The 57671-nt window shown below is 62.0% G+C and carries 50 protein-coding genes (1 of these 50 running past the window's edge); 10 read left to right on the top strand and 40 right to left on the bottom strand.

Translation table 11 applies throughout. The annotated features are described in order from the left end of the window. The 4 genes from J7I86_RS08665 to J7I86_RS08650 all read right to left on the bottom strand — a co-directional run. Positions 1 to 776, bottom strand: the 5' portion of a protein-coding gene (locus J7I86_RS08665) for an SURF1 family protein (protein WP_214819037.1). The gene continues 97 nt to the left of window position 1, outside the view; only the first 776 of its 873 coding nucleotides appear in the window; it begins with the start codon at positions 774 to 776; its stop codon lies off the left edge, out of view. Positions 777 to 1040: 264 nt separating this feature from the next. Further along, a complete protein-coding gene (locus J7I86_RS08660; RefSeq protein WP_214819036.1) occupies positions 1041 to 1529 on the bottom strand; it encodes a PTS sugar transporter subunit IIA in 489 nt (162 codons plus the stop codon). A 47-nt stretch (positions 1530 to 1576) separates the two neighbouring features. Then, positions 1577 to 3331 (bottom strand): glycerol-3-phosphate dehydrogenase/oxidase, encoded by a 1755-nt coding sequence (locus J7I86_RS08655; protein ID WP_214819035.1) that lies wholly within the window; start codon positions 3329 to 3331, stop codon positions 1577 to 1579. 186 nt (positions 3332 to 3517) lie between these two features. Continuing rightward, positions 3518 to 4651, bottom strand: a complete 1134-nt coding sequence (locus J7I86_RS08650) for a GuaB3 family IMP dehydrogenase-related protein (protein ID WP_024817526.1) — start codon at positions 4649 to 4651, stop codon at positions 3518 to 3520. A 180-nt stretch (positions 4652 to 4831) separates the two neighbouring features. Between J7I86_RS08650 and J7I86_RS08645 the strand changes: the two genes are divergently transcribed. From J7I86_RS08645 to J7I86_RS08635, 3 genes are read left to right on the top strand one after another with little or no spacing between them, the layout of a single operon-like run. Continuing rightward, positions 4832 to 5716 carry a WXG100 family type VII secretion target gene (locus tag J7I86_RS08645; protein WP_214819034.1) on the top strand — a complete coding sequence of 295 codons (885 nt, stop codon included), beginning with the start codon at positions 4832 to 4834 and terminating at the stop codon, positions 5714 to 5716. Between the two features lie 49 nt (positions 5717 to 5765). Further along, the gene (locus tag J7I86_RS08640) at positions 5766 to 6404 is read left to right on the top strand and encodes a hypothetical protein (RefSeq protein ID WP_214819033.1); all 639 of its coding nucleotides are present in this window, start codon (positions 5766 to 5768) and stop codon (positions 6402 to 6404) included. After that, positions 6401 to 7051, top strand: coding sequence for a hypothetical protein (locus J7I86_RS08635; RefSeq protein WP_214819032.1), 651 nt, complete (start codon positions 6401 to 6403; stop codon positions 7049 to 7051). Before J7I86_RS08640 ends, J7I86_RS08635 begins: the two co-directional genes overlap by 4 nt. Positions 7052 to 7054: 3 nt before the next feature. On the opposite strand, the gene J7I86_RS08630 is transcribed toward J7I86_RS08635, so the two are convergent. The 9 genes from J7I86_RS08630 to J7I86_RS08590 form a co-directional block, all read right to left on the bottom strand. Then, positions 7055 to 8947 (bottom strand): ABC transporter ATP-binding protein, encoded by a 1893-nt coding sequence (locus tag J7I86_RS08630; protein WP_214819031.1) that lies wholly within the window; start codon positions 8945 to 8947, stop codon positions 7055 to 7057. A 104-nt stretch (positions 8948 to 9051) separates the two neighbouring features. Beyond that, positions 9052 to 10563 (bottom strand): IMP dehydrogenase, encoded by a 1512-nt coding sequence (gene guaB, locus J7I86_RS08625; protein ID WP_091468897.1) that lies wholly within the window; start codon positions 10561 to 10563, stop codon positions 9052 to 9054. Positions 10564 to 10805: 242 nt separating this feature from the next. Beyond that, a complete protein-coding gene (locus tag J7I86_RS08620; protein WP_396019866.1) occupies positions 10806 to 12887 on the bottom strand; it encodes an acyltransferase family protein in 2082 nt (693 codons plus the stop codon). Beyond that, on the bottom strand, positions 12887 to 14950 hold the full coding sequence (locus J7I86_RS08615) for an acyltransferase family protein (RefSeq protein WP_214819029.1): 2064 nt from the start codon (positions 14948 to 14950) through the stop codon (positions 12887 to 12889). The genes J7I86_RS08620 and J7I86_RS08615 overlap by 1 nt, the downstream gene beginning before the upstream one ends. 215 nt (positions 14951 to 15165) lie before the next feature. Further along, positions 15166 to 16263 carry an NAD(P)/FAD-dependent oxidoreductase gene (locus tag J7I86_RS08610; RefSeq protein WP_214819613.1) on the bottom strand — a complete coding sequence of 366 codons (1098 nt, stop codon included), beginning with the start codon at positions 16261 to 16263 and terminating at the stop codon, positions 15166 to 15168. A gap of 151 nt (positions 16264 to 16414) precedes the next feature. Then, entirely contained in the window at positions 16415 to 18049 is a 1635-nt protein-coding gene (locus J7I86_RS08605; RefSeq protein ID WP_214819028.1) for a helix-turn-helix transcriptional regulator, read from the bottom strand. Between the two features lie 172 nt (positions 18050 to 18221). Then, complete coding sequence (gene groL, locus J7I86_RS08600; protein WP_062073085.1) at positions 18222 to 19835, bottom strand: chaperonin GroEL; 1614 nt, start codon at positions 19833 to 19835, stop codon at positions 18222 to 18224. Positions 19836 to 19921: 86 nt separating this feature from the next. After that, positions 19922 to 20218, bottom strand: a complete 297-nt coding sequence (groES, locus tag J7I86_RS08595; protein ID WP_011775524.1) for a co-chaperone GroES — start codon at positions 20216 to 20218, stop codon at positions 19922 to 19924. A 190-nt stretch (positions 20219 to 20408) separates the two neighbouring features. Further along, a complete protein-coding gene (locus J7I86_RS08590) occupies positions 20409 to 20771 on the bottom strand; it encodes a hypothetical protein (protein ID WP_214819027.1) in 363 nt (120 codons plus the stop codon). 66 nt (positions 20772 to 20837) lie between these two features. On the opposite strand from J7I86_RS08590, the gene J7I86_RS08585 reads away from it, so the two are divergent. Next, positions 20838 to 22067: a class I SAM-dependent methyltransferase gene (locus J7I86_RS08585; RefSeq protein ID WP_214819026.1), complete on the top strand. Its 1230-nt coding sequence runs from the start codon at positions 20838 to 20840 to the stop codon at positions 22065 to 22067. 13 nt (positions 22068 to 22080) lie between these two features. Here J7I86_RS08585 and J7I86_RS08580 read toward each other — a convergent pair whose 3' ends face one another. Genes J7I86_RS08580 through J7I86_RS08570 form a run of 3 tightly spaced genes read right to left on the bottom strand, consistent with a single transcriptional unit; the run spans position 22081 to position 24270 of the window. Continuing rightward, the gene (locus tag J7I86_RS08580; RefSeq protein ID WP_214819025.1) at positions 22081 to 22893 is read right to left on the bottom strand and encodes a shikimate 5-dehydrogenase; all 813 of its coding nucleotides are present in this window, start codon (positions 22891 to 22893) and stop codon (positions 22081 to 22083) included. A gap of 53 nt (positions 22894 to 22946) precedes the next feature. Then, positions 22947 to 23069 carry a type B 50S ribosomal protein L36 gene (ykgO, locus tag J7I86_RS08575; protein WP_011775528.1) on the bottom strand — a complete coding sequence of 41 codons (123 nt, stop codon included), beginning with the start codon at positions 23067 to 23069 and terminating at the stop codon, positions 22947 to 22949. A 49-nt stretch (positions 23070 to 23118) separates the two neighbouring features. Beyond that, positions 23119 to 24270 (bottom strand): GTP-binding protein, encoded by a 1152-nt coding sequence (locus tag J7I86_RS08570; protein WP_214819024.1) that lies wholly within the window; start codon positions 24268 to 24270, stop codon positions 23119 to 23121. Between the two features lie 165 nt (positions 24271 to 24435). Here J7I86_RS08570 and J7I86_RS08565 point away from each other — a divergent pair, with 165 nt between their 5' ends. After that, positions 24436 to 25587: a glutamate--cysteine ligase gene (locus tag J7I86_RS08565; protein ID WP_214819023.1), complete on the top strand. Its 1152-nt coding sequence runs from the start codon at positions 24436 to 24438 to the stop codon at positions 25585 to 25587. A gap of 11 nt (positions 25588 to 25598) precedes the next feature. Here J7I86_RS08565 and tsaD read toward each other — a convergent pair whose 3' ends face one another. From tsaD to J7I86_RS08535, 6 genes are read right to left on the bottom strand one after another with little or no spacing between them, the layout of a single operon-like run. Next, entirely contained in the window at positions 25599 to 26759 is a 1161-nt protein-coding gene (gene tsaD / locus J7I86_RS08560; RefSeq protein ID WP_214819022.1) for a tRNA (adenosine(37)-N6)-threonylcarbamoyltransferase complex transferase subunit TsaD, read from the bottom strand. Continuing rightward, positions 26756 to 27259, bottom strand: coding sequence for a ribosomal protein S18-alanine N-acetyltransferase (gene rimI / locus J7I86_RS08555; RefSeq protein WP_214819021.1), 504 nt, complete (start codon positions 27257 to 27259; stop codon positions 26756 to 26758). The genes tsaD and rimI overlap by 4 nt, the downstream gene beginning before the upstream one ends. Positions 27260 to 27272: 13 nt before the next feature. Beyond that, positions 27273 to 27944 (bottom strand): tRNA (adenosine(37)-N6)-threonylcarbamoyltransferase complex dimerization subunit type 1 TsaB, encoded by a 672-nt coding sequence (gene tsaB, locus J7I86_RS08550; RefSeq protein ID WP_214819020.1) that lies wholly within the window; start codon positions 27942 to 27944, stop codon positions 27273 to 27275. Further along, complete coding sequence (gene tsaE, locus J7I86_RS08545) at positions 27944 to 28522, bottom strand: tRNA (adenosine(37)-N6)-threonylcarbamoyltransferase complex ATPase subunit type 1 TsaE (protein ID WP_214819019.1); 579 nt, start codon at positions 28520 to 28522, stop codon at positions 27944 to 27946. The genes tsaB and tsaE overlap by 1 nt, the downstream gene beginning before the upstream one ends. Beyond that, entirely contained in the window at positions 28519 to 29760 is a 1242-nt protein-coding gene (gene alr / locus J7I86_RS08540) for an alanine racemase (RefSeq protein ID WP_214819018.1), read from the bottom strand. The genes tsaE and alr overlap by 4 nt, the downstream gene beginning before the upstream one ends. A gap of 56 nt (positions 29761 to 29816) precedes the next feature. Next, a complete protein-coding gene (locus tag J7I86_RS08535; protein ID WP_396019858.1) occupies positions 29817 to 30911 on the bottom strand; it encodes a carbohydrate kinase family protein in 1095 nt (364 codons plus the stop codon). Positions 30912 to 30975: 64 nt separating this feature from the next. Here J7I86_RS08535 and J7I86_RS08530 point away from each other — a divergent pair, with 64 nt between their 5' ends. Beyond that, positions 30976 to 32346: a 6-phospho-beta-glucosidase gene (locus J7I86_RS08530; RefSeq protein ID WP_214819016.1), complete on the top strand. Its 1371-nt coding sequence runs from the start codon at positions 30976 to 30978 to the stop codon at positions 32344 to 32346. Here J7I86_RS08530 and J7I86_RS08525 read toward each other — a convergent pair. Then, positions 32343 to 32861 carry a GNAT family N-acetyltransferase gene (locus tag J7I86_RS08525; protein WP_214819015.1) on the bottom strand — a complete coding sequence of 173 codons (519 nt, stop codon included), beginning with the start codon at positions 32859 to 32861 and terminating at the stop codon, positions 32343 to 32345. The two genes, J7I86_RS08530 and J7I86_RS08525, sit on opposite strands and share 4 nt — an antisense overlap. Positions 32862 to 32972: 111 nt before the next feature. Between J7I86_RS08525 and mshA the strand changes: the two genes are divergently transcribed. After that, positions 32973 to 34217, top strand: coding sequence for a D-inositol-3-phosphate glycosyltransferase (gene mshA, locus J7I86_RS08520; RefSeq protein WP_214819014.1), 1245 nt, complete (start codon positions 32973 to 32975; stop codon positions 34215 to 34217). A gap of 99 nt (positions 34218 to 34316) precedes the next feature. Further along, positions 34317 to 36005 (top strand): formate--tetrahydrofolate ligase, encoded by a 1689-nt coding sequence (locus J7I86_RS08515; protein WP_214819013.1) that lies wholly within the window; start codon positions 34317 to 34319, stop codon positions 36003 to 36005. A 189-nt stretch (positions 36006 to 36194) separates the two neighbouring features. Here J7I86_RS08515 and J7I86_RS08510 read toward each other — a convergent pair whose 3' ends face one another. From J7I86_RS08510 to glmS, 8 genes are all read right to left on the bottom strand, one after another. Then, the gene (locus tag J7I86_RS08510; protein WP_214819012.1) at positions 36195 to 37280 is read right to left on the bottom strand and encodes an inositol-3-phosphate synthase; all 1086 of its coding nucleotides are present in this window, start codon (positions 37278 to 37280) and stop codon (positions 36195 to 36197) included. A 169-nt stretch (positions 37281 to 37449) separates the two neighbouring features. After that, a complete protein-coding gene (gene mgrA / locus J7I86_RS08505) occupies positions 37450 to 38487 on the bottom strand; it encodes an L-glyceraldehyde 3-phosphate reductase (protein ID WP_214819011.1) in 1038 nt (345 codons plus the stop codon). A 79-nt stretch (positions 38488 to 38566) separates the two neighbouring features. Continuing rightward, a complete protein-coding gene (gene treZ, locus J7I86_RS08500) occupies positions 38567 to 40339 on the bottom strand; it encodes a malto-oligosyltrehalose trehalohydrolase (protein ID WP_214819611.1) in 1773 nt (590 codons plus the stop codon). An 89-nt stretch (positions 40340 to 40428) separates the two neighbouring features. Continuing rightward, entirely contained in the window at positions 40429 to 42741 is a 2313-nt protein-coding gene (gene treY / locus J7I86_RS08495) for a malto-oligosyltrehalose synthase (RefSeq protein ID WP_214819010.1), read from the bottom strand. Next, complete coding sequence (gene glgX, locus J7I86_RS08490) at positions 42738 to 45020, bottom strand: glycogen debranching protein GlgX (RefSeq protein ID WP_214819009.1); 2283 nt, start codon at positions 45018 to 45020, stop codon at positions 42738 to 42740. Before glgX ends, treY begins: the two co-directional genes overlap by 4 nt. 69 nt (positions 45021 to 45089) lie before the next feature. Continuing rightward, positions 45090 to 46667 carry an NAD(P)H-hydrate epimerase gene (locus tag J7I86_RS08485; RefSeq protein WP_214819008.1) on the bottom strand — a complete coding sequence of 526 codons (1578 nt, stop codon included), beginning with the start codon at positions 46665 to 46667 and terminating at the stop codon, positions 45090 to 45092. A 13-nt stretch (positions 46668 to 46680) separates the two neighbouring features. Next, complete coding sequence (locus J7I86_RS08480; protein ID WP_011775548.1) at positions 46681 to 47028, bottom strand: holo-ACP synthase; 348 nt, start codon at positions 47026 to 47028, stop codon at positions 46681 to 46683. A 4-nt stretch (positions 47029 to 47032) separates the two neighbouring features. Next, complete coding sequence (glmS, locus tag J7I86_RS08475; RefSeq protein ID WP_214819007.1) at positions 47033 to 48916, bottom strand: glutamine--fructose-6-phosphate transaminase (isomerizing); 1884 nt, start codon at positions 48914 to 48916, stop codon at positions 47033 to 47035. Positions 48917 to 49054: 138 nt separating this feature from the next. On the opposite strand from glmS, the gene coaA reads away from it, so the two are divergent. Both coaA and J7I86_RS08465 read left to right on the top strand, forming a co-directional pair. Next, complete coding sequence (coaA, locus tag J7I86_RS08470; RefSeq protein ID WP_214819006.1) at positions 49055 to 50026, top strand: type I pantothenate kinase; 972 nt, start codon at positions 49055 to 49057, stop codon at positions 50024 to 50026. Position 50027: 1 nt separating this feature from the next. Next, positions 50028 to 50909: a D-alanyl-D-alanine carboxypeptidase family protein gene (locus J7I86_RS08465; protein WP_214819005.1), complete on the top strand. Its 882-nt coding sequence runs from the start codon at positions 50028 to 50030 to the stop codon at positions 50907 to 50909. A gap of 72 nt (positions 50910 to 50981) precedes the next feature. On the opposite strand, the gene glmM is transcribed toward J7I86_RS08465, so the two are convergent. The 9 genes from glmM to rpmJ form a co-directional block, all read right to left on the bottom strand. Further along, positions 50982 to 52346: a phosphoglucosamine mutase gene (gene glmM / locus J7I86_RS08460; protein WP_214819004.1), complete on the bottom strand. Its 1365-nt coding sequence runs from the start codon at positions 52344 to 52346 to the stop codon at positions 50982 to 50984. 163 nt (positions 52347 to 52509) lie between these two features. After that, positions 52510 to 53016 (bottom strand): 30S ribosomal protein S9, encoded by a 507-nt coding sequence (gene rpsI, locus J7I86_RS08455; RefSeq protein ID WP_214819003.1) that lies wholly within the window; start codon positions 53014 to 53016, stop codon positions 52510 to 52512. 38 nt (positions 53017 to 53054) lie between these two features. Further along, on the bottom strand, positions 53055 to 53498 hold the full coding sequence (gene rplM, locus J7I86_RS08450) for a 50S ribosomal protein L13 (protein WP_024817563.1): 444 nt from the start codon (positions 53496 to 53498) through the stop codon (positions 53055 to 53057). 245 nt (positions 53499 to 53743) lie between these two features. Beyond that, entirely contained in the window at positions 53744 to 54643 is a 900-nt protein-coding gene (locus J7I86_RS08445; RefSeq protein WP_286179485.1) for a tRNA pseudouridine(38-40) synthase TruA, read from the bottom strand. A gap of 32 nt (positions 54644 to 54675) precedes the next feature. Continuing rightward, positions 54676 to 55236 carry a 50S ribosomal protein L17 gene (gene rplQ / locus J7I86_RS08440; protein ID WP_214819002.1) on the bottom strand — a complete coding sequence of 187 codons (561 nt, stop codon included), beginning with the start codon at positions 55234 to 55236 and terminating at the stop codon, positions 54676 to 54678. 66 nt (positions 55237 to 55302) lie between these two features. Beyond that, complete coding sequence (locus tag J7I86_RS08435) at positions 55303 to 56313, bottom strand: DNA-directed RNA polymerase subunit alpha (RefSeq protein WP_011775567.1); 1011 nt, start codon at positions 56311 to 56313, stop codon at positions 55303 to 55305. Between the two features lie 149 nt (positions 56314 to 56462). Further along, positions 56463 to 56864, bottom strand: coding sequence for a 30S ribosomal protein S11 (gene rpsK, locus J7I86_RS08430; RefSeq protein WP_014922380.1), 402 nt, complete (start codon positions 56862 to 56864; stop codon positions 56463 to 56465). 51 nt (positions 56865 to 56915) lie between these two features. Next, entirely contained in the window at positions 56916 to 57293 is a 378-nt protein-coding gene (gene rpsM / locus J7I86_RS08425) for a 30S ribosomal protein S13 (protein ID WP_011775569.1), read from the bottom strand. Positions 57294 to 57489: 196 nt separating this feature from the next. Then, entirely contained in the window at positions 57490 to 57603 is a 114-nt protein-coding gene (gene rpmJ / locus J7I86_RS08420; protein WP_011775570.1) for a 50S ribosomal protein L36, read from the bottom strand. Positions 57604 to 57671: the final 68 nt, after the last annotated feature.

The following is a 57671-nucleotide window of genomic DNA, read 5'->3' as shown; positions in this document are numbered from 1 at the left end:
TCCTCGTACTCATCTTCTTCAAGGTCGCGCCGGTAATCGTCCTTCACCAGGCGCCACCAGATGAAGATCGAGAACCCGGCGAAGACAACCCATTCCACTGCGTAGAAGAGGTTCAGCCAGTTGACCTGCTCTGCAGGGGGCTGCGCCGGGATGTTGAGCGCCTGGACGTCGTTCCCGAGGGGAATCGTGACGCCGTCCGAAACTTCGGACGTCGCGGCGATGAAACCCTGGTAACTGGACACTTCCCACTTATTGATGAGTTCTGCGGTCGAAACTGCGGACGCGCGGCTTGGACCGGCGTCGACGTTTGGCACAGGCGCTTCGGAGGGGATGAGACGCCCAGTCACTGTGATGATGCCCGACGGCGGCGGGCCGGCTTGGGCGGCATCAGCCACCCAGCCGCGGGCTACCGGAATCCATGTCTCGGGTGAGGCACCTGCGCCGTTGAGCGTAGGAGCGTCGTTGACGGCAAGGGCAGAGACGATCCAGAAGCCCTTTTGGTTGTTGTAGAGGCGGCCCTCTACGAGGACCTGCTTCTGGGGATCGTAGGTTCCAGTGGCGGAGACCATCTGGTCCGAAACCGAACCGGGAAAGAACTTGCCCGGTTTGAGGACATCCACCAGGGGTTTTACTTCCTCGATGCTGGACGGCGCCGGGGGCTCGTGCTGGGAGGACCGGCTGAGCTGCCATTGGCTGAGCAGCACAAACACCCCGGACAACAGAAGCGCAAAGATCAGTCCTGCGATCCAGCGGGGTTTCAACGCGGTTTTCAACACCCCTTAACCGTACTTCGTCCGGTTGTAGAACAACGAAACGAGATCGGCAACTGCCCTGAACTTGGGTCAGTGGGCCTGCCCCTAGAGTGGGGCAGCAGGGTCCCTACGTGGCGACGAAGTCGACACGAAAGGGCCTGCCCCTAGAGTGGGGCAGCAGGGTCCCTACGTGGCGACGAAGTCGACACGAAAGGGCCTGCCCCTAGAGTGGGGCAGCAGGGTCCCTACGTGGCGACGAAGTCGACACGAAAGGGCCTGCCCCAATCTTTAATGGTCGAAAAACACCAGGCTGGAGTTGATGAGTTCGGAAATGACCTCGGGATCGTGCGCCCTGCGCAGGGATTCCCGGAATGACTCCTTTGAAAGGGATCGGGCCAACGTGGCCAGAACCTCGAGGTGGTCGGAGAAGGAACTGGCGGGCGTGGCGATCAGGAGGATCAGGGTTGCCGGACCATCGGTGGCTCCAAAGTCCAAGGCATGGCCAAATTTCGTCACGCCAACGGCAATGGAGATCCTGTCCACGAATTCGCTGCGGGCATGCGGTAGGCCGATCCCGCCCGGAAGACCGGTGGCAAGCTGGTGTTCCCGTGAATGCACTTGCTCCAGAAAGGCCTCGAGGTTGGAAATCCTGCCTGCTGCGTGGAGCCTGTGAGCCAGTTGTGCTGCGGCATCGATCTTGTCCCGGGCAACAAGTTCAAGGATGACCGTATCCGGGGTTGTCAGTTCTGCGTCGTACCGGTCAAGTGGTTCAGCCAAGTTAGGTTCCCTCCGTGTGGCCTGCCGGCCCCAATTCCTTGAGCTGGTCAGCGAAGAGGAACGATGTCATCCACTCCCATGCGCGCAGCATCGGCCGATTCGTCATCGGGTTGCTGCTGACTAAGCCGTTCAGCTTCCACACGCGCCAGGTAGTGCTTGATTTCGCTTTCGCGCTGAGTCTCGCTCCAGCCAAGGATTTCTCCCATCAGCTTAGCTACAACGGGCGCGGCAGACACACCCCGGTCCCATGCTTCGATGGAGATGCGGGTGCGGCGGGTCAGGACGTCGTCAACGTGACGTGCGCCCTCGTGGGTTGTTGCATAAACAACTTCGGCGGCCAAGTAGTCATCCGCACCGGGAAGAGGCTCCCCCAATTCCGGTCGGGCGGCGATGATCTCCAGGACTTCGGGGGTCATGGAACCGAAACGGTTGAGGAGGTGCTCCACCCGCGCCACATGCACTCCGGCTTGTTCTGCTGACTTGCCACGCCGGTTCCAAGCGGCTTTGAATCCCTCTGCCCCGAGGAGGGGAATGGTTTCAGTGCAGCTGGATGGAACACGTTCGTCCATGGCCCTGGTAGCTTCGTCCACGGCATCTTTGGCCATGACCCGGTAGGTTGTGTACTTTCCCCCGGCTACTACCACCAGTCCGGGTACCGGGTGCGCCACCACATGCTCCCTGGACAGCTTGGCCGTGGAGTCATTGTCCCCGGCCAGCAGCGGGCGGAGGCCTGCGTAAACGCCTTCCACGTCCTCACGGGTCAGCGGACGTTTGAGGACCTTGTTGACATGCTCCAGCACATAATCGATGTCCTTGCTGGAAGCTGCCGGGTGGGCTTTGTCCAGCGTCCAATCGGTATCAGTAGTGCCGATAATCCAGTGCCGACCCCAAGGGATCACAAAGAGCACTGATTTTTCGGTGCGGAGAATCAGCCCGACCGTGGACTGGAACCGGTCCCGCGGCACAACAAGGTGGATTCCTTTGGACGCACGGACTTTGAGCTGGCCCCGGTCCGTCACCATCGCCTGCGTTTCATCGGTCCAGACACCGGTGGCGTTGACCACTTGCTTCGCCCGTACTTCAAAGACGCTGCCGTCCTCTTGGTTCTCCACCTTGGCCCCGACAACGCGTTCCCCTTCGCGGAGGAAGTCCACCACGCGGACGCGATTCGCAGCGTGGGCACCATAGTGCACCGCAGTCCTCACAAGGTTGACCACTAGACGGGCGTCATCCACTTGGGCATCGTAGTAACGGATGGAACCTACGAAGGCATCTTCCTTGAGGCTCGGAGCGGCGCGGAGGGTTCCGCGCCGGAACAGGTGCTTATGCATGGGGACGCCCCGGCTATGGCCGGATGTCAGGCCCAGAGTGTCATAGAGCATGATCCCCGCGCCCACGTATGGTCGCTCCCAGATACGGCGTGTCAGCGGGTAAAGGAATGGGACAGGGCGTACCAGGTGCGGGGCGATCTGCTGGATCAGCAGGCCCCGTTCTTGGAGGGCTTCCTGGACGAGGCCGAAATCGAGCATCTCCAGGTACCGCAGTCCACCGTGGATGAGCTTTGAGGATCGCGACGATGTTCCGGACGACCAGTCCCGGGCCTCCACGATTCCTACGGTGAGGCCACGGGTTACGGCATCCAAAGCTGCCCCGGCACCCACCACGCCGCCTCCGACAATCAGGATGTCGAGCTCTTTGCCCGCCTGCGCGGTACCCTTCAAGACTTCGATTGATGCGGCGCGGGATTCCGGGCTCAGTGCTCCCGGTGAATTCACCTGCGGACCGCCTGCGACATTGCTCATCGGACCCCTCCTCAAACGCAACAGCTTGGTAGTCCCCTACCCTACTTGTTGCTCGCCGCCTTGGGCAGGGCTGCCGAACAGTTGCACCCGGACAGGCGCCTCCGGCCCGGTGCATCCGGTCCGAACACCGACAAAGGGCCCTGGAAGCAAGGCGTGACCTGCTTCCGGGGCCCTCCAGCGGGAGGCCTAGCCGAGATACGGCGAGACGACGACGTCTACCCGTTGGAACTCTTTCAGATCCGAGTAACCGGTGGTCGCCATCGAGCGGCGCAGGGCGCCAATCAGGTTGGAAGTTCCATCGGTATGGTGGCCAGGTCCGAACAGGACCTCCTCGAGCGGGCCGACCGTGCCAACGTTGACGCGGTCACCGCGCGGTGACTCGAGGTGGTGAGCTTCCGGACCCCAGTGCCAGCCACGGCCAGGGGCTTCTTCGGCGCGGGCAAGCGCGCTTCCGAGCATGACGGCATCTGCGCCCATGGCGATGGCCTTGACGATGTCGCCCGAGCTGCCCATGCCGCCGTCGGCAATGACGTGGACGTAACGTCCGCCCGACTCGTCCATGTAGTCGCGGCGGGCGGCAGCGACGTCGGAGATGGCCGAAGCCATAGGCGAATGTATACCCAGCGCACGGCGGGTAGTGCTTGTGGCGCCGCCTCCGAATCCGACCAGGACGCCGGCGGCGCCTGTTCGCATCAAGTGGAGGGCAGGAGTATATCCGGCTGCGCCGCCGACGATGACGGGAACATCGAGTTCGTAGATGAACTGCTTGAGGTTGAGCGGTTCGTGGTTCTTGGAGACATGCTCGGCAGAGACGGTGGTGCCTCGGATAACAAAGATGTCGACGCCGGCGGCCACCACGGTCTTGTAGTGCTCTTGGGTGCGCTGTGGAGTGAGGGAACCGGCTACGGTCACGCCCGCAGCGCGGATCTCGGCCAGGCGGGAACTGATGAGTTCCGGCTGCACGGGAGCCTGGTACAGGTCCTGCATACGCCGCGTAACGGCAGGGCTGCTGGTCTCGTCGGCCAGGGCGGCAATCTCATCAAGAACCTTCTGCGGGTCCTCGTACCGGGTCCACAGTCCTTCAAGATCCAGGACGCCGAGGCCACCCAGACGCCCCAAGGCGATGGCGGACTCCGGTGACATCACCGAGTCCATCGGCGCAGCGATGACAGGCATGTCGAATTTGTAGGCGTCGATCTGCCAGGAGACAGAGACGTCCTTCGGGTCACGCGTCCGCCGGTTCGGAACGATCGCGATGTCATCCAGGGAGTAGGCACGACGCCCACGCTTGCCACGGCCAATCTCAATCTCATAAGTCACGGCTCTTACTTTACTGGACCCCTCCCGGAACCCCGATTCGACGAATAAAGTGTGTCCCCGGCAAAGTAGGCACCCCCGGCGTATGAGGGCATGCTTTTCACATGGGCAGCGGTGCCCATGGCAGAGTCCCGGACGAATCCGATAGCCTTCGGAAACACACAAACCATGCAAGGGGGACCCATGGCGCCTGGATTCTACGGAGCCGACATTGAACAGCTCCGGTCGTTATCCAAACAAATGGGACAGGCCGGCAGCCAGCTCCAGAACCAGGAACTCCACATCAACAGCCTGATCTCCAGCGTTGCGTGGAAAGGAACCGACGGAGAGCGCTTCCGCCGCGAATGGAGCAGCACACTGCGGCCCATGCTGCACAAGACGTCCCGTTCCTTGGATGACGTGTCCAAGACGCTCCGCACCCAAGCTGATGAACAGCACAAGGCCAGCGGCCAAGGCGGCCCGGGCGGACCGAATAATCCACAGGTTCCTGCTGACAATGGAAACCAGGACTCTTCTACTACCGGATTGGAAGGACTCCTCAGCGTCACCGGCAGCACGGAATGGTGGGCCGGAAACGCTCTCGTGACGGCGAACGGCGTAGTCGCGGACTCTCTCCTGGCACAGATGGCCAAAGGCGGGTTGGTCACGGAGCTGACCAAATGGCCCTGGCTCAGTGCCCAATACGGTCAGACCGCCGGCGCCGGGTACGTCAAAGGCACGCAACTACTCAATGGCAGCGCGATGCTTGGCCGACTCTCCGGAGCCCTGGGTCTTGTCACTGGCGGGTTGCAGGTCTATCAGGGCATTCAGACAGGACATCCAGGAGTCGCAGTGGACGGCGGCATCTCCGCTGCCTTGGCCGTGGGTAGCTTTATTCCCGTGATCGGCCCTGCCTGCGCCATCGCCGGAATTGCTTGGGGCGGGCTGGGCCTCCTGGCCACCAATATGGGCTACGACTCCGCTTCTTCCATGGTGGCTGACGGCGCCAAGCATGTGTGGGAAGGCGCCCAGGACGTTGGCGAGGCCGTAGCCGACGGCGCAAAGAAGGTCTGGGGATGGCTCACATGATCGCGCCACTTCCTAGACTGGATACAGAACCGCTGAAGAGAAGGCAGAAATGACCACCCAGAACGAAGAAATCCCGGCGTTGCTCATCACCGAGCATGAGCTCATCGCTCTCATTGCGCTAGCTGGCACCGATGCCGCGCTGAGATGTCAGACCTTGTTCCGCCTCGACCATGCCGCCGGCGCACCGCTGGAACAGGCCGGTGTCTCTACGCTGCTGGAGCGTGGGTTGATGAAGATTGACAACGACTCGCTCCAGCCGGTCGGTCCGGCCGCCACGGTGACGGCTGTCTTGGCGGATGCCACGTCATGGCTGGAAACAGCTCTTGTGACCCCTTCCTCCGAGCATGTCTCCTTTATGTTCGGCGCAGAACAAGGCGCCCTTCTGCTCAACCTGAACAAGTACGGCGTTCACGAACTCCATCCCCTGACCGGCTCCGAAGGCATGATCACCACGGCAGTGCAAATGGCTGATTACTATCTGAACCAGGCGCCGGATGGATTCCCCGCAGCAGCCACTACCCGCCAGCATTTCAATGACGGAACCTCCCGTGCAGTTCACGTCAAGGCGGAGGCCGATGGCTCCCTGTCGATTGCAGCAGGTGAAGGCGAGAACCTGAAGTCGTCTGCCCTGTCCCCTGAGCAATTCAACGCCCGCATCCGCGCAGGGTTGGAGCAGTACCCCGGGTGAGCTACCAGACCGGCCCAACTCCGCTTTCGCACCCTGCCCGCCCCTTGGACTACTGGCTTTCCCCGGAGCTTTCCGCCATCACTCCGGCGAATGCGCGCTCCCGCCTGCGCGAAATCGCCAGCGCGCGCGGCTCCTATATGGGTGCTTGGGCTGCCGGAATCGGGATCGGCGCAGCCCTCATCCTCTTAGGCGCCCTCCTGGCCCTTCGGCTGGGCACCTTCTTGACTGTTCCGTCCCTGAGCCTTCCCGGGGCGGTCATCGCCGGGCTCTGTGGCTTCTTCTACGTACGGGTGCGGGACCGGTTGCCGAAATCAAGCCGGGCGCTCGTCAACCGTGGGCCCGGCAGTTTGCGGGGAGCGCTCTCCTTCATGGGCTTTATCGTGATCGTCTTCATCGGGCTGTTCGCCCTTACGGCTAAACCATCCACCTGGCAGGATCCCGCCCAACTGCTGACGCTGGCCACGGTTCTTGTGTTCATCATCTGCCTTCTGGTGGCCGCGATCATTGTCCCGGCCACCATCTTGGGCCGATCCCGGGAATCACTTCGTCGCAAGGCTGCAGATGATCCTCACTTCCGGGCGCTTCTGGAACAGGACCTCGCCACCTGGCGTGACCCCTATGGCGAGGCCGGATACGGCCCGCTCTAAGCCTCAGGGAATGTTGCGGCTGGTCTCGTCCGCCGAGAGTTGGGATTCGAACATCCGGAAGTACCGTCCCCTCAGGGCCACAAGTTCCTTGTGTGTTCCTTGCTCTGCGATGCGGCCGTCCTCCAGCATGTACACGATGTCCGCCTTCTCGATGGTGGCCAAGCGGTGGCTGATGGCAATGATGGTGCTGCTCCGGTCCGCGAAGAGCCTGGTGAAGATACGATGCTCCGCCAAAGCATCGATGGCAGAAGTGGGCTCGTCCATGACCATGAACGAGGCGTCCCGGTAAAAGTTCCGGGCCATGGCCAGCCTCTGCCATTGGCCGCCTGAGAGCCCGCTTCCCTTGCGTCCCCGGGGGTCCTCCATCCAGTTACTGACGTGGTTCTCCAGTCCGTTGGGCAACTTGTTGATGAACTCCATGGCTTCGGCGTCCGAGGCCGCCCGCCGGATACGGGCATCGTCCTTGGGCTGGTCCACATCTCCCAGGTAGATGTTCTCCGCGGCGGTGGCGAATTCATATTTCAGGAACTCCTGGCTCAGAACTGCCAGGTGCCGGTGCCAGCTGGTCACGTCAATCCCGGCGAGGTCCACACCGTCGAGCAGGACCTGGCCGGAATCGGGGCGGTACAGCCCTGCCAGGATACGGATCAGCGTGGACTTGCCGGCACCGTTCTCCCCCACAATGGCGATGTGCTGACCGGCCTTGATGGTCATGGAAATCCCCCGGATGACCTCGATGTCGGTCCCCGTGTAGCTGAACCGGATGTCCCGCAGCTCCACAGTGGTTGGCGACTTAGGAAGAGGTTTCTCTTTTCCGCTGGGGACGGGAAGGGCCATGAAAAGCTCGTAGTCTTTGAGGTTGGCAAGGTCCTCATCAATGGAACTCAGCGAGGAGACGAGGCTGTTGGCGGTGGAAAGCGCACGGCTCACAATCTGCTGGACGTAGAGGAATTGTCCCACCGGCTGCGCCCTTGCGATGATCTGTCCAACCACCCAGACCAAGGACACAACCTCGGCACCGTATTGGAGGGAATCGGCAACCAACTGCTTGGGGATGTAGCGCTTCTGGAAGTCCAGGCGCCTGCGCTCGTCAGCGTCGCGCAGCCTCGACCTCAGGTCCATGAGGTATCCAACGATCCCGTAAAGCCGCATCTCTGCGATGTGCTGTGGCCGGAGCAGGTTTTGTTCGATCATCCGGCGTTGCCGCCGCGAGTCCACCTGCGTATTCCAGTGCGCGATCTGCTCGCGGGACAGTTTGAACTGCAGGTAGACACTGGGCACGATGGCTACCAGGACAATGACCGCGATCCACCAGCTAACCAGCAACAAAGCACCAATGGCCAGGACCACGGAAACGAACTGCGTGAAGATGGCTGCAATCCGGTCCAGCACGCGGGCGTATGAATCGGAGAACCGTTTGGCGCGGTCGTAAAGATCCACCGTTTCTTTGTCGTCATAGCGCCAGAACTCCAGCGCCAGGAACCGCTGGTACATCATGTCGCCCACGATTGCACCGACTTTGAAGCTCATCAGCTGCTGGATGTACCGGTCAACGCTGTTGAAGGCGCCCCAGAACAATCCCAGCGCCGCGGTGATGATGACGTACAGGATGGCCCGAGGGCCGGCGTCGGGGTCGCCTGCATAACCGGCCGCCAGCGCTGTGGTGGTCAGGGCGGCGAAGTAGGTGGTGACCAGCGGAAGGGTGGCCGAGATGAGCGACCCTGCCACCTTCATGATGACCGCGCCGGGTGAGGCTTTGAAGCTCACCTTGAGGACCTGCCCGACGGCGCGAGCGTACGGCCGCAAGGCCAGCTTGCGGGGCGGCGTCTTGCCCGGTGGGGTTGAATTCAGCCGGACCGACTCCGGGTGCCGCGGTTGCGCGGGCTTTTCTGACATGTGCCCAGCCTATTCTTAGGGACCGACAATTCTGCCGCGTCTTGTTAAACAGATGTTCCCCGTGGAAACTTCCACGAGGAACATCTGTTTACGCAGGTAATGGATCAGCGGGAACCGTAGTTGGGTGCCTCGACCGTCATCTGAATGTCATGCGGGTGGGACTCTTTGAGTCCAGCCGGGGTGATACGGACGAACTTGCCGCGTGCTTTCAGTTCCGGGATGGTGGGGGCGCCTGTGTAGAACATGGTCTGGCGGAGGCCACCAACCAACTGGTAAGCCACCGAAGCCAGCGGGCCCCGGAAAGCAACCCGGCCTTCAATGCCTTCGGGGATGAGCTTGTCATCGCCGGATACGTCAGCCTGGAAATAGCGGTCCTTGGAGTAGGACGTGTTCTTGCCGCGGGACTGCATGGCGCCAAGGGAGCCCATGCCACGGTAGCTCTTGAACTGCTTGCCGTTGACAAAAATGAGCTCGCCCGGGGACTCCTCGCAGCCGGCAAGGAGGGATCCCAGCATCACGGTGTCGGCGCCGGCAACCAGTGCCTTGCCGATGTCGCCCGAGTACTGGAGGCCGCCGTCGGCAATCAGCGGAACGCCGGCAGGGATGGCGGCCTTGGCGGATTCGTAGATGGCGGTAATCTGCGGCACGCCCACACCGGCAACCACGCGGGTGGTGCAGATGGAACCCGGGCCCACGCCCACCTTGATGCCGTCAGCACCGGCGTCGATCAGAGCCTGTGCACCCTCACGCGTGGCAGCCTGGCCCCCGATGATGTCCACGTGCGCAGCTATGGGATCGGACTTCAGGCGGCGAATCATGTCCAGCACACCCTGGGAGTGTCCGTTGGCGGTATCAACAAACAGTGCGTCCACGCCGGCGTCGACGAGCTTCATGGCGCGCTCCCAGCCGTCACCGAAGAAGCCGATTGCGGCACCCACGCGGAGGCGGCCTTCGTCATCCTTGGTGGCCAACGGGTACTGCTCGGCCTTGGTGAAGTCCTTGGTGGTGATGAGACCCATGAGGCGGCCTTGTTCATCAACGAGCGGGAGCTTCTCGATCTTGTTGGTGGCCAGCTTGTGCGAAGCTTCCTCACGGCTGATGCCCACATGACCGGTGATGAGCGGCATCTTGGTCATGGCATCGCTGACACTGCGCAGCGGGAATTCCGATTCCGGAATGAAGCGCGTATCCCGGTTGGTGACAATGCCCAGCAAGCGTCCATCGGTGTCCACCACGGGCAGGCCGGAAACGCGGTAGCGGGAGCAGAGCTCGTCCAATTCCTGCAACGTTGCCTGCGGGCCAATGGTCAACGGATTGGTGATCATGCCCGATTCGCTGCGCTTGACGCGATCAACGTGCTCGGCCTGGTCATCGATGGACAGGTTGCGGTGAACCACGCCCAAACCACCTTGGCGGGCCATGGCGATGGCCATGCGTGACTCGGTAACGGTGTCCATTGCGGCTGAAAGCAAGGGAGTCTGAACGGAAATGCGCTTGGAGATGCGGGACGAGGTGTCTGCGTCGGACGGGATCACGTCAGTGTGGCCGGGGAGCAACAAGACGTCGTCGTAGGTCAGGCCAACAAAGCCAAAGGGATCGTGTTCGGGCTGGGTCATGAGTGTGCGCCTCTTACCTGGGTTCTGGGGGCTTAACTGGTAGGGGTTGCAACTGATGACCAGCCCGTCATTACGGGACTGGCCTGTGCATTAAGGTACCTGTGCAGAAGGTATTGGATAAATACTAGAACCTTCGCGCCGATCGCCATATTCCGCGAGGCCTGAGTGTGAGCAACAGCACTGGGCAACAGCGCCGGCGGCAGGACGCCGTCGTAAGTTCGCCCGGCCGGTAGTCGCGGAACCTAACCGGCGGACCACCCGGTAGCGGCCAGCAGCCGCTCTTCAAACATCGGAATCATAGTCTGCACGTAAGTCTTGGACAGGTGGTTGTCGTCCTTGTAGACATAGACATTTCCCACAACAGCCGGACACGTGCCTTGCTCGCAGATGAAATCGCTCATGTCCATGAGGTAGAGACCATCCACCCTGCCGACGTAATCGTCCAAAGGTGAGGACTCCGCCAACGATTCTTCAAGCGGCACGTTGCAGTCGGGCGAATCCTTACCCTTCTTCTGGACGCACTCAGGCATGTTGAAACTGAAACGCGGGTTGTCCCGGACACCCACCACATCGATTCCAAGGTCCGTGAACGGCTTGATGCCTTCAAGGTACCCGGGCACTTCGGTCTCGAAGGGCGCGTCCACGTGTGTCAGCGACGCCACCGTGAACACGGCGTCGGGCTTGTGCTCCAATACGTAGGCAGAACTTGCCCTGTTGAAGTCGTTGCAGAACTCTTCACGTTCCGGAGATTGGGCGCCGAACCGGCAGCCACCCTTGAGCAGTGTCACCACTTCCCAGCCGTGCTGTTTGGCAATCGGACCGAGTGCAGCCATGTACTGCTGGGAGTGGGAGTCACCCAACACAACAATTCGTTTGGTGACAACCTCCGGTTCTTCATTCTGCAGGCATCCCTCCAGCACCGAGTCGGTAGACACATTGTCCCCTGTACATGCCCCGTCCACGTTTGCCCACTCGTCCTTCATGGCCGCCGGCGCTGGGATGATCAGGGCTTCTTCACTCGGCTGACCGGCGTAGTCAGGCGCCAGCGCTGCCGCGCCGGGCGTCAGTTCGTGTGGCTGATCGGCAATCGCCGCCGCTTCCGCGGTGATGGCGCTTTGCCACGCAGTGACGGGTAACGCCAGCAGCGCACCGCAGGAGACAATCACGACGGCGGCCCGCCAGGACCGCACGTCCGGCCACTTCCAGCTGCGCAGGGGTACTTCCACGAACCTCGTGGTGACGACCGCGAGCAGCAGGGACACCGCCATGATTCCCAAGCCCTCAAGGAGGCTGGGGGCGGTGGTGCCGGAGGCCAGGAGGAAGAACACCAACAAGGGCCAGTGCCACAAATAAAGAGCATATGAGTTGTCGCCCAGCATGACCAGCGGTCGCGAACTCAGGAGACGGTCTGCGCCGAAGCGGCTGCCGCTGTGACCAGCCACGATTACGGCCGCCGCTGCAAGGGTGGGCCAAAGAGCCACAAACCCCGGGAAGGAACGGTCCACCGGGAGGACCAGCCCGCAGGCGAGCATTGCCGTAATACCGGCCCACCCCAGGACAACACTGAGGCGGCGTCCTGGTTTGAGGTACGGAATCGCCAAGGCCAGCAGGGACCCCAGGGCAAACTCCCACAGGCGGGCACGGGTGTCAAAGTAGGCGTAAGCCTGGTTGGCGGCGGTCTGCTCGATGGAGAACACGAGCGATGTCAAAAAGACCGCACCGAAGGCGATGAACAGCAGTTGCCTGTGGCTAAGGGCCTTCCGCTGCGGAAGCAGCCTGGCCAGCAGCGGCTGCAGCAAGGCAACTCCAGCGAAGATCAACGGCCACAGAATAAACACTTGGCCTTGGACTGACAGCGACCAAAAATGCTGGAGGGGGCTGGCGTCCACGTGTTGCTGGGCGTAGTAGTCCACCGCGAAGGCGGCAAGCTGCCAGTTTTGCCGGTACATCAGAGATGCCCAAGCTTCGGTGAGGACATCGGGCCACCGACTCTGCGGGATCAGCGCCCAGGTGCCGGCGAGGATCGCCAGGAGGACAACGACGACGGCGGGCAGCAGACGCTTGAACACATGGAGCCAGTGGCGCAAAAGCCGGAGTGGCGTGCCACTTTCGAGCTTGCGCGTGAAGGACAACGTCAGCAGGAAAGCCGAGATCAGCAGGAAGACGTCCACACCGCCGGAGACCTTGCCGAGCCAGATGTGGTAAGCCGCAACCATCAGCACGGCCAGTGCACGCAGGCCTTGGACTTCGGGGCGGAAACCGGGTTTTGCCCGCGGGGCGGGCTTTTCTGCGGAAGTGGCCAGTACGGCGGTGCGTGTCTCCATCATCGTTGCCACCCTGTCGCGGCAAACCACCTTTCATCCAGCATGCCTGCCATGCTCTTGACGTAGGTTTTGGTCAGGTGGTTGTCATCCAAGTAGACGAACGTGTTCCCGATGATCGGTGGGCAGTAGAGCCCCTGGCACATCAGGTCTGTCATATCCACTAAGGAAAGATCCTCGTACTTACCCGTCACCGCATCAAAGGGGCTGGGTTCAGCCAGGACATCGGCCTTGAGCGGGCGGCAATCCGGGCTGTCCACCCCTTTGGCGAGGGTGCAGTCCGTCAGGCTGTACGTAAACCGGGGGTTGTCCCGCACCGCCACCACGTGGATGCCCAGGCCTGTGACCTCGGGAATGAGGTCCTCAAAACCGTGGGTCAGTCTTTCATCAGGCAAGGAAGAAACAGCCGCCGTTCCCACCATGAAAAGGGCGTCCGGCGCATGTTCGCGGATATGGCTGCGAACTTCACTGTTGAACTTGTTACAGGCCGGCTCGGACTCGGGATCTTCAGTCATAAAGGGGCACGCCCCGTACAGCAAGGAGTAGAGGCGCCAATGGTGTTGCTCCGCCAGTACTTCCATGGCGGCGAGCCACTGCTGGGAATGGGAGTTGCCTACTACAAGCACCGTCTTGGTGGCATCGTCTCCCACGCTGTTCTGCTTGCAGTTGTCTTGCAGCAGCTGCGATTCAGGTTTCGTGTCACCGGAGCATCCGTCGGGAAGATTGGCCCAGTCGCGCCCGATCCTTTCCGCAGTGGGTTGAGTGAGCGCATTCGGCGCCGCTTCATTGACGTAAGTGGGCAGAAGAGCCTTAGCGCCGGGGTTATCGAAGACCATCCGCGCCTCCGCGGCTTGCTGGTCCAGGTCAAAGCGGTACTGGAAAGCCATGAGTGGCGCGGACACCACGGCAAGGCAGGCCACGATCGCGATGACCGAGCGGCGCCGCTTTACCTCGGGCCACTTCCATTCCCGGAACGGCTTCTCCACGAACTTGGTAGTCAGGAAAGCCAGGATGAGCGACAACGCAACGATGGCCGTGCCGGAAAGCCAGCCTGCGTGATCCTTGCCGCTCCAGGCCAAAGCAATCACCAGGATGGGCCAGTGCCAGAGGTAGAGCGCGTAGGAATTGTCACCGAGCCGGACCAAAAATTTGGAACTCAGAATCCGGTCCACGCCGAAACGGCTCCCGGTCTGACCGGCCGCGATCACGGCCACCGCAGCCAGCGTTGGCCACAGAGCGACAAACCCGGGGAACGCCGTCTGTACCTGCAGCAGGATGCCGCACGTGAGCATCGCGGCCACCCCAACCCAGCCCATGACCACACGGACGGGTTTGGAGAAGTTCAGGGCGGGAAGGATCAAGGCCACCAACGTGCCCAGGGCGAACTCCCACAAACGGGCAAAGGTATCGAAGTATGCCACTGCCTGGTTGCTGGCAGTGAAGATGATGGAGTATACGAACGAGACCAGGAAGATGATCGCGAAGATGTACACCAACGTGGCGCGGTATCGGAGGGCAAAACGGCGGCACACCAGCGCCGCAGTGGCAAAGATGATGGGCCACATAATGAATACCTGGCCCTGGATGGACAGCGACCAGAAGTGCTGCACAGGGCTGGCCATGCTGTGGTCTGTGGCGTAATAATCAACCGCCAGATCCTGCAGCAGCCGGTTTTCAAAGTAGAACAGCGAGGCCCAGGTTTGCTGGACAATCTCAAACCAGCGCGTGGCCGGCAGGAAAATAAAGGTTGCTGCGAGCGTTGACACCAGAACCACGACGACGGCGGGCAGCAACCGCCTGAACAAGTGCAGCCAGTGGCGCACGAGGTCCATGGGCCGGCCCTGCTTGTACCGTCCGGTGAACTGGAGGGTCATGAGGAAAGCTGAGATCAGAAGGAAGACATCAACACCTCCGGAGACCCTGCCGATCCAAATGTGGTAGCTCACCACCATGAGGACGGCCAAGGACCGAAGGCCTTGGATTTCGGGGCGGAACTTAGACTTCGTAACGGGTCCGGAAGCCCGCCTACCGTGGTGGGCAGGGGCGGAAATCGTTGGCGTCGTCACGGTAGGCAGTTCCTCAAAGCTGTGGCACAAAGCATCAATATTACGCGTTTTCAGTCGCGCAACCCATATGGAAGAGTGTTCCTGGCCGCCATTCGATGCCCCATCAGCACAGGTCCAGCCATACATTGTGCCACCTAAACCTGTGCGTGACCTGTGCTGATACTCCCTGCGATCGTCAACCTTGATGCTCGGCACAACCTCCAAGACGTGAGCTATTACACGTTGACGAGGCCGCTGGAACGAGGCGCCGTGACCCGCCCTGCGAGGTATCGGGCGTCCCGGCAGACTCCCGGCAGTGTCGCCGAGGCAGCAGCGAACAGGAACTCCTGGCCAATGAAGTACAGGCCCGGGATGCCGTTGGCCACTCCCCTGGTTTGCTTCGGTTCACCGCGGTGATCAAAGGCCGGCAGGTTCACCCACGAGTAATCCTCGTGATATCCGGTGCACCAGATGACATTCGCGGCCTCCACCCGTGTCCCATCTTCCAGGACAGGGAGACCATCCTGAATACCAGCCAGTCTGGGGCTGAGGAGGACACCGGCGGCAGCCAGGTCTTTGGTCTTGGTGCGGATCAGCGGGGCGGCCATGGCCTTGAACTTGGGGGCCGCTTTTCGTCCCATGGGTGTGTTGAGGTTAAGGATGTAGAGACCCAGGAAGCGGACCACCGGCAGGGCGAAACGTGCCGCCGCCCGGCCGTGCCGCATAGGCATCTCGGCGCTGGGTTTGCCCGCAAGGAGTGTAGGACGGAAGCGCGCAACTTCAAGGGCAATCTCCGCTCCGGAATTTCCCAGTCCGACTACCAGCACAGTGCCTTCCTGTAACTGACCGGGGTTCTTGTAATCCTGTGAGTGAAGTTGCAGGATGCCTGGATCCAGTTCTCCCGCGAAGGCCGGCACCTTGGGGATGCGGTGCCCACCGGTGGCAATCACCACATTCTTGCTTCTCCATTCATGGCCTCCAGACCGGATCACAAAAGCCTCACCGTCAGGGCTGATGTCCTCCACGCGTACGCCGGGTATGTAGGGAAGATCAAAGCGGCGCACATAATCTTCCAAGTAGTCAGCCAGTTGATCTTTGGTGGGGAAAGCCAACGGGTCGCCGGGGAAAGGTGCGCCGGGAAGGCCGTCATACTTGGCCGGCGTGAAGAGCCGCAAGGAGTCCCAGCGTTGACGCCAGGCATCCCCTGCCTTTTGATGCTGGTCCAGGATGAGGAAGTTCCTGCCTTGCCTGGCCAACCAGTACCCGAGCGCGAGTCCCGCCTGGCCACCTCCCACAATGACGGTGTCAACCTCTGGATTGTGATTCATGGACATCATCGTCTCCTATCTCGCTAGCTGTGGATCACTGAACTTTGCAGTGATCTGATAGGAGCCACGCTATGAGCCCGGAGCCAGGGGCCGCATCGGTCAATTGAGCCACTCATCCCCAAGGGGCATGGGTATTTCTGCGCACGGGCAGTGGTCTTCAGCGAATCAATCCGTGTTCGAAGGCGTAGCCGGTAGCGGCTGCCCGGGACGGCACGGCGAGCTTGGAGAGGATGTTGCTCACATGCCTGGCCACTGTCTTTTCACTGAGATAAAGCTCCCGGGCGATAGTCCTGTTCGCGTGCCCGCCGGCCACCAGCCGGAGCACTTCCACCTCGCGTGCAGTCAACGGGGAGCTGCCCTTGTTCTTCTCGCCGGTGAGTTCCAGGACTTCGGCCACTGCCGGCGTCGCCCCGAGATCCGAGAACTCTGCTTTGGCAGCTTCGAACTCCATGGCGGCAGAATCGGGATCTCCCAACAAGGCACACGCATGCCCGGCAAGTACCCTGCACCGGGCGGCATGATAGGGAGCTTCGAGGCTGTACCAAATCCTCCACGCCCTTCTCGACTCACGAAGGGCTGCCTGGGGTTGGGCTTCAGCCAACAGCACCTGGGCCTCGGCGTGGGCAGCGAGGGCCAGCTCCAGCGGCCGGCTGCCCTCCTGAAGTGGCTCGGACAGTTCGTCCAGTGCGAGCCTGGCAGCGGCCACGTCTCCAGCGGCAAGTTCAATTTCGACCACGGTGGGCAGTAGACGACGACGGTTGGCTGAGTCGGCGCCTTCCACCGCTCGCCGCAGGGTGGCCTGAGCCTGAGCCGTTTTGCGCTGGGCAAGCTGAAGCAGTGCGATGCCGGGAACAGGTTCGAATCCGGTCCCAGCGGCTGTGGCGTAGGCTTTGGCCGCTTCCTCCAAGAATCCCTGCAGGCGGAGGACTTCGCCCTGCTGATACCAGGATCCGAACGTTGCATCCGGGTCGCCCTTCCTCACCCTGCCTTCGGCGGCCCGTGCCACAGCCAATGCCTCATCCCACGCTCCGTGGAGTATCAGAAGTTCGGCGCGGTAAGCCTGGCATTGTCCGCTGAACATCACCATGTCCGGGCGATCCCCGCACCAGCGTTCCAAGGCTGCAGTCCACTCGTGGGCGCGGCGGACATCGTTGGAAAGACGGCAACTGCCCAGGACTGCGCAGTAAATGATGCCCGCCGGGATAGGAGAGACTTCGCCAGCAGTCACCGAAACCATCACTTCATCCAAAAGCTGCAAACCGTCTTCCACTTGACCAAGGGAAACCCGGGAGGTGCCAATACCAAGGCGGCCCATGGCTTGGAGGTCTTTGTCATGGAACGAGGTGCCCAGCTCCAACGCCTTGGTAAACAGTCCCTGTCCCGCCTCCGGAGCTCCGCTGCGCAGCAATCCCAAGGCAGCCGGGATCAGGAGGTACCCCTCTGCTGCACACGGACCAGGCATCCCCTCCAGCAAGTGCTTGGCGCGGGACAACCACCCGTTGCCACGGGCAGGCTCACCCATGTCCATCAGAAACATGACCAGCCACGCCGCACACCTCGCGGCGCTGTCAGTGTCTCCCATGGTCAGGAACTCATCGTGAGCCCTGGCCAAGTACTCAATGCTTTGGGCATTCAAGCCAAGCAACATCGCCACTGATGCCGCCAACTCAATGTCCTGGGGAGGTAGTCCGCCCTCGGAATCGGCGCGGGTGAGGCATTCGAGCGCATCGTGCCAGCGGCGCTCGTGGAACGCCGAACGCCCCAAGTCCAAGTCTGTGTCCGGAACCGTCATGACTCACCTTGCGACCGGGAACAGACCGGTTGGCGCACCCAAGCCGCCCTAGTAGCGTCAGGTTACCGCCGCAGTCGTACGCTCACAATAGCTGCGTGAAGCGGCCTGTGTAGCTCCTGCAGAAACAACAGAAGCCCCGGTCAAAGTGACCGGGGCTTCTATTGAACAGGCCTTAGTGCTGGTGGCCTGCGTGTGCGTCTTCTTCCTCAGCCGGCTTCTCGGCAACCAAGGTCTCAGTGGTGAGAACCAGGGCAGCGATGGAAGCGGCGTTGCGAAGAGCCGAACGGGTGACCTTGACGGGGTCGATCACGCCAGCGGCGATCAGGTCCTCGTACTCGCCGGACTTGGCGTTGAAACCGTGGTTGGCTTCCAGCTCGGAAACCTTGGCAACAACAACGAAGCCGTCGAAGCCAGCGTTCTGGGCAATCCAGCGCAGCGGCTGGACCAGGGCGCGGCGGACGATGCCCACGGCAGCTGCCGCGTCACCCTCCAGCGCCTTGACGGCTGGGGACTCGTCCAGTGCCTTGAGAGCGTGGATGAGAGCAGAACCGCCACCGGAAACGATGCCTTCTTCGAGGGCTGCACGCGTGGAGGAAACGGCGTCCTCGATGCGGTGCTTCTTTTCCTTCAGCTCAACCTCGGTGGCTGCGCCGACCTTGATCACGCCGATGCCGCCGGCCAGCTTGGCCAGGCGTTCCTGCAGCTTTTCCTTGTCCCAGTCGGAATCCGTGCGGGTGAGCTCAGCGCGCAGCTGTGCAACGCGGTCTGCGACGTCCTCGGCAGTTCCTGCACCGTCAACGATGGTGGTGTTGTCCTTGGTCACCGTGATACGGCGTGCGGTACCAAGTACCTCAAGGCCAACGGTGTCCAGGCTCAGGCCGAGGTCCGGGGATACAACCTGGGCGCCCGTGAGCGTTGCGATGTCCTGGAGCATGGCCTTACGGCGGTCGCCGAAGCCCGGCGCCTTGACGGCAACAACGTTGAGCGTGCCGCGGATGCGGTTGACGATCAGCGTGGACAGGGCTTCGCCTTCAATGTCTTCAGCAATGATGAAGAGCGGCTTGTTCGCCTGCAGTGCCTTCTCCAGCAGCGGCAGGAAGTCCTGCAGCGAGGAGATCTTGCCCTGGTTGATCAGGATGAGGGCATCCTCAAGGACGGCTTCCTGGCGCTCAGCGTCGGTGACGAAGTACGGGGAAAGGTAGCCCTTGTCGAACTGCATGCCCTCGGTGAGGACCAGTTCGGTCTGGGTGGTGGAGGACTCTTCGATGGTGATGACACCATCCTTGCCAACCTTGCCGAACGCCTCGGCCAGCAGTTCGCCAACCTCGTCGCTCTGCGCGGAGATGGCTGCGACGCTGGCAACCTGGGTGCCTTCGACTTCGCGGGCATTCTCCAAGAGGCGGGCTGCGACGGCTTCAACGGAAACCTCGATGCCGCGCTTGATTTCGCCCGGAGCGGCACCAGCAGCAACGTTGCGCAGGCCTTCCTTCACCAGGGCTTGAGCCAGCACGGTAGCCGTGGTGGTGCCGTCGCCTGCGACGTCGTTGGTCTTGGTGGCTACTTCCTTGGCCAGCTGTGCGCCAAGGTTCTCGTAGGGGTCATCAAGCTCAACTTCGCGGGCGATGGTCACGCCGTCGTTGGTGATCGTGGGAGCGCCCCACTTCTTGTCCAGCACGACGTTACGGCCGCGCGGGCCAAGCGTCACCTTGACAGTGTTGGCGAGCTTGTCGATACCGGCCTCAAGAGACCGGCGGGCAGCATCGTTAAAAGCAAGCTGCTTTGCCATGGTTGTGTCCTTTCAAGACAGAAAACCCGCACCGCTGACGGCTGGAATGTGATTCCAACGCGACGGCGGTGCGGGGCTCCGGGAAGTTACTTTACGACGATCGCAAGGACGTCGCGGGCGGACAGAACGAGGTACTCGTTGCCGCCGGTCTTGACTTCGGTTCCACCGTACTTGGAGTAGATGACGACGTCGCCAACAGCTACGTCAACCGGTACGCGGTTTCCGTTGTCATCGAAGCGGCCGGGGCCGATTGCAACAACTTCGCCTTCCTGCGGCTTCTCCTGTGCGGAGTCCGGAATTACCAGGCCGGAAGCCGTGGTCTGCTCTGCTTCGAGCGGGCGAACAACAATACGATCCTCAAGAGGCTTAATCGAGACCGACACTCGGACTCTCCTTTTCATGAGCTGATTCATGGACTAAGAACTAGGGTGCCGGAGCGTACATCCGTCGTCGCGGTGCCGGAAGACGCTTGGCGTGATTAGCACCCTCCGGGGAGAGTGCTAACAAGACTCTATGTAAGCGTTAGCACTCGGTCAAGGTGAGTGCCAGCATTTCGTCATGGGTGAACGTCCCTCAGCTGCCCGTGAGGTCGTCCAGATCGTAGTCTTCGCCGTCGTCATCCTCGTCCAGCGGAGCGTTGCCGCGGTTCAGGTACAGCACTGCAGCGGCGGCAACAGCTACGACGCCAGAGACCACCAGCGTAATGATTCCACCGGTCCGGGCGGCGCTGTAGAGTTCGCGGATGCCCCTCGCTTCATCGGTGGCGTCATTGACACTCTTGCCGGCCACCGAATAGGTAGCGGCATTGAAGGAATCCAACGCGAAGATGATGATCAGCAGGCCGATGCAGACCACAGCGATCACGACCCCCGCTATCAGGGCGGGGCGCGCTATCTTCGTGAGGGTGGAGGGGTGTGGTGATGCGTTGTCTTCCATAAAACAACCCTATCCGGCTGGTTCGGCGGTCACCTTGTCAAGCGCCGCGCCATTAGGCTTGATCCCATGTCTCACGCACCGCAGGAACAGATCGCGCCCTTGCTGACTACAGAAGGATGGGAACTTCTTGCCTCACTGGGACCCTACCGGGAGGCCGACTCGTTCAGCGTTAACGCCGACCTCCGGAAGGCGGGGCACTCCCCTGAACTGGTAGCTGCGGTCCTCACGCAATCCCGGCTGCGGACACGTGCAGAGGCAAAGTTCGGTGAGTTTGCCCGGCAGATGTTGTTCACCCAAGCCGGTTTGGAGCAGGCAACGCGCTTGAACGTCGCCGCCCGCCACGCCGAGCGTTTCGCGAAAGCCGGAATCTCCCACGTTGCAGATCTCGGTTGCGGCCTTGGTGCCGATTCCATGGCCATGGCGTCCATGGAGATTTCGGTGACCGCCGTGGAGATGGATGAAACCACTGCTGCCTGCGCCACCATCAACCTCATGCCTTTTCCGCATGCCACCGTGGTGCACTCTGATGCAACAACCGTGGAGCTGGAGGGGATCGACGGCGTATGGCTGGATCCCGCCCGGCGAACCACGTCCACGTCCGGGACCAAGCGGATTTGGGATCCTGAAGCCTTTTCTCCCCCGTTGTCCTTCGTTGAACGCCTCGCGGCTACCGGCCGCGCCATCGGCGTCAAAATGGGTCCGGGCATTCCCTATGACTCGGTGCCGTCAGGCTGCGAGGCCCAGTGGGTTTCGGTTGGCGGCGATGTTACCGAAGTGACTTTGTGGTTCAACGCAGTGTCCCGCCCGGGCGTGCGTCGCGCCGCCTTGGTGATTGGCGCGCAGGGCGCTGCGGAAATCACCAGCGGTGCGGATTTCGACGGCGGCCCGGTAGCCGCCGTCGGGCCTGTTGAGGGTTTTCTCTACGAACCCGATGGCGCGGTAATCCGCGCAGGGCTGGTAGCCGACGTCGCTGAACGGCTGGATGGCCACCTCGTGGACGAGCACATTGCCTACATCTGTGCTCCTGAACTGCACGACACCCCGTTCGCCCGTGCCTACAAGGTGCTTGAGGTGATGCCCTACAACGTCAAGGCGCTCAAGGCATGGGTGAAGGTAAACGGCATTACGGTGCTCGATATCAAGAAACGCGGCACGGCCGTGACTCCGGAAGAGCTGCGGAAACAACTGCTTCCCGCCAAACCCGCAAAAGGCACGGACGCGAAAACAGCCACCCTGGTCCTCACCAGGATCGGCGAGGAAAGAGTGGCCATAGTCGTGGAGCCTGTTACGGCCTAGCGCATCACAAGCGTTAGCGGCGCGAAAACTCCGAGGCTTCGCGGACCTGCTCAGGGCTCGGGCGCACGCCGGTGTACAGGACAAACTGTTCCTCGGCCTGGATGGCAATGACCTCAGCGCCCGTGATTACCTTCTTGTCCGCCTTCCGGGCAGCGCTGATCAGCGGCGTTTCGGAGGGCAACGCCACGACGTCGAACACTACCTGTGCCGCGGAAATTGTGGCGTCATCGAACGACTGGGCCGCCTCATCCGCACCTGCCATTCCCAGAGGCGTGACATTGATGATGAGGTTCGCGGTGGAACCGTTGACGTCGTTCTGCCATGCGAATCCGTAGAGATCGGCAAGGGCACGGCCGGTGTACTCATTGCGGGCCGCAATGGTCACGGCAGTGAACCCGGCGTCCCGAAGGGCTGCGGCAACAGCTTTGGCCATACCGCCGGCACCACGGAGCAGCACGGTGTGGCTGTTGGGAACCTTGTGGTCCTTCAAGAGCCGGGCAATGGCGATGTAGTCCGTGTTGTAGGCGGTGAGGACGCCGTGGTTGTTCACGATGGTATTCACGGAATCAATGGCTTTTGCTGACGGGTCCATGACGTCAACCAGCGGGATGACGGCTTCCTTGTACGGCATGGACACCGCGGCGCCCCGGATCGGGAGGCCGCGGATGCCCGCCACCGCAAGGGCGATGTCCGCGGGGGCGAATGCCTTATAGACAAAGTTCAGGCCGAGCAGATCGTACAAATAGTTGTGGAACCTGGTCCCGATATTGCTGGGCCGGGCCGCAAGCGAAATGCACAGGGACATGTCTTTGTTCAGGATTGGCATTCCCCCATTAAACAACGCCCTTTCAGCGCTGCCGTCCGTGGACTGCCCCGCGCTTAGCCCTGCCGCGCCTTCATCCGCGGGTTGTTCTTGTTGATGACAAAGGTGCGTCCGCGCCTGCGGACAATCTGGGCGCCGGGGATTTTCTTGAGGGCACGCAGCGAATTCCTGACCTTCATGGTGTTTCTCCTTTTTGTTGGGTGTTTGGGCTGGCTTTTTGTGTCTGGATTAGAGGGCGTCGCTAAGTTCCAGGGGATCGTCCCAGACGCCGAAATCCTGCTTCATCTCGGCTTCCGTCAATTGGCAACCCTCCAGCAGTTCACTGATTTCCTGCGCATCAATATCCTCGGACCGTCCGGTGATGGCCAGTACGGTTCCGCGGTCGCCATGGTTGGGGTGCCAGTCAAGAAGGGAGTCCACGTCCGCACCCGCGTTTCCCGGGCGCGCAAGGCCGGGCACTGATTCCGCGGAGTCGGCCAACCACTTTCCAGTGCTTTCGAGCCACACACGCGGCCCGATTCCCTGGACGGCGATCCTTGTTGTAGGCGCTGATGCGATCCAGAGGCGGCCTCGCATCCAGTGCGTTCCGGCCGACAGGCGGGGAAGTGCATCGCGGAAGCGTCCGGGATGCAACGGACGGCCAGCTTTGTGGAGCACCGTCCGGTAGGAACCGTCCGCTTCGCTAACGGGCACACGCACGACGCCGGGCCGGTTGCGTGCCGCCGCTTCGGCGTCGTCGAAACATCCCGGCCGGTATGTATCAGCCGCGCCAACAACGCCGGCATGGAAAGCCAACTGGCCTAGCAATTCGACACCCAACTGCCACTGTGCGGAGTCTTCGCGGGTTTCACCGGTCAGCACCGCCCCCAGCCCGGGGTGGACCATCACGGTATCCACCTGGCCGAACTCGCCGATCAGAAATTCCCCGCTGGTTCGATCATCAGTGGGCAAGGACGTAAATCCGGATTCGAACAGCGTGTGACGGTCCCACATATGGTCATCCAAGTCCACAGGGTCCAGGGCCAGTACTGCGTTGTCGATCAGCGCAGGGCGGGTCAGACCAAGCCGAAGCTCAGCAACTGCCATTGCTGCGGCAACGCCGGGCGGGAGGCCAAGGACAACGTGGTCGAAGCCGCACGAGGCGAGGCGTTCCGCCGTCGGGACTACATCCAACCTGACCGTGCAGCTTAGGCAGCCATGCTCCAATACCGTGGTTTCACGCTCAAACAGCTGGCCGTCACGATAGACGCGCCGCAACACCAAGGAGCCATCCAGAAGATCGTGAAGGACCACTACGGAGTTGTGGTGGGTTTGACCGAGCCTGGCCGCGGCTGACTCGCGGCATTGGCTGTCCAGGGAACTGAGGACTGTGAGATGCATGCAGCCATACTATTGAGAAACATTCTCATTAGCAAATTAAGGAAGCTCTCCCTTGGAAGGCCACAGCAGCAACCTGCGTTCCGGCTGCATTAGACTTGTTCCGACCGCTGGCGGCCCCACAGCGGGGAACCGTGTCCGGCTGAGACAAGACAATGAGGGGACTACGTGCAGATTGATTTTGCGCCATCCAGGCAATCGACACTGGGTGTGGAATGGGAGTTGGCGCTCGTCAATGCACGCACCGGGGAATTGGTATCAGTGGCTAACGACGTCTTGAAGGGCGTCGCCGCAAACCACCCCGACCTCAACGAGGACGACGAACACCCCCATATCAAGCGCGAGCTGCTCCTCAACACCGTTGAATTGGTTACTGGGATCTGCGAAACAGTCAAGGATGCCAAAGAGGACCTCAGCCGTTCCCTCGCCGCCGTCCGCGAAGTCACCGACCCCATGAGCGTGGAAGTGTTCTGCGCAGGCAGCCACCCGTTCAGCCCTCCCCTGCTCCAGCCCGTCACGGACAAGGAGCGCTACGCCAAGCTGATTGAGCGGACCCAATGGTGGGGACGCCAAATGGTGATCTACGGTGTTCACGTCCATGTGGGCATCGACCGCAGGGACAAGGTCCTCCCCATCCTGGACGGTTTGGTCAATTACTTCCCGCATTTCCAGGCACTGTCCGCCTCCAGCCCCTACTGGGCCGGAGAAGAAACCGGCTATGCCTCCCAGCGTGCGCTCATGTTCCAGCAGCTTCCCACCGCCGGACTGCCCTTCCAGTTCGACAGCTGGGAGGCGTACGAGTCCTACGTCCAGGACATGTTCACCACCGGTGTCATCGACGCCACCTCTGAAATCCGTTGGGACATCCGGCCGGTCTCCAACCTGGGCACCATCGAGATGCGCATCTGCGACGGCCTGGCCACTCTTGAAGAAGTAGGCGCCATTGCCGCGCTCACTCAATGCCTGGTAGACGAGTTCTCTTCCATCCTTGACGCAGGCGGCAGCATCCCCACCATGCCGCCATGGCATGTGCAGGAGAACAAATGGAGAGCCGCACGCTACGGCATGGAAGCCATCATCATTCTTGACGCCGAGGGCAACGAGCAGCTGGTCACGGAACACTTGGCGGAAACCGTCGCGCGGCTGGAACCCGTGGCAGCAAAGCTGGGTTGCTCCGAAGAGCTGGCAGACGTCCTGAAGATCATCGAACGGGGAGCAAGCTACCAGCGCCAGCGCCGCGTCGCCGCAGAACACAACGGTGACCTTCAGGCCGTGGTCATGGACCTCGTCCAACAAATGCGCAAGGGTCCGGACGCCTAGCCCGCGTGGCGTTAGGCGGGCACTGACACCGTAGTAACCGGCATGGAGGAATCCGGCGCGAAGGAGACTCCGCTGGGGCCGATGCCGGCCATGATCAGCTGGGCACCGAGCGCAGCAACCATGGCTCCGTTATCTGTGCAGAGGTCCAGCGGTGGAACGTGCAGCTTGATTCCAGCGGAGGTACAGCGCTGTCCCGTCAGTTCCCGGAGGCGCGAGTTCGCTGCCACACCCCCGCCGAGCAGCACATCGGTGATCCCGTGCTCTTTGCAGGCCAGGACCGCCTTGGAACTAATGACGTCCACCACGGCTTCCTGGAACGCTGCGGCGATGTCCGCCACGGGGACTTCCTCGCCTCGGGTTTCGAACTGCTCAATGCACCGGGCCACGGCAGTTTTCAGGCCGCTAAAGGACCAGTCGTAGCGGTGGGGGCCCTTCTCCTCCGCCGTGCCCATGTATTTAGGCTGGGTGAGTCCACGCGGGAAGCGGATGGATTTGGGGTTGCCTTGGCGTGCCAGTTTGTCGATGGCTGGTCCACCGGGGTAGCCGAGTCCAAGAATGCGGGCCACTTTGTCGTAGGCTTCGCCCGCGGCGTCGTCGATGGTTGAACCCAGGAGCTCCACGTTGTCCGTGATGCTGCGGATGCGCAGGATTTCCGTGTGCCCGCCCGATACCAGCAATGCTCCGAGGTTCTCCGGCAGCCTGCCGGCACCCAAGCCGGCGGCAGCGCCGGCGTCGGAAGCACCGGCGTCGGGCCTTCCGTTCGACGCGGGCTTTCTGTCCAGCAGCCCCACACCAACGTGCGCCACAAGATGATTGATCGCGTACAGTGGCTTGCCCGTGGCCACAGCCAGCGCTTTTGCAGCACAAACACCCACCATGAGGGCTCCTGCCAGGCCGGGGCCGGACGTCACGGCAATGGCATCGATATCCTCCAAGGTGACACCGGCCTCATGCAGCGACTCCTGCAGCGTGGGCACAAAAGCGTCCAGGTGCGCGCGTGATGCGATCTCCGGGATGACGCCGCCAAAGCGAACATGCTCATCCATGGACGAGGACACTGTGTTGGTCAAAAGGGTGGTTCCCCGCACGATCCCCACACCGGTCTCGTCGCAGGAAGACTCGATGCCCAGCACCAGAGGCTGCTTGGACTGTTCCGGATACTGCCCGCTCACGTTGTGGCTCCTTCGTGGGACTGTGGTTTGTTCAGTTCTAGCCGCATGATCAGGGCGTCGGTACCGTCCCGGTAATAGCGGGGACGGACATGGATCTGCTCGAAACCGAACCGCAAGTACAGTTGCTGGGCGCGGGGGTTGTCCGCCCGCACCTCCAGCAGGACGTCGGCCGCACGGCGGCGGCGCGCTTCTTCGATCAACTCGGTCAGGACTGCGGAGCCAATACCTTTACCCTCGAATTCAGGCACGACGGCGATCGTCTGGACGTCCGCGATCGGCTCGATGCACATCAACCCGGCGTAAGCCACAATCTCCCCGGCAACCTCCGCCACCACGTAGCGCCGCGTCTCGGGTTGAGCCAGCTCGTCGAAGAACATCTGCAACGGCCAGGCGTCCATAGGGAACAACCGTCGCTCCAACGTCTCCACTGCCGGGATGTCGGCCTCGGTCATATCGCGCAGTGACACACCGGCGAGTTCCAGCTTGGGTGAGAGTTTCACAGTGTTCTTCCCATCACAGCGCACGCTTTCTCGGCCCGGGCACCTGGGCATCCGATTCGCGCAGATACAACGGCGTGGAATCCAGCAATGCCTGTCCGGCCGTCAGCTTGGCCAAAGCGAACTGGCCCAGCGACGCCGCATCCGGTTGGGTTTGGGCGAAGTCTTCGTCCGCCGTGAGGACATCGGAGTACAAGCCTGCGCCCGCCCCGAAAACCGGCAAGTCCGGGAGCTCGGTGGCGAAACCCACGTGGGGGCCATCCACGAGCTCCGGAAGCTGGCCTTCAGCCAGCGTGTAGCGGGCCCAGTAGACCTCTTTGCGTCGGGCATCCGTGGCCACAAGGAACTCGGGGGTGGCGGCCGTTGACTCCGCCACTTCCAAAGCGATGGCGTCCAAGCTCATCAGTCCGTACAACGGCTTGTTCCAGACGAAAGCGAGGGTGCGGGCGGTCGCAATGCCGGAGCGGAGGCCCGTGAAGGGACCAGGTCCAACACCGGTGACGATCGCATCGATGTCCGCGCCCGTGACGCCGGCACCAGCCAAGAGTTTCTCGATCCCGGGAGCCAGTACTTCGGCGTGGCTGCGGGTGTCCGCCGTGGCGAAAGAGTCCACCACGCTTTCCATGGCATCGTCCGAAATCAGGGCCGCACTGGCAACCGCTGACGTGTCAATGGCCAGGATCAGCATCAATGACCTTCCATGTGAGAAGTAGGTTCGAGGACTTGCGGCGCTTCAACCCAGCGGGGACCGAACCCACGGAAAACGATGGTGCGGGGTTCGTCGTCGTCATCCGTATCGAAATTCAAGAACGCCCCGTCCGTGGTGGGCGCAGCGCTTTCCCCGCCAACAGACCTGTACAGGTCAACCTCAAGACGGCTGTCTGAAAGGTGCTCTACCCGATCCCGGCCCCACTCCACCACGGTGACCGCTGTGTCCATGGTGTTCTCAAGATCGATGTCGTCGATCTCAGCTGCCGAGTCCAGCCGGTAAGCGTCAACATGGACCAGGTCCGGGCCGCCCGGCCTGGGGCCATCCGGGAGATTGGGATGGATCCGAACCAGGACAAACGTTGGCGAGATAATGCCTGCACGGACCCCCAGGCCCTCGCCGAGGCCTTGGGTGAACGTCGTCTTGCCGGCGCCCAGCTCGCCGGTCAAGACCAGGAGATCCCCCGCCTGAAGTACCCCGCCCACAGCTGCTGCGAGCGCGTGCGTCTGCTCCGCCGTCGTGACCGTGAGTGTGCGCTCCCACTGGGCTCCGCTCACCGCGCTGCCGTTTCAGCTGCGTTGGGGGCGTCGGCGTTGGCGGGCATTTCGTTGATATAGCTGCGCGGGACCCGGGGGCTGATGCGCGTCACGATTTCGTAGTTGTTGGTTCCGGCTGCTTTCGCCCAGTCATCGGCGGTGGGGCCGTTGTCAGCACCGTTGCCGAACATGACAGCCTCGGCGCCTTTGAGGACTGCCGCCGCTTCCGGGGAGATCGGCCCCAAGTCAATAACCATCTGGTCCATCGCAATCCGGCCAACTACCGGGTAGGTGATGCCGTCCACCCGCACGGGACCTCCGGTGGCGATCCTTGGGACGCCGTCTGCATAGCCCAGCGGCACCAGGCCCAGCGTGCTTTCTTCGCTGGTCCGGTAATTGAGTCCGTAGGAGACGCCTTGGCCTTCGGGAACCTTCTTGCAGTTGGACAAGAGTGTCCGGACCGTCATTGCCGGATGCAGACCAAGTTCGGCAGAGGTGGCCCCTTCGAAGGGCGAAAGTCCGTAGATGCCGAGACCCACACGCACGAGGTCGAAATGAGAGTCCGGTCGCGACAGGGCTGCCGGCGTGTTGGCTATGTGCCGGACCTCGGTGTCTACGCCCGCGTCCTCGGCCATGGCGATCGCTTCGCGGAACACGGCCAGTTGATCATCCGTTTCGGGACGTTGCGGCTCGTCGGCAACGGCAAGGTGGGAGAAGATACCCACTACCCGCAGGAGGCCTTGGTCCTGATATTCCATGGCTTGGCCCACCAACCGGTCCCAGTCGGCAATGGTGCAACCATTACGGCCCAGACCACTATCCACCTTGAGATGCACACGTGCGGGTCGCTCCTGCTCCCGTGCGGCTGCCACTACCGCCTCCAGCTCCCAGCCGGAGATGCCGACGTCGATGCCGGCGGCGACTGCCGCTTGGAAGTTACTTTCGCGGGTGTGCAGCCAGGCGAGCAGTGGAGCATCGACTCCGGCGGCGCGCAAGGCCAGCGCCTCGGATATGTGGGCGACACCCAGCCAGGCCGCTCCAGCGTCGAGCGCTGCCCGGGCCACCTGCACGGCACCGTGCCCATAAGCGTCAGCCTTCACCACGGCCATGACGGCGGCCGGGGAGGCGATGCCGACGAACTGACGAACGTTGTGCCGCACGGCCTCGAGGTCGATCACTGCGGAGCGTTCCAGCACCGCTGACTTTGCTATGGAGGCCTTGGACCCGATCCCGATATCTGCAGCTGCTTCGTAAGTCACCCTAGAGATTCTAGTGCTGTCAGTGAACTCGGGTTAACTGCCGGGCATTGTCAGGGCTACTGCGCATCGGACAAATGCGCGATGGTGGCCCGGGCTCGTCGTTGCGCTTCGGCCGGAATGTCCTTCACGATCGGTTCCAGGAAAGCGAAGCGCCGCAACCATTGACTGGACTGACGCTCTTTCCGCGCATGGGCCCGTTGCCACCAGTCGGCGATGTCTCCCCACCCCGGTGCAGCCAGTGAGCCTCCGACTTCCTGGACCGCCAGGGAGGCGCAAAGGTTTGCGAACCGGAGCCGGTCCCCCAGCCTCCACCCTGCCAGGCAGCCCACAATGAAGGCCGCCCCGAAACAGTCTCCGGCACCAGTGGGATCGGAGGCTGATACGGGCAGGGACGGAACCCATTCCTCTTCCCCGGTTTCCGAGTCCACGGCCACCGCGCCTTGGGGGCCAAGGGTCACCACGGCCACGGGGACACGGTCAGCCAGCGAATACAACGCCGCCCACGGGTCCGCTTTACCGGTGAAAGCCATTGCTTCGGGAGCATTGGGCAGGAAGGCGTAGAAGTTGGCCAGCTGGTCCAGACGCCGCTCGGACCACGCCCCCGTTGGGTCCCAGCCCACCACGCCAAAAAGTTTGGTGCCCGCATCCTTCGCTGCCAGCATCCACGGTTCGAGTTCTTCACCCAGATCGGCGACGGCGGCGAGCGCCTTGGGTGGTTTCCCGATCAGTTCCGAGGAACTGATCGGAGCGGGGTGGCCGTGGGTGACCATGGACCGGTCCTGGTCTACGCACATGGATACTGTGACGGGTGAGTGCCAGCCGGGGACTCTCTGCGAAAGGGAGAGGTCAACGTGTTCCTGGCTTTCCAGGATCTGCCAGTTGTAGTCGCCGTAGCCGTCGTCCCCGAAAGTCGCCGCGAGGTTGGTTCGCAAGCCGAGCCGTGCGGCAGCAATGGCTTGGTTGGCTACGCCGCCGGGGCAACTGCCCATGCCTTCGCTCCACACCTCCGTACCGGGTTCGGGTGCGTGCGGGAGTCCGGTGAAGATGATGTCCTGGAAAACCGTTCCGGTCAGGAGAAGGTCGCACTGCTGGTCCCCGTCCGACCGCACGGCAGCCAGGGGGTCGAATCGTCGCTGGGGCATAGCGTCCATGCACGGCAGACTACGCTGCACGTACTTGGCTGCATAGTCTTGCGGGGCTGCATAGACTCGGACCATGCGGCTCATGATCGCCGGTGGCGGCGGATTCCGGGTTCCCCTCGTGTACCGGGCCTTGTGCGAGGGCCCTTTCGCAGGTTTGGTCCACGAGCTTGTTCTCTTCGACGTGGATGAATTACGGCTCGCTGCCATTGAGGCGGTGCTCCGCGATATGCCCGCCGACGGTTCCGGCCCCGTCGTCGTGGTTTCCACAGATCTTGGGCAGGCGCTCACCGGAACGGACATGGTGTTCGCGGCGATCAGACCGGGTGGTACTGCGGGGAGGATCTCTGACGAACAGATCCCCTTGAGGTTGGGGTTGCTGGGCCAAGAGACCACCGGCGCCGGCGGCATCTCCTATGCGCTGCGCTCCATCCCCCGGATGCGGGAACTCGCCGAGGCCATGCGGGAGCATTGCCCCGAGGCCTGGCTCATCAACTTCACCAACCCGGCTGGCATGGTTACCGAAGCTCTGGTACCGGTCTTGGGGCGCCGGGTGATGGGCATCTGCGATTCCGCCGGGGGCTTGGTCCAGCGTGCAGCCCGTGCCGCCGGGGCGCCCCTCCAAGAAGGAAGGCTCGACGGCGTGGGCTACTACGGACTGAACCACCTGGGCTGGCTTTATCGCTTGGCCCCTGATGGGCGGGATCTTTTACCGGCTCTCTTGTCCGATCACGGCGCTCTTGAGTCCATGGAGGAAGGCCGCTTGTTCGGGCAACACACCCTGCTTCACCTTGGCTGCCTGCCCAACGAATATCTTTATTACTACTACCAAACCTCGCAGGCCACCGAGGCGATCAGACAGCAACAGCAAACGCGCGGGGCCTCCATCCATGACCAGCAACAGTCGCTCTACCCGTCGCTTCTGCAAGGTTCGCATCCGTACCGCCTGTGGGATGACGCCCGGCGCTCCCGCGAGGAAGGCTACCTGGCAGAGGCCCGGATTCACGGGGAACAGCGGGACGAGTCGGATCTCGCAGGAGGCGGCTATGAACGTGTGGCGCTTTCGGTGATGCGAGCGCTGTCCGGCGGCGGTACCGCCCACTTGATCCTCAACGTGCCGAACTCACCGGTGTCACTTGCCGGGCCCGCTGCCGAGGCCGCGGTGCCCGGGCTGCCTGCGGATGCCGTCGTCGAGGTTCCTTGCGAGGTAACGCCCGACGGCGCGTTGCCGCTCGCGCAGGACCGGCCGGACGGGCAGTTCCTTACTCTGATGCAGCACATCAAGGAGGTGGAGCGGCTGACGATCCGCGCCGTGGTTTCCGGCGAGCGCGAGGCAGCTGTGCAAGCCTTTGCGGCGCATCCCCTGGTGGGTTCACTCCTCTTGGGCCGGCAGCTGCTGGAAGGTTACGAGGTCGCTTTTCCTGAATTAACCCAGCTGTGGGCCTAAAGCTTTCGGTACATCACGTGCAGGCCCACGTAGCCGATTTCCGGATGGTTGAAAGCCTCGGGAACCGTGGCCAGAATCTTGAAACCCATGGACTGCCATAACCACACTGCACGCACGTTGCTCTCCACCACGGCGTTGTACTGCATGGAACGGAACCCTGCGGCCTTCGCTTCGCTCAAGGAGTAGGCGCACAGAGCCCGTGCGATGCCCTGGCCCGAGTTGTTGGCCCCCACCATGTATCCGGCGTTGGCAACATGACTTCCACCACCGGCTTGGTTGGCGTGGAACTCCCCTGTTCCCAGGATCCCGCCCGTGTCACGGGCCACCGCCACGAAGGTCTGACCGGGAGCTTGTTTCATCCACTTGGCCCTGGCTGTGTCTTCGCTGGTGTCCCGGTCCCAGGTGAAGGTCTCGCCCTCGCGGATCACCGGTTGCAGGATCGACCATATTCCGGGCCAGTCCTCAGGTGTTGCTTTACGAATGTCAAAGGAATGTTCTTGGCTCACAGCGGCCACGCTAGCAGCCTTGTCCACATAGCGGAGCTTGCCCGGCTTGGGACTTAACGGCAGGAGTAGTGTTTTCTGCAGGGCAAAGATGATTTTGCTGTGATCGTGAGGAGGACCCGGGTGCCGTTGATCCGTCGTGTGGCATTTCTGTCGCTGCACACCTCCCCCATGGAGCAGCCCGGCGCGGGAGATGCCGGCGGAATGAACGTCTACGTTCGCGCGCTGGCCATGGCACTGGCTGAGTCCGGTGTGGAGGTGGAGATCTTCACGCGATCCACCAAAGCCGGCCAGGCCGCCGTCGAGCATCCCGGGCCGGGCGTCTGCGTGCACAACGTCATGGCTGGACCACGCCGCAAACTGCCCAAGGAAGAATTGCCGGCACTTCTGCACCACATGGTGGAAGAAATCGACAAGATACGGCACCAACAGCTCCACGGCCGCTACGACGCCATCCACTCGCATTACTGGGTTTCCGGCGTGGCCGGGCTCGAGTTGTCAGAACTCTGGGGCGTCCCGCTGATCCACACCATGCACACCATGGCCAAGGTAAAAAACCTTGTCCTGGAGTCCGGTGAACGTCCCGAGCCACGGCGCCGGGAAGACGGCGAACAACGGATTGTGGATGGCGCCTCGAGGCTTGTTGCCAATACTCCTGCCGAGGCGGAGGAACTGGTTTCCCACTACGGGGCGGACCTGGACAGGATCGACGTCGCGCCGCCGGGTGTGGATCTCAAAGTGTTCACGCCGTCATTCCGGCGGAAGTCCCGTACTTTACGGGGTGTCAGGCCGGACAGCTTCCATATTCTCTTTGCCGGCAGGATCCAACGGCTCAAAGGTCCCCAAGTGTTCGTCAAGGCCGCCGGAATTCTCCGCAAACGCAGGCCTGACCTTGATCTGGAAATGACTATTTTGGGATCCCTCAGCGGAGCCAAGGACTTCAACCTCCAGCACTTTATTGAAGACGCCGGACTGGCCGACGTCGTCACTCACCGGCCGCCTGTAGTGGCACTGGAGCTGGCCAGCTGGTTCCGTTCAGCAGACGTAGTGGTGATGCCCTCCTTCAGCGAGTCCTTCGGTTTGGTGGCGTTGGAAGCACAGGCGTGCGGTACACCTGTGGTGGCCACCAACGTTGGTGGTCTCTCACGGGCCATCTCGGACGGGCGAACGGGCATGCTGGTGGACGGACACGACCCCTCCGACTGGGCAGACGCCCTCGAAGATCTCTACGACGACGTCCAAACGCGCGAGGATATGGGCCGGCTCGCTGCCACCCACGCCGAGTCCTTCGGATGGCAACGCACCGCCGCCATCACCTTGGAAAGCTATCGTGAGGCCGTTAGTGGGCTGTTGGTCCCCCGGCGCTGAGTCTTAGCTTGTATTTGCTCAAGGGCTGATAGATTGTGCCGCACAGCCTAAGAACCCCAGCAGCAGCATCCCCGCTGCGGGCAGAGCCAAAGGACAACGATGTCTGAAAACAAGATCATGAGTGATCTTGAAATTGCCCACAACGCCACCATGCTTCCCATTGAAGACATCGCTGGACGTGCGGGCATCAATGTGGATGCCCTGGAACTGTATGGACCGTACAAGGCCAAAATCAATACGGCCAAGCTGGTGCTTCCCCAGGGAAAGGCGCCCGGCAAGGTAGTGCTCGTTTCTGCCATGTCCCCCACTCCGGCCGGCGAAGGCAAGTCAACAACTACTGTGGGGCTCGCGGATTCCTTGGCCCGGGCCGGCCACAAAGTGATGATCGCCCTGCGCGAACCCTCCCTGGGTCCAATCCTTGGCATGAAGGGCGGAGCCACAGGCGGCGGCTACTCCCAGGTGCTACCCATGGACGACATCAACCTGCACTTCACTGGCGACTTCCACGCAATCACTTCGGCAAACAATGCCCTCATGGCCCTGGTGGACAACCACATTTTCCAGGGCAACCAACTCGGCATCGATCCACGCCGCATGACGTTCAAGCGCGTGCTGGACATGAACGACCGCGCACTTCGGGAAGTGATCATCGGACTCGGCGGCCCCATGCAGGGAGTGCCCAGGCAAGACGGCTTCGACATCACCGTGGCTTCCGAAGTCATGGCGGTCTTCTGTCTCGCCTCAGACCTGGACGATCTTAGGGACCGGCTGGGACGCATCACCTTCGGGTACACCTACGACCGCACGCCAGTCACGGTGTCAGACCTCGGGGTGGAGGGCGCGCTCACCATGCTGTTGAAGGACGCCATCAAACCCAACCTCGTGCAAACCATCGCAGGTACCCCAGCCTTGGTCCATGGTGGGCCCTTCGCGAACATTGCCCACGGGTGCAATTCGCTGATCGCCACAGGCACCGCCATGCAGCTGGCAGACGTAGTGGTCACCGAAGCCGGCTTCGGAGCGGACCTTGGTGCCGAGAAGTACATGGACATCAAGGCACGCATCGCCGACGTAGCGCCATCCGCCGTCGTGGTGGTGGCAACAATCCGGGCTCTCAAGATGCAGGGCGGCGTTCCCAAGGAAAAGCTCAGCGAGCCTAACGTCGAGGCCGTGGCTGCCGGCGTCGAGAACCTGAGAAGGCACGTGGGCAACGTGGCGAAGTTCGGTATTTCCCCGGTCGTGTCCATCAACAAATTTGCAACGGACAGTCCTGAGGAACTTCAGTGGCTCCTCGCCTGGTGTGCTGCAGAAGGCGTGCAGGCGGCAGTTGCTGATGTCTGGGGGCGCGGAGGTGGGGGCGACGGCGGTGATGAGCTCGCCGCCAAGGTGGCAGCTGCACTGGATGCACCCGCCGACTTCCACCACCTATACCCGTTGGAACTCAGTGTTGAGGACAAGATCCAGACGATTGTGCAGGAGATTTACGGGGCAGACGGCGTGGAGTTCTCAGTCCCGGCACTCAAGCGACTCGCCGAGATCGAGAAGAACGGCTGGTCAGAGCTTCCTGTCTGCATGGCCAAGACCCAGTACTCCTTCACCGACGATGCTTCCAGGCTTGGTGCGCCCAAGGGATTCCGGGTGCACGTCCGCGAACTGATTCCCAAGACCGGTGCCGGCTTTATTGTCGCGCTGACGGGTGCGGTGATGACCATGCCCGGCCTCCCCAAGGAACCGGCCGCCATGCGCATGGACGTGGACGCTGACGGCAACCCCACCGGCCTCTTCTGATCCCCTCTCACATCCCAAGCCCTTCAACCCGATCCTCTCTCACATCCCAAGCCCTTCCGGCCGATCCTCTCTCACTTTCTTGAGGAAAGGGATAGAGGATCGCGCCCAAACCCGAGGGATCCGATAGAGCGTCGGGTAACGACAAACGCCCCCGTATCGAAATACGAGGGCGTTTGGTGAAACGGGTGTTTAGCGCTCGATGTCGCCGCGGATGAAGGCTTCAACCTTGTCGCGGGCGAGGTCGTCGTTGAACTGCTCCGGCGGCGACTTCATGAAGTAGCTGGAAGCGGAGAGCAGCGGGCCGCCAATTCCGCGGTCCAGGCCGATCTTCGCAGCGCGGATGGCGTCGATGATCACGCCGGCAGAGTTCGGTGAGTCCCACACTTCGAGCTTGTATTCGAGCGACACAGGAGCGTCACCGAAGTTACGGCCTTCGAGGCGGACGAAGGCCCACTTGCGGTCATCGAGCCAGGCGACGTAGTCGGACGGTCCGATGTGGACGTCGTCGGCGTGGAGCTCAGCCTCGACGTTGGACGTGACAGCCTGGGTTTTGGAGATCTTCTTGGATTCAAGGCGGTCGCGCTCAAGCATGTTCTTGAAGTCCATGTTGCCGCCGACGTTCAGCTGGTACGTGCGGTCCAACGTGACACCACGGTCTTCGAACAGCTTGGCCATGACGCGGTGCGTGATGGTGGCACCGATTTGGCTCTTGATGTCATCGCCCACAATCGGGATCCCGGCTTCGGTGAACTTGTCAGCCCACTCCTTGGTACCGGCGATGAAGACGGGCAAGGCGTTGACGAAAGCTACACCGGCGTCTATGGCGCACTGGGCATAGAACTTTGCCGCCTGGTCCGAACCGACGGGCAGGTAGCACACCATGACGTCGGCTTTGGCTTCACGGAGAGCGGCGACGATGTCAACAGCTTCGTCCGGAGCCTCGACGATGGTTTCGCGGTAGTACTTGCCCAGACCGTCAAGGGTGTGGCCGCGCTGGACCGTCACGCCTGTTGCGGGAACGTCGGCGATCTTGATGGTGTTGTTTTCGCTGGCACCGATGGCGTCTGCGAGGTCAAGCCCAACCTTTTTGCTGTCGACGTCGAAGGCGGCAACGAACTGAACGTCGTTGACGTGGTACTGGCCGAACTCGACGTGCATCAGACCCGGGATCGTGGCCTTGGGGTCAGCGTCGCGATAGTACTGAACACCTTGGACCAGCGATGCGGCGCAGTTGCCTACGCCGACAATGGCAACACGAATCGGATGTGAAGACACGGAACTCCTTTTTGAGAAATAACCTCAGGTGCCAGGCGCATCCCTGACAGAGACCAGGGCACGGCTGATTGGCACGGCGCCATTCGGCGCACACTTGCATTGTAACCAACACAGCGGAAGCCGGTTTTGTTCCCTGCCGGCTTCCGCTGTTTGTGTCAGTCCTTCGAGGCTACTTCTGCGCCCACAGATTGATGTCCGACTCCACGGCGAACTCATCAATGGCAGTCAGCTCTTCGGTGGTGAACTTCAGGTTGTTGATGGCGCTGAGAGTGTCTTCAAGCTGGGCCACGCTGGAAGCCCCAACCAGCGCAGAGGTCACAGGCGAGCCCTTGGGCTGATCGCGAAGGATCCAGGCAATGGCCATCTGGGCGAGTGTCTGGCCACGCCCCTCGGCGATGGCGTTCAGCCCCCGCACACGGTCCAGTTTGTCTTCCGTCAGCGCAGACTCGGACAGGAACCGTTCTTTGGCTGCACGGGAGTCGGCCGGCACACCGTTGAGGTAGCGGTTGGTGAGCATGCCCTGCGCCAGTGGCGAGAAGGCGATGGACCCTGCGCCTACCTGGTCCAATGCCTCGTACAGGTTGGGTGAGCCGTTCTCCGTCCACCGGTTCAGCATGGAGTAGCTGGGCTGGTGGATGAGCAGAGGGGTACCGAGTTCCTTCAGGATTCGGGCGGCCTCGAGCGTCTGTTCGGGCGTGTAGGAGGAGATGCCCGCGTAGAGTGCCTTGCCTGACCTTACTGCGTAATCCAACGCGCCCATGGTCTCTTCCAGAGGCGTCTCGGGGTCGGGACGGTGGCTATAGAAGATGTCCACGTAGTCCAGGCCCATACGCTCCAGAGACTGGTCCAAGCTGGAAATCAGGTATTTGCGGGATCCCCACTCGCCGTACGGACCGGGCCACATGTAGTAACCGGCTTTGGTGGAGATGACCAGTTCGTCACGGTATGGCTTGAAGTCGTCCTTCAAGTGACGCCCGAAGTTGGTCTCCGCCGAGCCATCCGGGGGTCCGTAATTGTTGGCGAGGTCGAAGTGGTTGACACCGAGATCGAACGCGCGCCGCAGGATTGCACGCTGTTCATCGAATCGCTTGTCATCGCCGAAGTTGTGCCAGAGGCCCAGCGAGATGGCGGGGAGTTTGAGTCCACTGCGTCCGACGCGGCGGTAGGGCATGGTTTCGTAGCGGTTTTCCGCAGCCGAATAAGTCATACGTACCATCCTGCCACTGCACAAACTGCGGTGACGGCGCCGTCCGCTATGTGGGCGCCGTCACCTCATTTTGTGCGACTTAGCGGACGCGTACGACGGCGGCGCTACCGCCGGGAAGCGTCAGCGTCCCGTCCTCCAGGGCTGCTTCGTCATCGGTAGCCAGCAACACGGAGCCATTCAGGGGCGTGCCAAGTGCTTCGTCCCCGAAGTTGCAGACTACCCGGACGGTGCCGCGGGAAAACTGCAGCCAATGTTCGTCGTCGTCGAACTCAACGGAGGTCCCGCCGAAGCCGCCGTCCACCAACTCCGGAGTGTTACGGCGCAACTGTGCCAAGTCCTTGTACAGCTGCAGCAGGCGTGCGTGCTCCCCCTCAGCGGCTTCGTCCCATTTAAGTTTGGAGCGTTGGAAGGTCTCGGGGTCCTGCGGATCGGGGACAACCGCCGGGTCCCATCCCATACGTTCGAACTCTTTGATACGCCCTTCAGCTGTTGCTTTGCCCAGCTCAGGTTCCGGGTGGGAGGTGAAGAACTGCCACGGCGTGGAGGCAGCAAACTCCTCACCCATGAACAACATGGGCGTGAAGGGTGACGTCATGGTCAGCACTGCGCCGATGGCCAGCTTTCCGTAGGACAACGATGCGGTGAGGCGGTCGCCGGTGGCCCGGTTCCCGATTTGGTCGTGGTTCTGCAGGCAGACAACAAGCGCCGAGGGGTGTGCCAGATCGTGCCGGATGGGCCGCCCGTGGTGCCGCCCCCGGAAGCTGGAGTAGCTGCCATCGTGAAGGAATCCATGTTCCAAGACCTTCGCCAGGACTGCGAGGGAGTCAAAATCCGCGTAGTAGCCGGTGGTCTCCCCGCTGAGGTTGACGTGCACTGCGTGGTGGAAATCGTCGCTCCATTGGCCTTTCAACCCGTAGCCGTTGTCTTGGCGTGGGTAGATGAGCCGCGGGTTGTTCAGATCCGATTCTGCAATCAGCGTCCTGGGTATTCCGGTTGCTGCCTCCACCTCGTCTCCCAGTGCCCCGAATTCCTCGAGGATGTGCACGGCACGCTCATCACGCAAGGCATGCACAGCATCGAGCCGGAGTCCGTCCACGTGGTAATCCCGGAGCCACATCGCTGCATTCTCCAAGATGTAGCGGCGGACATCGTCCGAGCCGGGGCCGTCAAGGTTGACAGAATCACCCCATGTGTTGCCCTCCCCCGATTTCAGGTACGGTCCGAACTGAGGCAGGTAGTTACCGCTCGGTCCGAGGTGGTTATAGACAACGTCCTGGATAACGCCCAAGCCCGCAGCATGAGCCGCATCCACAAAGCGCTGGTAGGCTGCGGGGCCACCATACGGCTCGTGCACGGCATACCAAAGGACGCCATCGTAACCCCAGTTGTGAACACCGTTGAAACCGTTGACCGGGAGTAACTCTATGAAGTCGACTCCGAGGTCCACCAAGTAGTCCAGTTTTCCTGCGGCGGCATCCAGCGTGCCCTCCGGGGTGAAGGTGCCCAGGTGCAGTTCATAGATGACCGAACCCTTGAGGCTCCGCCCCTTCCATTCACTGTCCTTCCACACATGGGCGGACGGATCAAAGGCCGCTGACAGTCCGTGGACTCCGTCGGGCTGCCTCCGCGAGCGCGGATCGGGAAACGGTCCCTCCCCGTCCACGATGTAGCCATACCGTACCCCGTCGCCTTCCTGGGCCACCACGTCAGCCGGCGCCCGCCACCATCCGGCGGCGCCGCCGTCGTGAAGTTGCTCCATGGGGTACTCGTGACCTCCGGCGAGCAACCGGACCGAATCGGCGTTCGGCGCCCAGACGTCGTAAGGATTTTTTCCAGCAGCGTGCTCCAGCATCATGCTCCCTGTACGTGTTTCAAGCGTGCTTTGCAATGACGGTGTTGATGGTGCGATCACCGCAATACGGTGATCGCACCATCCGGAAATCAGTCTGTGGGAACCAACAGGGCCACGGGGTATTGCTTCAGCAGGGTGGCCAGAGGGATGGCACCTGCCCGGTAGGTGGCCCCGGTGAGTTCGTCCCGGCATCCCACAGTCAATTCGATGGCCGTGTCCCGCCAGCCGCCTTCCCTGGCCAGCCGTTTAGGCAGACGGGTGGCAACGGTGAGGGCTCCACGACGTTCGGCTCCTCGGTCGAAGGCCACCACGTGTCCTGCGGCAGCGCCCTGGGCAGCAACCGGAAGGTAACCGGCAAACAGCTCCGGCCTGTCGCGGCGAAGCCTCAATGCACGGGAGACCACCAAAAGTTTGGCGGCTTCATCCGTGAACGCGGGCTTGGCGCCGCGATCCAACTCTTCCAGGGTGGCGATGCGAGCCTTGAAATCCACCGGCCGCCGGTTGTCGGGGTCGGTCAGTGAACCGTCCCTGAATTCCGTCCCTTGGTAGACGTCAGGAACGCCGGGCATGGTTAGTTGAATCAACTTTGCGGACAGCGAGTTGGAGGTTCCATACGGTTCGAGCTCGTTGACGAAGTTGGTCAGGGCGGCTGTTACTTCCGGAACATCAAAAACAGCGTCGACGGCGGCCGCCAGCTGTCGTTCGAACTCCTGATTGGGATCGGTCCAGTTGGTGGAATTGCCGGCTTCCCGGGCCGCTTTCAGGGCATAGGACTGCAACCGTTGGCGATCTGCCGGCCACGCCCCTGCGATGGACTGCCACACCAATACGGAGAGGGGGCCATCCGGGATGGGCGCAAGTTCATGGACGATGCCCAGGAAAAGCTCCCATTCCGGTACTGCCTCGGAGATCACGGAGATCCTTGCCCTTGCATCCTCGCTCCGTTTGGTGTCGTGGGTGCTCAGCGTTGTCATGGACAGCGGTAAAAGCTGCTGCCTCCGGGCCATGCGTTCATGGAAGACATTGCCGGGAATGGAGAATTCCGTAGGATCCGCGCCCACTTCCGTCAGTGACCCCAGACGGGTGTAACGGAAGAACGCGGTGTCCTCCACGCCCTTGGCCATGACCATGCCTGACGTCTGTTGGAAGCGCCGGGCCAAAAGACTGGACTCATCCAGCAAGAGCGGCTGGAGCTGGCTGAGGACAGTTGCCAGGTCAGGGCGCTGCTTGGCGGCGTTCTCCACAGACTCGATCAGCGTTTTCCCGCCATAGGGCAGATACGTCCTGTAGATGGGGAAGCAGCAAATGACTTCCGCCAGGGCATCGGCTACCTTGGCGAACGGCAGCTCCAGCGATTCAGGCACGAGACGGGCCAGCCGTAGGACTTCCGAGCGCAGGATGCCATCGGCGATCCGGCGCTTGGTCGCATGAATCATGGCATGGTAATCCGCCGGAGCGTCTGCATTCCGGAGACGGGCATCCAGGGAGTTCAGGTATTCCTCGGCCGTCGGGTCTACAAAGAGACGGTCGACGTCAGCCAGGGCGTCGTATCCCGTGGTCCCTTCACACTCGAAGGTGTCCGGCAGCTGCTCCCCCGGTTCCAGGATCTTCTCCACCAGAAGGTAAGCGCCTCCGGTCGCTTCGCGCAGCCTTGTGAGGTAGCCCTCGGGATCGGCGAGCCCGTCCGGGTGGTCGATTCTCAGCCCGTCCACCAATCCTTCACGGAACCAGCGGACAATCTCTGCATGGGACTCATCAAAGACCCAAGGAATCTCCACGCGCACGCCGGCCAGGGTGTTCACTGCGAAGAACCGGCGGTAGTTCAGCTCGGCGTCGGCCCGGCGCCAGCCAACCAACTCATAGTGCTGCCGTGAATGGACTTCACGCGCGTTGTCCCCGGAGGTGCAGGTACCCTCGGCCAGTGGAAAACTGTGATCGTAGTACCGCAGTTCGTCGTCCACGATCTTCAGTTCGTCAAGGTCGTCGTCGCTCCCCAGGACAGGAATGCGGATTTTCCCCCCGCCAAAGTCCCAGTCGACGTCGAACGCCTCGGAATACTTTGAACCGCGGCCTTCCTTGAGCAGCTGCCACCACCAGGCGTTCTGCTTCGGCGAAGCAACGCCCATGTGATTAGGCACGATGTCAGCCAGCACGCCCAAACCCTTGTCCTTTGCTGCCTTGGACAGCGCGGCAAGGCCTTCAGGGCCTCCCCGGGAGGGATCAACAGTAGAGGGATCGGTCACGTCATAGCCGTGATCCGAACCCTTTTCGGCGGTCAGGATCGGTGAGACGTACACCCAATCGATTCCCAAGGAACGCAAATATCCGGTGATCTCAGCCGCATCCTGCAACGTGAAGCTCGGACGAATCTGGAGCCGATATGTGGAGACAGGCGTCCTCATGCTTCCGTCTCCTTCGTTTCGCCTTCATCGGTGTTGCCCTCGGACGGAGAACCTTTGTAATCAAAGGGCAACGACGTCACTGCAGGGGCGGTGATGGATGCCGTTTCCGGAGTACTGGTCTGCGTCAACGCGGCCAGGGAAGCAGCCACCGAATGATCGGGTTCAATTTCCGGAGTGCTGTGGGCACGGAGTACCACCAGCGACTTGCCGCCGACCATCAGGATCTGATCGGCTTTGATGACGCCGGCTTCGGCGCCTTCTCCGGCGGTATCGATCATGACATCCCAGGCCGGCGCGTACTCATCGGAAGGAATCCGGAAGCCCACTTCGTCCTGGTCGGCGTTGAAGTACAACAGGAAGTTGACGTCGGTGATGCGCCGTCCCTGCGTATCCCTGCCATGGATGCCATCGCCATTGAGGAACACTCCCACCGAGCGTCCCAGAGCTTCGTGCCAATCGGACGGAGTCATGGTGCTGGCGTCGGCATCCAGCCATACGATGTCCGGGAGTCGCTCGCCTTCACCGCGCAGCACAGGACTGCCATCGAAGAAGCGGCTGCGGCGCAGGCTGGGGTGTTTGGCCCGGAGTGCACTGACCGCTGCTGTGAACTCGATCAGGGGCTGGTCCACGTTGTCCCAGTTGATCCAGGTCAGTTCCGAATCCTGGCAGTATCCGTTGTTGTTGCCGTTCTGCGTCCTGCCGAGTTCGTCACCATGCAGAAGCATGGGAACACCCTGGGACAGGAACAGCGAGGCAATGAAGTTGCGCTGCTGACGCGCCCTCAGGCCAAGGACAGTGGGATCGTCCGTGGGCCCTTCGGCGCCGCAGTTCCAGGAACGGTTGTGGGATTCGCCGTCGTTGTTGTCTTCGCCGTTGGCCTCATTGTGTTTCTCGTTGTAGGACACAAGGTCAGCCAACGTGAAGCCATCGTGCGCGGTGACGAAGTTGATGGACGCCACGGGCCGGCGGCCCGAGTGTTCGTAGAGGTCCGCCGAACCCGTCAACCGGGAAGCGAACTCTCCAAGGGTGGAAGGTTCGCCGCGCCAGAAGTCACGGACAGTATCGCGGTATTGGCCGTTCCACTCCGTCCATTGCGGAGGGAAGTTGCCCACTTGGTATCCGCCGGGCCCAACGTCCCACGGCTCAGCAATGAGCTTCACCTGGGAAACCACGGGGTCCTGCTGGATGAGTTCGAAGAAGGTGGACAGTTTGTCCACGTCATAGAACTCGCGTGCCAGCGTGGAGGCGAGGTCGAACCGGAATCCGTCAACGTGCATCTCGGTCACCCAGTATCGCAGGGAGTCCATAAGCAGTTGGAGGGAGTGCGGGCTGCGGACATTGAGCGAATTGCCCGTGCCGGTGTAGTCCATGTAGTACTTCTGGTCATCTTCCACCAGGCGGTAGTACGCGGAGTTGTCGATGCCCTTGAAGGACAACGTTGGTCCGAGGTGGTTTCCCTCGGCGGTGTGGTTGTACACGACGTCGAGAATTACCTCGATGCCGGCCGTGTGCAGCGCCCGCACCATGGCCTTGAAGTCTTGGACCTGCTGTCCAGTATCACCCTTGGAGCTGTAGCTGTTGTGGGGCGCAAAGAACCCGATGGTGTTATAGCCCCAGTAGTTATTCAGGCCCTTGTCCTGCAGGATGCCGTCGTTGACGAACTGGTGCACCGGCATGAGTTCGATCGCCGTGATGCCCAGCTTCTGCAGGTGGGAAATCACGGCCGGGTGGGCGACGCCGGCATAGGTGCCGCGCTGCTCTTCGGGCACTTCGGGATGCATCTGCGTGAGGCCCTTGACATGTGCCTCGTAGATTACGGACTTGTGGTACGGAATCCGCAGGAGTTTGTCGCCATCCCAGTCAAAGAACGGGTTGATGACCACGCCCAGCATCATGTGCGGTGCAGAGTCCTCGTCATTGCGTGAATCCGGGTCACCCATGTTGTATGAGAACAGGGACGGGTCCCAGTCAATCTGCCGGTGAATTGCCTTGGCGTAAGGATCCAGCAGCAGCTTGTTCGGGTTGAAGCGTTGACCGGCGTCGGGGTCGTAAGGGCCGTGCACCCTGTAGCCGTACTTCTGTCCCGGTTGGACCTGCGGCAGGTAGCAGTGCCATACATAACCATCCACCTCGGTAACGTCTACGCGGACTTCCCCGCCGTCGTCGTCAAAGAGACACAATTCCACTTTTTCGGCCTTCTCGCTAAATAGCGCGAAGTTGGTGCCGGTGCCGTCAAAGGTGGCACCCAGCGGATAAGCCGATCCAGGCCAGACTTCCATGCGTTCTCCTCTTGATGATGCGAACAACTGTTGCAAGCCTACTCAAGCCCCCAGACACCGACAGCAACCTTAGGGTCTTGTTCGGTCGTATTCCGCGTTGAGCGAACCAATGACCCGCGGAACCGCCGTCATGATGGCCGAGGCTGTAATAGGACCTCCGTCGAAATCTGCGGATGCAAGGGCTCCGGCTCGTCCGTGGACGCTTGCCGCAACTGCGGCCAGGGCAGCCCAGCGGTCGGCGGGGTCCAAGCCCAACGCGGCATACGCGCCGTCGTCGTTCCGGATCATTTCCGTGGACTGTGCCAGCAGGGCCCCGAGTACACCGGCCAAGACGTCACCGCTGCCTGCAGTAGCCATCCAAGCGGTGCCTTCGGACTGGCTGAAAACAACGCCCGACGGCGAGGACACCAGTGTGGTGGCACCCTTCAGGAGCACTGTGGCGCCGGTTTGTTCGGCGGCCTGCCGCACATAGTGCAGGGTCCGGGATTCGACGTCGTCGCGGGTTACCTTCACTTCTCCCATCGAGGGAAGCGAGTTCAGCAACGTGGCCAGTTCTCCGGCATGCGGTGTCAGAATCCAATGGGCCGGGCAGCGTTCCGGCAGGAGGCTCAAAGCTCCGGCGTCCACCACCACCGGCAACCCGTCGGCGAGGGCCGAGGTACCGGCGTCCCTTGCCCGTTGCAGCTGATCCTCGCCATCAACCCCGGATCCCAGGAGCCAGGCCTGGACGCGGCCGGGTTCTTCGGTTTCCCACAGGGCTTCGGGAGTTCGGGCCAGCACCAGCTGCGCCGCCTCCTGAGGCCCGACATAGCGCACCATCCCTGCTCCGGCGAGGGCCGCGGCGTGCACGCTCAGAGCAGCGGCTCCGGCAAAGCGTGGCGAGCCCGCTACAACGCCCAAGACGCCCCTCGAATACTTGTGGGCGCGGCGGCCAGGATCGGGCAGCAAAGCCGCAAGGTCCGGGGCCGTGAGCCGGCGAAGCTCAGGGCGGTTGTGTTCCAGTGCATTCTCGATCCCGATGGGCACCAGCTCCACGCGCCCGGCACACCCTTCACCAGGGTCCGCCATCAGCCCGGCCTTGATACCGCCAAAAGTGACGGTGACGTCTGCTTCCAGCACCGGCCAATGCATTTCACCGCTGCTGGTATCCAGTCCACTAGGGAGATCACAGGCCACCACCAGGCGCGGACGCAGCTCCTGGAGCGACGCCACCATTTCGGCAGAGGCGTCCCGCAAACCACCGCGGGCGCCCGTTCCCAACAGCGCGTCAATGATCACGTCATCGCCAGCGCAAAGGACAGCAAGCTCTTCAGCGTTGGCGGCCTCCAACGTCAGAGCACGTCCGCCGGCCATGACAAAGGCAGCCAGCGCCTCCGGGTGCACTTCAGCGGCGGCGAGTACCGCCGTCGTCCGTGTTCCGCGGCGGGCCAGGAAAGCTGCAGCATAAAGGCCGTCGCCGCCGTTGTTGCCCTTTCCCACCAGCACCGTGACGCTCGCACCAGCAAGCTTCCGCCTGTTTTTGACCTCGCGAGCCACCACTTGGGCCAACCCATAGGCCGCCCGTTGCATAAGAACAGCGCCCTCACCGGAGTCCAGGAGCGGCTGTTCCGCATCCCTGATCTGTTGTCCGGTGAAGGCGCTGATCATTGCTTATAGTCCGTTAGCCCTCGGCGAGGACAGTAGCCGTAGCTATGCCGCCGTCGTGGCTCATGGACAAGTGCCAGCGCTTGACGCCCTTGGCCTCGGCCACAGCAAGCACCGTGCCCTTGACCTGGACGGTGGGGCCGTTCTCGTCGAGACCGATCCAGCAGTCCTGCCAGTTCATCCCTGCCGGAGCGCCCAGCACCTTGGCCACAGCTTCCTTGGCCGCGAAACGGGCGGCCAAGGACCGTGTGTTAAGTTCCCGCTCGGCAGGAACAAACAAACGGTCCCGGAGTCCCGGTGTCCGTTCCAACTGCCGACCGAACCGCTCGATGTCTACGACGTCTACGCCAATGCCAACAATCATGGCGTTATTCTACGGTGACGCTCTTGGCGAGGTTACGCGGCTGATCGACGTCGTAACCCTTGGCACCGGCCAGTTCAGCAGCAAAGATCTGCAGTGGAACGGTGGTGAGCAGTGGCATCAGGAGGGTGGGGGTTTCCGGTACGTAGAAGACGTGCTCTGCGTAGTCCTTAACCGATTCGTCGCCCTCTTCAGCGATGACCAGGGTACGGGCACCACGTGCACGGACTTCCTGGATGTTGCTGACCACCTTGGAGTGCAGGGAGTCGCGGCCACGCGGGGACGGCACAACAACGAAGACCGGCTGGCCGTCGTCGATCAGGGCGATCGGACCGTGCTTCAACTCGCCGGCGGCGAATCCTTCAGCGTGGATGTAGGCGATTTCCTTGAGCTTCAGGGCGCCTTCAAGGGCTACCGGGTAGCCAACGTGGCGGCCCAAGAACAGTACGGACTTCTCGTCCTTCATGCTGCGGGCGAGCTCACGCAGGGGTCCTGCGTTGTCCAGGATTTTCTGGATCTTGGCCGGAATCTTGTTCAGGTCCGCGAGGACGTCCTTGATCTGGCCCGAGAAGATGTTGCCCCGCAACTGGGCCAGGTACAGGCCGAGCAGGTAGGCAGCGGTGATCTGCGCCAGGAATGCCTTAGTGGAAGCAACGGCAATTTCCGGGCCTGCGTGCGTGTAGAGCACGGCGTCGGATTCACGCGGGATGGTGGAACCGTTGGTGTTGCAGATGGAGATCGTCTTGGCGCCCTGTTCGCGGGCGTAGCGGACAGCCATCAGCGTGTCCATAGTCTCGCCCGACTGGCTGATGGAAACCACCAGAGTGTTGGAGTCAACAATGGGGTCGCGATAGCGGAACTCGTGTGCCAGCTCTACCTCGGTAGGAATGCGGCACCAGTTCTCAATGGCGTACTTGGCCACCAGGCCGGCGTAGGCTGCGGTACCGCAGGCCAGCACGATGATCTTGTCCACCTGCTTGAGGAGTTCGGGGTCAATGCGAACCTCGTCAAGGGTGAGCTTGCCGTTGAGGTCCGAGCGGCCCAGGAGGGTCTGCGCTACGGCGTCGGGCTGGTCGTGGATTTCTTTCTCCATAAAGGAGCTGAAACCGCCCTTTTCGGCCGAAGCCGGGTCCCAGTCAACGTGGTATTCCTTGCCTTGGGCGGGCGCGCCGAAGAAGTCGGTGATCTCCACGGAGTCCGCGGTGATGGTGACGATCTGGTCCTGTCCCAGTTCCACCGCGCGGCGGGTGTAGTCAATGAAGCCGGAAACATCCGAGCCGAGGAAGTTCTCGCCATCGCCCAGGCCAACTACCAGCGGCGAGTTGCGGCGGGCGGCCACGACGACGTCGGGCTGGTCCGCGTGGACTGCGAGAAGGGTAAAAGCGCCTTCGAGTCGCTGGCAGGCAAGGCGCATTGCCTCCGTGAGGTTGCCGCCGTCGCCGTCGAGCTGGGTGCGGAAGATGTCACCGATGAGGGCAGCCGCAACTTCTGTATCTGTTTCCGACTCGAAGGTGACGCCCTTGCCCAGCAGTTCCTGCTTGAGCTCAGCGAAGTTTTCAATGATGCCATTGTGAATGACGGCCAGCTTGCCGCCGTCGGAGAGGTGCGGGTGCGCGTTACGGTCTGTGGGTCCGCCATGCGTAGCCCAACGGGTATGGCCGATGCCGGTCATGGACTCGGGAACGGGGTTTGATTCCAGTTCTGCGATCAAGTTGCTCAGCTTGCCGGACTTTTTACGGGACGAAATGCTCCCGTCAGCTACTACTGCGACGCCGGCGGAGTCATAGCCGCGGTATTCCAGACGGCGCAGCCCTTCCACCACAACGTCAAGAGCGCTGTACCCAGCTGCCTTGCGAGACGAATTGCCAACATAGCCTACGATTCCACACATGGGTACAAGCCTAACGGCTAGTGCAAACAACTGATGTGGGACATCCCCTCTCCAATGCCTCCCCGGCGGGATCAGGCGCTCACAATTCACCTGCCCGTCGTCGTGCATTTCCTGATCCGTCCCGTGGAGGGCAGAATCATGAGCGTGACTTTGCTACGCACCGAAGCTAATGGCGACGGCGTTTCCCCGTTTGTAGAGCTGGACCGTCAAACGTGGTCCAGGCTTGCAGCGCAGATGGAGCAGCCCCTCAACGAAGAGGACGTCTTCCGTCTCCGCGGTCTCGGCGACCCCTTGGACATGAAGGAAGTCCGGGAGGTTTACCTGCCCCTCTCACGCCTCCTCCACCTGTACGTCGAGGCTTCCCACCAGCTCCACGCAGCCACCACCACGTTCCTTGGCGAACAAACCCAACGCACGCCGTTCGTTATCGGCGTGGCGGGTTCGGTTGCTGTTGGTAAATCAACCATTGCCCGCGTGCTCCGCGAAATGCTCCGGCGGTGGCCCGGAACCCCCAACGTGGAACTCATCACTACGGATGGCTTTCTCTACCCTTTGGCGGAGCTGAAGCGCAGGCACCTGCTGGAGCGAAAGGGTTTCCCGGAGTCCTACGACCGCCGCGGCCTTCTTCGCTTCGTTTCGGAAGTAAAAGGCGGCGCCGAGGAAGTGCGTGCACCTTGGTACTCCCACGTCACCTATGACATCGTGCCGGGCAAGGAAGTTGTGGTGCGGCGTCCTGACGTCCTGATTGTGGAAGGACTCAACGTCCTGGCCCCCGCCCGCCCGCGCATGGACGGCAAACAAGGACTGGCCGTTAGCGACTTCTTCGATTTCTCCATCTACGTGGATGCCAAAACCGCCTACATCGAGGAGTGGTATGTGGACCGCTTCCGGAAGTTGCGAACCACGGCCTTTGCCCAGCCCGAGTCCTACTTCCACCGCTACGCCACACTCTCTGACGACGACGCCGAGTCCACCGCACGGGGCATCTGGAAACGCATCAACGAGCCAAACCTCGAGGAAAATGTGCTGCCTACCCGCGGACGTGCGCAGCTGGTACTCACCAAGGACGCAGACCACTCCATCCGACGCATGCTGCTGAGGAAGGTCTAGCGTGCCCAGTAATCCTCAACCGCTGCCTAGCCGGCGGGTATTCGCGAGCCTGCTGACCGTCGGCATGGGAATGGCAGCCCTCGCAGCCTGCACGCCTGAGAACGCCACACCCTCCCCCATTGCCGCCAACGCCGCCAGCGAGGTCCCGTCGCCTTCGGCATCGCCGTCAGCGCTCAGCACCAGCGCCGCGACCACCGAGCCTGAACCCATTGAACCTGTGGCTAGCGCCCCATCCAGCGACGTACCGTCCGCCACAGCCCCCTCGCATGCCATTGCCCCGCAACACTCCCTGACTGATCCCACGAGTCCTTGGGTTGTGGTCAACAAGCACCGGCCCCTGGCACCCCAGGACTTCGTTCCGGCAGACTTGGTGCAGCCCGGCGTGCGGCTCGCCGTCAGCGGCGAAGCAGCTTTGCTGAACAGCACGACGGCGGCTGCCGCTGAAAAGATGTTCGGGGCCGCGGCCTCGGAGGGCGTCATCATGACGCTGGCTTCCGGTTATCGCTCCTATTCGACCCAAGTGGCAACGTACAACGGATACGTCACCAGCACCGGTCAGGCGGCCGCAGACCGCGCTTCCGCCCGTCCAGGACACTCCGAGCATCAGACAGGCTGGTCCTTCGACATTGGCGACGGTGCGGGCGCCTGCAGCTTCCAACCATGCTTCGCCGAACAACCCGCCGCTGTGTGGGCCAAAGCCAATGCCCACAAGTTCGGGTTCGTGGTGCGCTATCCGTGGATGTTGCACGACACCACCGGGTACTTTTACGAGTCCTGGCACCTGCGCTACATCGGCGTGGAGGCAGCCACGGACATGGCCACACGCGGTATCGCCACCGTGGAGGAGTATTTCGGCCTCGAAGCAGCGCCGGACTACCTTTAGATCCTTAAACACGCAGGCCCCCTCCCCTGCTTCTCTTCAAGCTGGGGAGCGGGCCTACGAAGTGAGCTTTTCCTAGACTGCCATCTCGCTGGGCGCGCCCAAGCGCTCCTTGACCACGGCAGCAAGACCCTTGCAGACCCGCTCGGCCGTTTCCATGTCCGCGGCTTCCACCATGACACGTACCAGCGCCTCGGTGCCCGAGGGGCGGAGCAGCACGCGGCCGGTCTCCCCCAGTTCAAGCTCTGCTGCAGCAACGGCCTCGGCAACGCCCTCATCGGTGGCGGCCCGGGCCTTGTCAACGTCCTTGACGTTGATCATGAGCTGCGGAAGCTTGGTCATGGCACTGGACAGTTCCTTGAGGCTGCGGCCAGTCAGGGCAACCTGCGCTGCAAGCTGCAGCCCGGTCAGGACACCGTCGCCAGTGGTCGCGAAGTCCGAGAAGATCACGTGGCCGGACTGTTCGCCACCAAGGTTGTATCCGCCGTCGCGCATTTCCTCCAGGACATAGCGGTCACCAACACCGGTCTCACGGATGGTGATGCCAGCCTCGCGAAGGGCAATCTTGAGGCCAAGGTTGCTCATGACCGTGGCCACGAGGATGTTGTCCTTGAGCTTTCCGGCTTCTTTGAGAGCGAGCGCCAGGATCGCCATGATCTGGTCGCCGTCCACTTCGTTGCCTTCGTGGTCCACGGCCAGGCAGCGGTCCGCGTCGCCGTCGTGCGCTACGCCAAGGTCCGCGCCGTGCTTGACCACGGCTTCCTTGAGCGGGCCAAGGTGCGTGGAGCCAACGCCCTCGTTGATGTTCAGGCCGTCCGGCTCAGCTCCGATGACCACCACGTCAGCACCGGCGTCCTTGAACACCTGGGGCGAACAACCGCTCGCTGCACCGTGGGCGCAGTCGAGGACAACCTTGAGGCCTTCAAGGCGCTTGGGAAGCGTACCGAGCAGGTGCACGATGTACCTGTCCTCGGCGTCCGAGAACCGCTGGATGCGTCCGACGTCGGCCCCTACCGGGCGCTGGGGCTCCTTACCCAGCTGCGCCTCGATGGCGTCCTCAACGTCGTCCGGCAGCTTCTGGCCGCCGCGGGCGAAGAACTTGATGCCGTTGTCCGGCGCAGGGTTATGGGAGGCCGACAGCATGACTCCGAAGTCGGCGTCGAGATCTGCCACAAGGTAAGCCGCGGCAGGAGTAGGGAGCACACCGGCGTCGTAGACGTCGATACCGGAGCTGGACAGCCCTGCCTCAACTGCAGCGGCAAGGAACTCGCCGCTGGCCCTGGGGTCCCTGGCGACGACGGCGCGCGGCCGCTTGCCATCGGTGGTGCGGTCATGGCCGAGTACCACGGCGGCTGCCTGCGCGAGCTGCATAGCCAGTTCGGCGGTGAGCAATCCGTTCGCGAGACCGCGCACGCCATCTGTTCCAAATAATCTAGACATCGGGTCAAGTTTAGACGACGTCGGGACCCCACTGGTTCAAGTGGCGTCCGCTGGATCATTCGCGGCGCCCTCCTGATTCCCCGTCTGGGCTGTTAAACGACGAAAGCCCGCCCCGCCAAAACGGCGGAACGGGCTTTCGATACCCCTTGTGGGGCGAAGCGGATTAACGCTTGGAGTACTGCTGAGCCTTACGTGCCTTCTTGAGACCAGCCTTCTTGCGCTCGATGACGCGGGCGTCACGGCTCAAGTAACCGGCCTTCTTGAGGGTGGCGCGGTTGTTGTCGATATCGATCTCGTTCAGCGAACGAGCAACACCGAGACGCAGTGCACCGGCCTGGCCGGAGATGCCACCGCCGTGGATACGGGCGATGACGTCGTAGGCGCCTTCAAGATCAAGGATCTTGAAAGGATCGTTGACGTCCTGCTGGTGCAGCTTGTTCGGGAAGTAGTTGTCCAGCGTGCGGCCGTTGATGGTCCACTTGCCGGAGCCCGGCACAACGCGAACGCGTGCAACGGCTTCCTTGCGGCGGCCAACAGCTGCACCGGCAACGGTCAGTGCCGGGCGCTCCTTCTTGGGCGCATCTTCAGCAGATGTGCTTTCAGAGGTGTAGCTGGTGAGGGTTTCCTCAGCCTCGACGGCTTCGGCGGTCAGTTCTTCGTTCTGAGCCACGGTTCTCCTTGTAATGAAAAGTTGGTTGGTGGCCAGGACTACTGGGCGACCTGGGTGATTTCGAAAGTCTTCGGCTGCTGTGCAGCGTGGGGGTGCTCAGCGCCACGGTAGACCTTGAGCTTGCCCAACTGCTGTGCAGCGAGGGAGTTCTTGGGGAGCATGCCCTTGATGGCCTTCTCAACAGCGCGAACCGGGTTGGATTCCAACAGCTCGGCGTAGTTGACGGAGGTCAGGCCGCCCGGGTAACCGGAGTGGCGGTATGCGCGCTTCTGCTCCAGCTTGGCGCCGGTAAGGGCAACCTTCTCAGCGTTGATGATGATGACGAAGTCGCCCATGTCCATGTGGGACGCAAAGGTCGGCTTGTGCTTTCCGCGCAGCAGTGTTGCGGTCTGGCTGGCAAGACGACCAAGGACAACGTCGGTGGCGTCAATGACGTGCCACTGGCGGTTGATATCGCCGGGCTTCGGGGTGTACGTACGCACGGTTTTGCCTCGTTCTTGTTCTGGCGTTCATGTTTTAGGCGGCACGCAATAAGGCGTGTACCTACTATGTATGCGCTACCGGAGCAGAGGTGAGGGCTCTATGTACCAGTTGTCCCATGATCTCGAAATGCCTCAGGAGTTAGCGATCCTGCAACTGGATCCCCCGTAAGGCATGTGTCATCGAGATAGGACACGCACAACGACTCTAAACAATACCCTCATTAGGGCGTCCGGGTCAAAATGAGCTAATCCACCTGGGCGCGCCGCGCCCGCGTCAGCTCTGCCCGCGCAAGCAACTCGCTGTCCGACGGGTACGCGACTTCTTCCAGCACGAGCGGGTGCGGTGCAGCGAGCACAGATTTGGCATCACGCTGACGCTCCAGAAGCCGCGAGTACAGCCAGGCCGGAGTTTCCAAGCCCTCCCCCACGCGGAGTACAGAACCTACCAAGGACCGCACCATGTTGTGGCAGAAAGCGTCAGCCTGAACGGTTGCAACGATCACACCGTCGCTGGCACGGTCAAAGGAGAACTTTTGCAGCTCGCGGATGGTGGTGGCACCCTCACGCGGCTTGCAGTAAGAGCGGAAATCCTGGAGCCCCAAAAGGGACCGCGCACCCTCGTTCATGACGGCAACGTCCAAAGGCGTCTTGTGCCACAACGTGATGCCTCGCAGCACCGGATCCCAACGTTCCGGACCGTCGGCAATCCGGTAACTGTATCTCCGCCACAATGCAGAGAAGCGAGCGTCGAAGCCCTCCGGCGCCAGGCCGGCGTCGTGCACTTCCACAGCTCCGGTTAAGTCGCCGAGGATGCGGCTCAACGCACCGCGGAGACGCCGCAAAAGTGCGACGCCGGGATCGAGTTCGTGCCCACGCGGAAGCGACAGCCACTCAGCTTCGGTCAGGTCCACGTGAACTACCTGGCCGCGGGCGTGGACGCCAGCGTCTGTCCGGCCGGCGACCGTGACGCGAACAGGTCGCTGCAAGAGGAGCGCCAGAGCTTCCTCGAGGGAGCCTTGCACCGTCCGAAGACCAGGTTGAAGAGCCCACCCATTGAAAGGACCGCCATCGTAGGAAAGATCAAGCCGGACACGCAAAAACCCGCCGCCCCCCATAACGGGGGCAGCGGGTTTTCGTTCGTTCATAGACTTAAGTCTACTGCGAAGAATTCAATGAATTACTTCTTGTCCTCGGCGGCCGGAGCCTCTTCGGTCTCAGCAACTTCAGCTTCAGCAGCCTCGGCCTCAGCGGCCGGAGCCTCTTCGGTCTGAGCAGCTTCGGTCTCTACAACCTCTTCCTCAGCAGCCGGAGCCTCGGCAGCCGGAGAAGCCTTGGCAGCGGCAGCGGTTGCTTCAGCAACAACGGCCTGCTTCGGGGAAACCGGCTCAAGAACGAGCTCGATGACAGCCATGGGAGCGTTGTCGCCCTTGCGGTTGCCGATCTTGGTGATGCGGGTGTAGCCACCATCGCGGTTAGCAACGGCGCCGGCGATGTCGGTGAACAGCTCGTGGACAACGCCCTTGTCGCTGATCAGGCCGAGAACGCGGCGGCGGGAAGCGAGGTCGCCACGCTTGGCGAAGGTGACCAGACGCTCTGCGTACGGCTTAAGGCGCTTGGCCTTGGTGACCGTGGTGGTGATGCGCTTGTGCTCAAAGAGAGCAGCTGCCAGGTTCGCGAGCATCAGGCGCTCGTGAGCCGGGCCGCCTCCGAGGCGCGGACCCTTAGTGGGGGTAGGCATAGTTATTTCTCCTGTTATGTAAGCCGGTCAGGTCCATCGCTGGACCCGGCGGCCAAGATCTGCTGTTTAGAGCTCGTCGTCGCTGAACGCGGCGTCGTCCTCTTCGATGGCTGCGGCGCGGGCTGCGAGATCGAAACCGGGAGGGGAGTCCTTGAGGGACAGACCCAGTTCCACGAGCTTTGCCTTGACCTCGTCAATGGACTTCGCACCGAAGTTACGAATGTCCATCAGGTCAGCCTCGGAGCGGGCAACGAGTTCACCCACGGTGTGGATGCCCTCACGCTTGAGGCAGTTGTAGGAACGGACGGTGAGATCCAGATCCTCGATCGGCAGGGCCATGTCCGCTGCCAGGGCAGCGTCCGTCGGCGACGGGCCAATCTCGATACCTTCAGCTGCGGTGTTCAGCTCACGAGCCAGACCGAACAGTTCCACCAAGGTGGTGCCTGCGGAAGCAACAGCATCGCGCGGGGCGATGGCCTGCTTGGTCTCGACGTCGACAATGAGCTTGTCGAAGTCGGTGCGCTGCTCAACACGGGTAGCTTCCACGCGGAAAGTTACCTTCATGACCGGCGAGTAGATCGAGTCAACCGGAATACGGCCGATCTCGGAGTCGCCGGACTTGTTCTGAGCTGCCGAAACGTAGCCACGGCCGCGCTCGATGGTCAGTTCGAGTTCGAACTTGCCCTTCGAGTTCAAAGTGGCAATGTGCAGATCCGGGTTGTGGAATTCGACGCCGGCCGGCGGAGCGATGTCCGCGGCGGTGACGACTCCGGGGCCCTGCTTGCGCAGGTAAGCAACAACCGGCTCATCGTGCTCGGAGGAAACCGAAAGGTTCTTGATGTTCAGGATGATCTCGGTGACATCTTCCTTGACACCCGGAACCGTGGTGAACTCGTGCAGCACGCCATCGATCCGGATGCTGGTTACAGCGGCACCGGGGATGGAGGAGAGCAGGGTACGGCGGAGGGAGTTTCCGAGGGTGTAGCCGAAGCCCGGCTCCAGCGGTTCAATGATGAAACGGGAGCGGTTCTCGGATACAACTTCTTCAGACAGGGTGGGGCGCTGTGCAATGAGCACTTAGGTTTCCTTTCGGCGAGCATCCGCTATATGACGCAACACAGGTGGTGGAAATCGGCTTCGGTTTCCAGCCTGACCAGCCGGGCCATGCTGATGAATGGTCGAAACCATCCATAGCAGGCCCGGCCGGTCAGGCGGGGAAGACCTAATTAGACGCGGCGGCGCTTCGGCGGGCGGCAACCGTTGTGGGCGCTGGGGGTGACGTCCTGGATGGAGCCAACCTCAAGGCCAGCGGCCTGAAGCGAACGGATTGCGGTTTCGCGTCCGGATCCCGGGCCCTTGACGAATACGTCAACCTTGCGCAGACCGTGCTCCTGAGCGCGCTTTGCAGCAGCTTCGGCAGCCATCTGGGCAGCGAACGGGGTGGACTTACGGGAGCCCTTGAAGCCAACCTCACCGGCGGAAGCCCATGAGATTACAGCACCGTTCGGGTCCGTGATGGACACGATGGTGTTGTTAAAGGTGCTCTTGATGTGCGCCTGGCCAAGCGCAATATTCTTCTTATCCTTGCGACGCGGCTTACGAACCGCTCCACGAGTCTTCGGGGGCATTGTTTCTCCTACAGAAAGTTATCGGGGGAAAACCGGATCAATCCCGAGGGATTAACGTCCGGCCTTCTTCTTGCCGGCGACGGTGCGCTTGGGGCCCTTGCGGGTACGAGCGTTGGTCTTCGTACGCTGTCCGCGTACGGGCAGGCCCTTGCGGTGGCGCAGGCCTTCGTAGCTGCCGATCTCTACCTTGCGGCGGATGTCAGCGGCTACCTCGCGGCGAAGGTCACCCTCAACCTTGTAGTTGCCTTCAATGTAGTCACGCAGCTGGACCAGCTCGGCGTCAGTCAGGTCCTTGACGCGAACGTCAGCGCTGATGCCGGTGGCAGCCAGGGTTTCGTGTGCACGGGTCTTGCCCACGCCGTAGATGTAAGTAAGCGCAATTTCCAACCGCTTTTCGCGGGGAATGTCTACGCCAGCGAGACGAGCCATAGTGGCAGTACTCCTTGAATAAACCGGAGGTCGTAGGCAGTACACCCACACGTTCAGTGTGGCCCCAGCCTCCGACCGGGGGTTCGCTGACCAGGCTCTGTAATGCAGTCCTGGCACAGCTTGTGCTGCCTTTATTTACTTGCGTGGGCTAGCAGCCCAGGTTTGTCCTTGCGGACGCAGATTCCCGAAGGGGGAATTAGCCCTGGCGCTGCTTGTGGCGCGGGTTCTCGCAGATCACCATGACCCGGCCGTTACGGCGGATCACTTTGCACTTGTCGCAGATCTGCTTGACGCTCGGCTTGACCTTCATGGCGTTCCTTTGCGTGTTTTGCAGTTGATCTGCTGGAGCGGCTTAGGCACTATTGCCTTGCCGCCCAG

Source organism: Arthrobacter sp. ISL-95 (assembly GCF_018613695.1).
Lineage (GTDB): Bacteria > Actinomycetota > Actinomycetes > Actinomycetales > Micrococcaceae > Arthrobacter.
This window is presented reverse-complemented; position numbering and strand designations above follow the sequence as displayed.

What these genes read in the sequence shown, in the direction of transcription:
- coaA (WP_214819006.1), top strand. Translation starts at nt 49,055, where the DNA reads ATGAGCGTGACTTTGCTACGCACCGAAGCTAATGGCGACGGCGTTTCC.
- J7I86_RS08480 (WP_011775548.1), bottom strand. Translation starts at nt 47,028, where the DNA reads ATGATTGTTGGCATTGGCGTAGACGTCGTAGACATCGAGCGGTTCGGT.
- rplQ (WP_214819002.1), bottom strand. Translation starts at nt 55,236, where the DNA reads ATGCCTACCCCCACTAAGGGTCCGCGCCTCGGAGGCGGCCCGGCTCAC.
- J7I86_RS08530 (WP_214819016.1), top strand. Translation starts at nt 30,976, where the DNA reads ATGCGGCTCATGATCGCCGGTGGCGGCGGATTCCGGGTTCCCCTCGTG.
- J7I86_RS08585 (WP_214819026.1), top strand. Translation starts at nt 20,838, where the DNA reads ATGTCTCACGCACCGCAGGAACAGATCGCGCCCTTGCTGACTACAGAA.
- ykgO (WP_011775528.1), bottom strand. Translation starts at nt 23,069, where the DNA reads ATGAAGGTCAGGAATTCGCTGCGTGCCCTCAAGAAAATCCCCGGCGCC.
- groL (WP_062073085.1), bottom strand. Translation starts at nt 19,835, where the DNA reads ATGGCAAAGCAGCTTGCTTTTAACGATGCTGCCCGCCGGTCTCTTGAG.
- glmM (WP_214819004.1), bottom strand. Translation starts at nt 52,346, where the DNA reads ATGTCTAGATTATTTGGAACAGATGGCGTGCGCGGTCTCGCGAACGGA.
- glgX (WP_214819009.1), bottom strand. Translation starts at nt 45,020, where the DNA reads ATGGAAGTCTGGCCTGGATCGGCTTATCCGCTGGGTGCCACCTTTGAC.
- J7I86_RS08645 (WP_214819034.1), top strand. Translation starts at nt 4,832, where the DNA reads ATGGCGCCTGGATTCTACGGAGCCGACATTGAACAGCTCCGGTCGTTA.
- J7I86_RS08485 (WP_214819008.1), bottom strand. Translation starts at nt 46,667, where the DNA reads ATGATCAGCGCCTTCACCGGACAACAGATCAGGGATGCGGAACAGCCG.
- rpsM (WP_011775569.1), bottom strand. Translation starts at nt 57,293, where the DNA reads ATGGCTCGTCTCGCTGGCGTAGACATTCCCCGCGAAAAGCGGTTGGAA.
- J7I86_RS08570 (WP_214819024.1), bottom strand. Translation starts at nt 24,270, where the DNA reads ATGCATCTCACAGTCCTCAGTTCCCTGGACAGCCAATGCCGCGAGTCA.
- J7I86_RS08445 (WP_286179485.1), bottom strand. Translation starts at nt 54,643, where the DNA reads ATGAACGAACGAAAACCCGCTGCCCCCGTTATGGGGGGCGGCGGGTTT.
- J7I86_RS08640 (WP_214819033.1), top strand. Translation starts at nt 5,766, where the DNA reads ATGACCACCCAGAACGAAGAAATCCCGGCGTTGCTCATCACCGAGCAT.
- J7I86_RS08610 (WP_214819613.1), bottom strand. Translation starts at nt 16,263, where the DNA reads ATGTCCATGAATCACAATCCAGAGGTTGACACCGTCATTGTGGGAGGT.
- treZ (WP_214819611.1), bottom strand. Translation starts at nt 40,339, where the DNA reads ATGCTGGAGCACGCTGCTGGAAAAAATCCTTACGACGTCTGGGCGCCG.
- mgrA (WP_214819011.1), bottom strand. Translation starts at nt 38,487, where the DNA reads ATGACTTATTCGGCTGCGGAAAACCGCTACGAAACCATGCCCTACCGC.
- J7I86_RS08630 (WP_214819031.1), bottom strand. Translation starts at nt 8,947, where the DNA reads ATGTCAGAAAAGCCCGCGCAACCGCGGCACCCGGAGTCGGTCCGGCTG.
- J7I86_RS08515 (WP_214819013.1), top strand. Translation starts at nt 34,317, where the DNA reads ATGTCTGAAAACAAGATCATGAGTGATCTTGAAATTGCCCACAACGCC.
- guaB (WP_091468897.1), bottom strand. Translation starts at nt 10,563, where the DNA reads ATGACCCAGCCCGAACACGATCCCTTTGGCTTTGTTGGCCTGACCTAC.
- rpsK (WP_014922380.1), bottom strand. Translation starts at nt 56,864, where the DNA reads ATGCCCCCGAAGACTCGTGGAGCGGTTCGTAAGCCGCGTCGCAAGGAT.
- J7I86_RS08590 (WP_214819027.1), bottom strand. Translation starts at nt 20,771, where the DNA reads ATGGAAGACAACGCATCACCACACCCCTCCACCCTCACGAAGATAGCG.
- tsaB (WP_214819020.1), bottom strand. Translation starts at nt 27,944, where the DNA reads ATGCTGATCCTGGCCATTGACACGTCAGCGGTTGCCAGTGCGGCCCTG.
- glmS (WP_214819007.1), bottom strand. Translation starts at nt 48,916, where the DNA reads ATGTGTGGAATCGTAGGCTATGTTGGCAATTCGTCTCGCAAGGCAGCT.
- rpmJ (WP_011775570.1), bottom strand. Translation starts at nt 57,603, where the DNA reads ATGAAGGTCAAGCCGAGCGTCAAGCAGATCTGCGACAAGTGCAAAGTG.
- J7I86_RS08655 (WP_214819035.1), bottom strand. Translation starts at nt 3,331, where the DNA reads ATGAGCAATGTCGCAGGCGGTCCGCAGGTGAATTCACCGGGAGCACTG.
- J7I86_RS08535 (WP_396019858.1), bottom strand. Translation starts at nt 30,911, where the DNA reads ATGGACGCTATGCCCCAGCGACGATTCGACCCCCTGGCTGCCGTGCGG.
- J7I86_RS08605 (WP_214819028.1), bottom strand. Translation starts at nt 18,049, where the DNA reads ATGACGGTTCCGGACACAGACTTGGACTTGGGGCGTTCGGCGTTCCAC.
- treY (WP_214819010.1), bottom strand. Translation starts at nt 42,741, where the DNA reads ATGAGGACGCCTGTCTCCACATATCGGCTCCAGATTCGTCCGAGCTTC.
- J7I86_RS08580 (WP_214819025.1), bottom strand. Translation starts at nt 22,893, where the DNA reads ATGCCAATCCTGAACAAAGACATGTCCCTGTGCATTTCGCTTGCGGCC.
- J7I86_RS08620 (WP_396019866.1), bottom strand. Translation starts at nt 12,887, where the DNA reads ATGGAGACACGCACCGCCGTACTGGCCACTTCCGCAGAAAAGCCCGCC.